Origin of the sequence: Roseococcus sp. (assembly GCF_965227005.1) — a bacterium.
In the GTDB taxonomy this organism is placed as follows: domain Bacteria; phylum Pseudomonadota; class Alphaproteobacteria; order Acetobacterales; family Acetobacteraceae; genus Roseococcus.
Map to the genome: position 1 here is coordinate 1 of NZ_CBDDFJ010000036.1, position 57,016 is coordinate 57,016.

General features: G+C 68.0%; 51 protein-coding genes and 1 riboswitch (1 of these 52 cut by a window edge). Of the genes, 25 read left to right on the plus strand and 26 right to left on the minus strand.

All coding sequences use genetic code 11. The features are described 5' to 3' along the window. Positions 1-1,336: hypothetical protein (locus ACO057_RS17420; protein ID WP_421993878.1), on the minus strand; the 1,336-nt coding region annotated here is incomplete at its 3' end. A gap of 184 nt (positions 1,337-1,520) precedes the next feature. Here ACO057_RS17420 and ACO057_RS17425 point away from each other — a divergent pair. After that, a complete protein-coding gene (locus ACO057_RS17425; RefSeq protein ID WP_421993879.1) occupies positions 1,521-2,639 on the plus strand; it encodes an efflux RND transporter periplasmic adaptor subunit in 1,119 nt (372 codons plus the stop codon). Beyond that, positions 2,636-5,734 carry an efflux RND transporter permease subunit gene (locus tag ACO057_RS17430; RefSeq protein ID WP_421993880.1) on the plus strand — a complete coding sequence of 1,033 codons (3,099 nt, stop codon included), beginning with the start codon at positions 2,636-2,638 and terminating at the stop codon, positions 5,732-5,734. Before ACO057_RS17425 ends, ACO057_RS17430 begins: the two co-directional genes overlap by 4 nt. 81 nt (positions 5,735-5,815) lie before the next feature. Here the strand turns inward: ACO057_RS17430 and ACO057_RS17435 are convergent, their stop codons facing one another. Further along, a complete protein-coding gene (locus ACO057_RS17435; RefSeq protein WP_421993881.1) occupies positions 5,816-7,300 on the minus strand; it encodes an MDR family MFS transporter in 1,485 nt (494 codons plus the stop codon). Positions 7,301-7,398: 98 nt separating this feature from the next. On the opposite strand from ACO057_RS17435, the gene ACO057_RS17440 reads away from it, so the two are divergent. Further along, positions 7,399-8,502 (plus strand): 2-aminoethylphosphonate--pyruvate transaminase, encoded by a 1,104-nt coding sequence (locus tag ACO057_RS17440; protein WP_421993882.1) that lies wholly within the window; start codon positions 7,399-7,401, stop codon positions 8,500-8,502. Positions 8,503-8,520: 18 nt separating this feature from the next. Here the strand turns inward: ACO057_RS17440 and ACO057_RS17445 are convergent, their stop codons facing one another. Together ACO057_RS17445 and ACO057_RS17450 are read right to left on the minus strand one after the other, a co-directional pair. Continuing rightward, positions 8,521-9,165, minus strand: coding sequence for an OmpW/AlkL family protein (locus tag ACO057_RS17445; protein ID WP_421993883.1), 645 nt, complete (start codon positions 9,163-9,165; stop codon positions 8,521-8,523). Positions 9,166-9,258: 93 nt separating this feature from the next. Further along, positions 9,259-10,242, minus strand: coding sequence for a Bug family tripartite tricarboxylate transporter substrate binding protein (locus ACO057_RS17450; RefSeq protein WP_421993884.1), 984 nt, complete (start codon positions 10,240-10,242; stop codon positions 9,259-9,261). A 101-nt stretch (positions 10,243-10,343) separates the two neighbouring features. Here ACO057_RS17450 and ACO057_RS17455 point away from each other — a divergent pair, with 101 nt between their 5' ends. After that, positions 10,344-12,017 (plus strand): formate--tetrahydrofolate ligase, encoded by a 1,674-nt coding sequence (locus ACO057_RS17455; RefSeq protein WP_421993885.1) that lies wholly within the window; start codon positions 10,344-10,346, stop codon positions 12,015-12,017. A 2-nt stretch (positions 12,018-12,019) separates the two neighbouring features. On the opposite strand, the gene ACO057_RS17460 is transcribed toward ACO057_RS17455, so the two are convergent. The 7 genes from ACO057_RS17460 to cyoA are packed head-to-tail and all read right to left on the minus strand — an operon-like array spanning position 12,020 to position 18,736. Next, complete coding sequence (locus ACO057_RS17460) at positions 12,020-12,553, minus strand: response regulator transcription factor (RefSeq protein ID WP_421993886.1); 534 nt, start codon at positions 12,551-12,553, stop codon at positions 12,020-12,022. Next, on the minus strand, positions 12,550-13,860 hold the full coding sequence (locus tag ACO057_RS17465) for an ATP-binding protein (protein ID WP_421993887.1): 1,311 nt from the start codon (positions 13,858-13,860) through the stop codon (positions 12,550-12,552). Before ACO057_RS17465 ends, ACO057_RS17460 begins: the two co-directional genes overlap by 4 nt. Then, positions 13,857-14,582, minus strand: a complete 726-nt coding sequence (locus tag ACO057_RS17470; protein WP_421993888.1) for an SURF1 family protein — start codon at positions 14,580-14,582, stop codon at positions 13,857-13,859. Before ACO057_RS17470 ends, ACO057_RS17465 begins: the two co-directional genes overlap by 4 nt. Beyond that, the gene (gene cyoD, locus ACO057_RS17475) at positions 14,579-14,938 is read right to left on the minus strand and encodes a cytochrome o ubiquinol oxidase subunit IV (protein ID WP_421993889.1); all 360 of its coding nucleotides are present in this window, start codon (positions 14,936-14,938) and stop codon (positions 14,579-14,581) included. The genes ACO057_RS17470 and cyoD overlap by 4 nt, the downstream gene beginning before the upstream one ends. After that, the gene (gene cyoC, locus ACO057_RS17480) at positions 14,935-15,555 is read right to left on the minus strand and encodes a cytochrome o ubiquinol oxidase subunit III (protein ID WP_421993890.1); all 621 of its coding nucleotides are present in this window, start codon (positions 15,553-15,555) and stop codon (positions 14,935-14,937) included. The genes cyoD and cyoC overlap by 4 nt, the downstream gene beginning before the upstream one ends. 2 nt (positions 15,556-15,557) lie before the next feature. After that, a complete protein-coding gene (gene cyoB / locus ACO057_RS17485) occupies positions 15,558-17,531 on the minus strand; it encodes a cytochrome o ubiquinol oxidase subunit I (protein ID WP_421994629.1) in 1,974 nt (657 codons plus the stop codon). A 35-nt stretch (positions 17,532-17,566) separates the two neighbouring features. Further along, a complete protein-coding gene (gene cyoA, locus ACO057_RS17490) occupies positions 17,567-18,736 on the minus strand; it encodes a ubiquinol oxidase subunit II (RefSeq protein ID WP_421993891.1) in 1,170 nt (389 codons plus the stop codon). 150 nt (positions 18,737-18,886) lie between these two features. Here cyoA and ACO057_RS17495 point away from each other — a divergent pair, with 150 nt between their 5' ends. Further along, on the plus strand, positions 18,887-20,212 hold the full coding sequence (locus tag ACO057_RS17495) for an MFS transporter (RefSeq protein ID WP_421993892.1): 1,326 nt from the start codon (positions 18,887-18,889) through the stop codon (positions 20,210-20,212). A 45-nt stretch (positions 20,213-20,257) separates the two neighbouring features. On the opposite strand, the gene ACO057_RS17500 is transcribed toward ACO057_RS17495, so the two are convergent. The 12 genes from ACO057_RS17500 to dctP form a co-directional block, all read right to left on the minus strand. After that, entirely contained in the window at positions 20,258-21,292 is a 1,035-nt protein-coding gene (locus ACO057_RS17500) for a 5-methyltetrahydropteroyltriglutamate--homocysteine methyltransferase (protein WP_421993893.1), read from the minus strand. A 30-nt stretch (positions 21,293-21,322) separates the two neighbouring features. Next, positions 21,323-22,093 (minus strand): ABC transporter permease, encoded by a 771-nt coding sequence (locus ACO057_RS17505; protein ID WP_421993894.1) that lies wholly within the window; start codon positions 22,091-22,093, stop codon positions 21,323-21,325. Next, positions 22,090-22,845, minus strand: coding sequence for an ABC transporter ATP-binding protein (locus ACO057_RS17510; RefSeq protein WP_421993895.1), 756 nt, complete (start codon positions 22,843-22,845; stop codon positions 22,090-22,092). The genes ACO057_RS17505 and ACO057_RS17510 overlap by 4 nt, the downstream gene beginning before the upstream one ends. Before the next feature lie 32 nt (positions 22,846-22,877). Further along, positions 22,878-23,615: an ABC transporter permease gene (locus ACO057_RS17515; RefSeq protein WP_421993896.1), complete on the minus strand. Its 738-nt coding sequence runs from the start codon at positions 23,613-23,615 to the stop codon at positions 22,878-22,880. A gap of 14 nt (positions 23,616-23,629) precedes the next feature. Continuing rightward, on the minus strand, positions 23,630-24,616 hold the full coding sequence (locus tag ACO057_RS17520) for an ABC transporter substrate-binding protein (protein ID WP_421993897.1): 987 nt from the start codon (positions 24,614-24,616) through the stop codon (positions 23,630-23,632). Between the two features lie 263 nt (positions 24,617-24,879). After that, entirely contained in the window at positions 24,880-27,207 is a 2,328-nt protein-coding gene (gene metE, locus ACO057_RS17525; RefSeq protein WP_421993898.1) for a 5-methyltetrahydropteroyltriglutamate--homocysteine S-methyltransferase, read from the minus strand. A gap of 123 nt (positions 27,208-27,330) precedes the next feature. Further along, positions 27,331-27,527: riboswitch (cobalamin riboswitch) on the minus strand. Between the two features lie 77 nt (positions 27,528-27,604). Next, a complete protein-coding gene (locus ACO057_RS17530) occupies positions 27,605-28,957 on the minus strand; it encodes an amidase (RefSeq protein ID WP_421993899.1) in 1,353 nt (450 codons plus the stop codon). A 76-nt stretch (positions 28,958-29,033) separates the two neighbouring features. Next, positions 29,034-29,855: an EipB family protein gene (locus ACO057_RS17535; RefSeq protein ID WP_421993900.1), complete on the minus strand. Its 822-nt coding sequence runs from the start codon at positions 29,853-29,855 to the stop codon at positions 29,034-29,036. Between the two features lie 71 nt (positions 29,856-29,926). Then, the gene (locus ACO057_RS17540; RefSeq protein WP_421993901.1) at positions 29,927-32,062 is read right to left on the minus strand and encodes an acetate--CoA ligase family protein; all 2,136 of its coding nucleotides are present in this window, start codon (positions 32,060-32,062) and stop codon (positions 29,927-29,929) included. Between the two features lie 100 nt (positions 32,063-32,162). Then, entirely contained in the window at positions 32,163-33,449 is a 1,287-nt protein-coding gene (locus ACO057_RS17545) for a TRAP transporter large permease (protein WP_421993902.1), read from the minus strand. Then, a complete protein-coding gene (locus ACO057_RS17550; RefSeq protein WP_421993903.1) occupies positions 33,446-33,955 on the minus strand; it encodes a TRAP transporter small permease in 510 nt (169 codons plus the stop codon). The genes ACO057_RS17545 and ACO057_RS17550 overlap by 4 nt, the downstream gene beginning before the upstream one ends. A gap of 13 nt (positions 33,956-33,968) precedes the next feature. Continuing rightward, a complete protein-coding gene (gene dctP / locus ACO057_RS17555; protein ID WP_421993904.1) occupies positions 33,969-35,009 on the minus strand; it encodes a TRAP transporter substrate-binding protein DctP in 1,041 nt (346 codons plus the stop codon). A gap of 101 nt (positions 35,010-35,110) precedes the next feature. On the opposite strand from dctP, the gene ACO057_RS17560 reads away from it, so the two are divergent. The 3 genes from ACO057_RS17560 to ACO057_RS17570 all read left to right on the plus strand — a co-directional run bounded on the left by ACO057_RS17560 (position 35,111) and on the right by ACO057_RS17570 (position 38,402). Further along, complete coding sequence (locus ACO057_RS17560) at positions 35,111-35,809, plus strand: SDR family NAD(P)-dependent oxidoreductase (RefSeq protein WP_421993905.1); 699 nt, start codon at positions 35,111-35,113, stop codon at positions 35,807-35,809. After that, on the plus strand, positions 35,806-37,365 hold the full coding sequence (locus tag ACO057_RS17565) for an acyl-CoA synthetase (protein WP_421993906.1): 1,560 nt from the start codon (positions 35,806-35,808) through the stop codon (positions 37,363-37,365). The genes ACO057_RS17560 and ACO057_RS17565 overlap by 4 nt, the downstream gene beginning before the upstream one ends. 68 nt (positions 37,366-37,433) lie before the next feature. Further along, positions 37,434-38,402, plus strand: a complete 969-nt coding sequence (locus ACO057_RS17570) for a Bug family tripartite tricarboxylate transporter substrate binding protein (RefSeq protein WP_421993907.1) — start codon at positions 37,434-37,436, stop codon at positions 38,400-38,402. A 38-nt stretch (positions 38,403-38,440) separates the two neighbouring features. Here ACO057_RS17570 and ACO057_RS17575 read toward each other — a convergent pair whose 3' ends face one another. Continuing rightward, entirely contained in the window at positions 38,441-39,484 is a 1,044-nt protein-coding gene (locus ACO057_RS17575; RefSeq protein ID WP_421993908.1) for a C-terminal binding protein, read from the minus strand. Between the two features lie 121 nt (positions 39,485-39,605). Here ACO057_RS17575 and ACO057_RS17580 point away from each other — a divergent pair, with 121 nt between their 5' ends. Next, positions 39,606-40,379, plus strand: coding sequence for an SDR family oxidoreductase (locus ACO057_RS17580; RefSeq protein ID WP_421993909.1), 774 nt, complete (start codon positions 39,606-39,608; stop codon positions 40,377-40,379). Positions 40,380-40,396: 17 nt separating this feature from the next. Here ACO057_RS17580 and ACO057_RS17585 read toward each other — a convergent pair whose 3' ends face one another. Then, positions 40,397-42,142 (minus strand): gamma-glutamyltransferase family protein, encoded by a 1,746-nt coding sequence (locus ACO057_RS17585; protein WP_421993910.1) that lies wholly within the window; start codon positions 42,140-42,142, stop codon positions 40,397-40,399. A gap of 57 nt (positions 42,143-42,199) precedes the next feature. Here ACO057_RS17585 and phnN point away from each other — a divergent pair, with 57 nt between their 5' ends. The 16 genes from phnN to gloA all read left to right on the plus strand — a co-directional run bounded on the left by phnN (position 42,200) and on the right by gloA (position 56,852). Then, positions 42,200-42,808, plus strand: coding sequence for a phosphonate metabolism protein/1,5-bisphosphokinase (PRPP-forming) PhnN (phnN, locus tag ACO057_RS17590; RefSeq protein WP_421993911.1), 609 nt, complete (start codon positions 42,200-42,202; stop codon positions 42,806-42,808). 137 nt (positions 42,809-42,945) lie between these two features. Continuing rightward, positions 42,946-43,731 carry a 30S ribosomal protein S2 gene (gene rpsB / locus ACO057_RS17595; RefSeq protein WP_421993912.1) on the plus strand — a complete coding sequence of 262 codons (786 nt, stop codon included), beginning with the start codon at positions 42,946-42,948 and terminating at the stop codon, positions 43,729-43,731. Between the two features lie 39 nt (positions 43,732-43,770). After that, entirely contained in the window at positions 43,771-44,682 is a 912-nt protein-coding gene (gene tsf / locus ACO057_RS17600) for a translation elongation factor Ts (protein ID WP_421993913.1), read from the plus strand. Positions 44,683-44,767: 85 nt separating this feature from the next. After that, positions 44,768-45,493, plus strand: coding sequence for a UMP kinase (gene pyrH, locus ACO057_RS17605; protein WP_421993914.1), 726 nt, complete (start codon positions 44,768-44,770; stop codon positions 45,491-45,493). Between the two features lie 16 nt (positions 45,494-45,509). Further along, on the plus strand, positions 45,510-46,082 hold the full coding sequence (frr, locus tag ACO057_RS17610; RefSeq protein ID WP_421993915.1) for a ribosome recycling factor: 573 nt from the start codon (positions 45,510-45,512) through the stop codon (positions 46,080-46,082). Then, complete coding sequence (gene uppS, locus ACO057_RS17615; protein ID WP_421993916.1) at positions 46,082-46,822, plus strand: polyprenyl diphosphate synthase; 741 nt, start codon at positions 46,082-46,084, stop codon at positions 46,820-46,822. Before frr ends, uppS begins: the two co-directional genes overlap by 1 nt. After that, positions 46,823-47,638 carry a phosphatidate cytidylyltransferase gene (locus ACO057_RS17620; RefSeq protein ID WP_421993917.1) on the plus strand — a complete coding sequence of 272 codons (816 nt, stop codon included), beginning with the start codon at positions 46,823-46,825 and terminating at the stop codon, positions 47,636-47,638. It begins immediately after the preceding gene. Between the two features lie 2 nt (positions 47,639-47,640). Continuing rightward, the gene (gene dxr, locus ACO057_RS17625) at positions 47,641-48,819 is read left to right on the plus strand and encodes a 1-deoxy-D-xylulose-5-phosphate reductoisomerase (RefSeq protein WP_421993918.1); all 1,179 of its coding nucleotides are present in this window, start codon (positions 47,641-47,643) and stop codon (positions 48,817-48,819) included. Between the two features lie 48 nt (positions 48,820-48,867). Continuing rightward, a complete protein-coding gene (gene rseP, locus ACO057_RS17630; RefSeq protein WP_421993919.1) occupies positions 48,868-49,947 on the plus strand; it encodes an RIP metalloprotease RseP in 1,080 nt (359 codons plus the stop codon). An 89-nt stretch (positions 49,948-50,036) separates the two neighbouring features. After that, entirely contained in the window at positions 50,037-52,364 is a 2,328-nt protein-coding gene (gene bamA, locus ACO057_RS17635) for an outer membrane protein assembly factor BamA (protein ID WP_421993920.1), read from the plus strand. 55 nt (positions 52,365-52,419) lie between these two features. Next, positions 52,420-53,205, plus strand: coding sequence for an OmpH family outer membrane protein (locus ACO057_RS17640; RefSeq protein WP_421993921.1), 786 nt, complete (start codon positions 52,420-52,422; stop codon positions 53,203-53,205). A gap of 24 nt (positions 53,206-53,229) precedes the next feature. Further along, complete coding sequence (lpxD, locus tag ACO057_RS17645; RefSeq protein ID WP_421993922.1) at positions 53,230-54,273, plus strand: UDP-3-O-(3-hydroxymyristoyl)glucosamine N-acyltransferase; 1,044 nt, start codon at positions 53,230-53,232, stop codon at positions 54,271-54,273. Between the two features lie 5 nt (positions 54,274-54,278). Further along, on the plus strand, positions 54,279-54,749 hold the full coding sequence (gene fabZ / locus ACO057_RS17650; RefSeq protein WP_421993923.1) for a 3-hydroxyacyl-ACP dehydratase FabZ: 471 nt from the start codon (positions 54,279-54,281) through the stop codon (positions 54,747-54,749). Between the two features lie 5 nt (positions 54,750-54,754). Beyond that, on the plus strand, positions 54,755-55,600 hold the full coding sequence (gene lpxA, locus ACO057_RS17655; RefSeq protein WP_421993924.1) for an acyl-ACP--UDP-N-acetylglucosamine O-acyltransferase: 846 nt from the start codon (positions 54,755-54,757) through the stop codon (positions 55,598-55,600). Continuing rightward, a complete protein-coding gene (locus tag ACO057_RS17660; RefSeq protein WP_421993925.1) occupies positions 55,597-56,427 on the plus strand; it encodes an LpxI family protein in 831 nt (276 codons plus the stop codon). The genes lpxA and ACO057_RS17660 overlap by 4 nt, the downstream gene beginning before the upstream one ends. 29 nt (positions 56,428-56,456) lie before the next feature. Continuing rightward, positions 56,457-56,852 (plus strand): lactoylglutathione lyase, encoded by a 396-nt coding sequence (gene gloA / locus ACO057_RS17665; RefSeq protein WP_421993926.1) that lies wholly within the window; start codon positions 56,457-56,459, stop codon positions 56,850-56,852. Positions 56,853-56,895: 43 nt separating this feature from the next. On the opposite strand, the gene ACO057_RS17670 is transcribed toward gloA, so the two are convergent. Continuing rightward, positions 56,896-57,016: the 3' end of a Bug family tripartite tricarboxylate transporter substrate binding protein gene (locus ACO057_RS17670; RefSeq protein WP_421993927.1), read on the minus strand. The gene runs 851 nt beyond the window's last position; 121 of the gene's 972 nt are visible here — the last part of the coding sequence; its start codon lies off the right edge, out of view; it ends in the stop codon at positions 56,896-56,898.

The following is a 57,016-nucleotide window of genomic DNA, read 5'->3' on the forward strand; positions in this document are numbered from 1 at the left end:
TGCCGTCGGCGCCCGCTTCGACCTCCGCCAGGACCTCGTTGTTGCGCGACATCAGCGCGATGCGCGTGCCGCCCGCCGGCTGGGAGTCGCCCAGGCGGCGGGCCTGGACGGCCAATCCGCCCTCGCCGCGCCAGGCGGTGAGGCCGAGGTCGGTCAGGATCAAGGGCTGCGCGGCGGCGAGCGAGCCGCTGTCGGCCGTGCCGTCATTGGGCTTCACCACCATCATGTAGAGGCCGGGGCCGGCCTCGCGCACGGCCGGCGGCAGGGGCACGGTGACCCGCTGGAGCTGGTTGGGCTCGCCGCGCGGCAATTCGAGCGCGCCTTCCCAGACGACGCGGCCCCAGCTGTCGGGCAGGTCGGTCGCGGTCCAGGAGCCGATCGGCTCGCCGAGCCGGTTGTCGCGGGTGAAGGGCACGAAGTTGCGCTCGGCCAGGCGCACGACGCGCAGCTGCAGGCCGGAGATGTTCATGAGGGCGAGGGGAACCCGCGCCTCCTGGCCACGGGCGAGCAGGAAGGCCCGGCTGTCGAAGGCCAGACGTGGCCGGCGGTTCGGCATGGCCAGGTTGACCGGCGTGTCGCGCATCAGGCGCAGCCCGTCCTCGCCGGGAAGGCCGGCGCGCAGGACGATGCGGGTGGTGCGGCCGAAGGGCAGTCCGACGATGCAGAGCTGGTCGCCGTCGCGCTGGAAGGAGAGGCCGGGGACGGGCGTCTCGGCGCGCATCCAGTCCTGCGGCTGCCAGTCGCCGCGGCGGGCGGGGGGGACGGTGAAGGCGAGGCAGGCGCGGGCCGGCTCGGCCTCGGATTCGGTGTTGACGCGGGCGATCAGCAGGCCGGCGGCGCGGCGGGCCTCGGTGAGGGCCTGGGTGTAGCGGGCCTCGTTGGGCGCGCGCTGGACGACCTGCTCGAGCGCCGCGATCTGCTGGGCCGGGCGCTCCATCCGCTGCAGCGCCTCGGCCACGAGAAGGAGCGAGGGGATCTCCGGCGGCCCGGCCGGGACCATGAGGAAGTTCTGCCAGGCGGCCGAAAGGGCGCGCCCCGCCTCCGGTGGATTGCGCCGCAGTTCGGCCCGGGCGAGGGCGAGCCATTGCGGGGCTGTCATTTCGCCGAGCCCCGCGCGCTCCTCCCAGGCCTGGGAGGCTGCCGCCCAGTTGTTCTGCCGCTCGGCCGTGGTGGCGCGGGTTTCGGCAGCCAGCCGCTGCTGGGGGGTGCCGCCCGCAGGGAAGCGCCGCTCAAGCTGCTCGCGAAACTGGCTGGAATCCCGCGATAGACCGGGAAGGTCAAAGGCATGGGCGGCGGGAGCCAGGAGGAGGAGTGCCAGAATGAGCCATCGACGCATCGAAAATGTTCCTTCCCCAATTTCGCGAAAGATTGCGCAATTTTTGAGCGTCCGGGCAGCATTATTATTGCTTTTTCGTCATTTGGCTTTTAGAGTCTGAACTGGTGAATGAAGGCTGGTCTTGCTGCTAGGCACCTTCTCCCTAACCTAGCCGATGGCAGACCGGACCGGAGCCTCAGAATTCATGTTTTTTCGTCTCGCTATCCTCGCGATGGTCTTGGCTTTACCGGCGGCGGCCCAGCAGGCCGTGTCCGTCACGACCGACCGCGCCGTGATCGGTCGCGTGCCCATTGAAATCATGGCCAACGGCACCGTCCAGTCCGAAAGCGTCGTCACCATCCGCACCCGCGTCGATGGCCAGATCACCCAGGTCCATGTCAGCGAGGGGCAGGCGGTCCGCCGGGGGCAGCCACTCTTCACGCTGGATGCCCGGCTGAACCAGGCGCTGCTGGCGCAGCAGGAGGCGCAGCTTCTCAGCGCCCGCGCCGCCGCCACCCGCACCCAGCTCGACGCTGCCCGCTACCAGAGCCTGCGCGGCGAGAGCTATGCCTCGCAGCAGCGCTTCGAGCAGGCCCAGGCCGACGCCGCCGCGGCGGCCGCCAATGTGCAGGCGACGCAGGCGCTGATCGCGCAGACGCGCCTCAGCATCGAATTCGCGCAGATCACCGCGGAGGTGGACGGCGTGCTCGGCTCGCTGCCGCTTCGCGTGGGCAACTTCGTCCGTCAGGCGGACAGCAACCCCCTCGCGCTTGCGACGATCACCCAGACCAACCCCATCCTGGTGCAGTTCAACGTGCCCGAGCGCTGGCTGCCGACCATTCGCCGCGCCACCGCCTCCGGCGATCCCATCCCCGTCCAGGCGCAGGCCGATGGCGACACGGAGGCGGCGGTCGCCGGCCAGTTGATCTTCGTGGACAGCCAGGTGGACGTCGCCACCGGTACGATCATGCTCAAGGCCCGCTTCAACAATGACGCGGGGCGTCTGTGGCCCGGCCAATACGTGCAGATCACACTGGCCCCCTCGGCCGAGGACAATGCCATCACCGTGGCCAGCGCCGCCGTGCAGACGGGGCAGCAGGGCCGCTTCGTCTTCGTCGCCGCCGACAACGTCGCCCGGCGCCGGGCGGTCCAGGTGTCACGCATCGTGGGTGACCGCGCCATCGTTCGGGGCGAGATCGCCGATGGGGACAAGATCATCGTGGACGGCGCCCAGCGCGTCTCCGACGGCGTGAGGGTGCAGGAGCGCACGCAGAGCGCGGCCGGTCCCGGCACGCCCGGCGCCGGCCAGGGGAGCGTCCGATGAACATCTCCGAGCTTTGCATCCGCCGGCCGGTGATGACCTGCCTCCTGATGGCCGCGGCCGTCCTCGGGGGCATCGTGGCCTATACGAGGCTGCCGGTGGCCGCCGTGCCGCGCGTGGACTTCCCGGTCATCTCCGTCTTCGCGTCCTTCGCCGGCGCGAGCCCGGAGACCATGGCCACCTCGGTTGCCTTGCCGCTGGAGCGCGAGTTCAGCACCATCGCCGGCCTCGACAGCATGAGCAGCACCTCCGGCCAGGACACGCTGAACATCACGCTGCAGTTCCAGCTCGGGCGTAACATCGACAGCGCGGCGCAGGACGTCCAGGCCGCGATGACGCGCGCCCAGCGACGCCTGCCCGTCGAGATGACCATCCCGCCGAGCTACCGGAAGGTGAATCCCGCCGACGCGCCGGTGCTGCTGCTGACCCTGTCGGGCGGCGATACGCCGCTCTACCGCCTGAACGACATCGCCAGCACCATCATCGCCCCCGCGCTCAGCCGCGTGCAGGGCGTGGCGCAGGTGGTGACCTATGGCGAGCAGCTCTATTCCGTCCGCGTGCGCCTCGACCCCGACCGCATCGCGGCCATGGGCCTGGCCTTCGATACGGTCGGCCAGTCGATCATCGCCGCCAACTCCAACACGCCGGTCGGCCTGCTGACCGGCAACCGGCAGCAGCTGACGCTCCGTGCCAACGACCAGCCGCAGAACGCCGCCGCCTTCGGCGACCTCGTGGTGGCGGGCCGCGCCTCGGCCCCGGTCCGGCTCAGCGAGATCGCCCGCGTCGCCGACGGCGTGCAGAACGAGCGGGTCGCGAGCTGGCGCAATGGCGAGCGCGCGCTGGTGCTGGCCGTGCAGCGGCAGCCGGATGCGAACACCGTGGACGTGGTGGACGGCGTGCGCGACAGCCTTCCGGCCCTGCGCGCGGCCCTGCCGCCGGGGGCCGAGATCGGTGTCTTCCTGGACCGCTCGCTCTCCATCCGGGCCGCCGTGCACGACGTGCAGGAGAGCCTGCTCATCGCCATCGGCCTCGTGGTCCTGGTCTGCTTCCTCTTCCTGCGGCGCGTGACGGCCACCATCATCCCGTCGGTCGCGGTGCCGATCAGCCTCTGCATCACCTTCGGGCTGATGTATATGCTGGGCTACGGCATCGACAACGTGACGCTGCTGGGCCTCACCATCGCCGTCGGTCTCGTCGTGGACGACGCCATCGTGGTGCTGGAGGTCATCGTCCGCCACATCGAGGAGGGCATGCACCCCATAGCCGCGGCGATCCGCGGCTCCAAGGAGGTGGGCTTCACCGTTCTGTCGATCACGCTCTCGCTGATCGCCGTCTTCCTTCCGATCCTGCTGATGGGCGGCGTGGTGGGGCGCGTGTTCAATGCCTTCGCCGCGACCGTGTCGCTGGCGGTCATCGCCTCCTGCGTCGTGTCGCTCACCCTGACGCCGCTGATGGCCAGCCGGATGCCGGCCCACGGCAAGCCGGGCTGGCTCGACCGGACGCTGGAGCGGGGCTTCGTCGCCATCGAGAGCAGCTACGACTGGGCGCTGGGCTATGCGCTGCGGGCCAAGCTCGTGGTCTGGATGGTCTTCCTGCTTTCGGTCGGCGCGGCGGGCTGGCTCGCCGTGCATATCCCCAAGGGCTTCTTCCCCATCGAGGATACCGGCCTGCTGACGATCAACACCGAAGGTCCCCGCGGCACCTCCATCACCGGCATGGCGCAGATGCAGGGCGAGGTGGCGGAGATCGTCGGCCGCTCGCCCTATGTGGATGCCGTCGTCTCGAACCTGGGCGCGGTGGGCGGCTCGGCCTCCATCAACCAGGGGCGCATGTTCGTCCAGCTGAAGGGGCGCGGCCAGCGGCCGGATATTCAGACGGTGATGCAGCAGCTGCGGCGCGACGCCGGGCGCGTGCCGGGCATGCGAGTCTTCGTGCAGCCCATCCAGAACATCAATTTCGGCGCCCGCCAGTCGCGCACGCTTTACCTCTACACCTTGCAGGGCTTGCGGCTGGATGAGCTCTACGACTGGGCGCCGCGTCTCGAAGCGGCGCTGCAGCGCTCGCCGCAATTGCAGGACGTGAACACCGACCTTCAGCTCGACAGCCCCGTCGTGCTGGTCAATGTGGATCGCGACCGCGCGACGGCGCTGGGGGTGTCCATCGACCAGGTGCGCCAGGCGCTCTTCTCCGCCTTCGGCGCGCGGCAGATCTCGACGATCTACGGCCAGGCCAATGCCTATCCCGTGATCGTGGAAGCCCTGCCGGAAGATCAGCGCGACGAGCAGGGCCTTGCCAAGCTCTACATCCGTTCCAATACCGGGCGGCTGGTGCCGCTTTCGGCCGTGGCGACGATAGAGCGACGGTCCGGCCCGCTGACGGTCGCGCATCAGGGCCAGCTACCCGCGGTGACCATCGGCTTCAACACGCCGCCGGGCGTGGCGCTCGGCGATGCGGTGAACGCCATCAAGGCCGTGGAGCGCGAGATCGGCCTGCCGCCGACCATCGTGACGGGCTTCACCGGCTCGGCCCAGGTCTTCCAACAGGCGCTGGCGGGCCAGGGCTTCCTCGTGATCGCGGCGGTGCTGATCATGTATGTGGTGCTGGGCGTGCTTTATGAATCGCTGATCCACCCGCTGACCATCCTTTCCGGCCTGCCGGCCGCGGCGCTGGGCGCCTTCGCGACGCTGTGGTGGTTCAACCTCGATCTCTCCGTCATCGCGGTGATCGGCACGCTGCTGCTGATCGGGCTGGTGAAGAAGAACGCCATCATGATCGTGGACGTGGCCCTGCATCGACAGCGCAGCGGCGACACTCCGTTGGACGCCGTTCGCCAGGCCTGCGTGCTGCGCTTCCGCCCGATCCTGATGACCACCCTGGCCGCGGCCGCGGGCGCGGTGCCCATCGCCGCCGGCTGGGGCGCGGCGGCCGAGCTGCGCCAGCCGCTGGGCCTGGCGGTGATCGGCGGCCTCGCCGTCTCGCAGGTGCTCACGCTCTTCGTGACGCCGGTGCTCTATCTCGGCTTCGAGGGCATGGCCCGCAAGCTGAGCCGTGGTCGCGGCGCGGTTCCCGCCTCCCATTCCCACCAGCCGGCGGAATAGCCGCCGCATCCCGGCCGCAACGCCTGACGCCCCCGGTTTGTCAGCCGGGGGCGTTTTGCGTTTGGAACCGATGCCGCGAAGCTAGGGCGACTTTCGTGCCGCTTCGCTGATCTCGACCGAGACGGCTTCCGGCTCGCGCTCGGGCACGACGACGGGCGCCTCCGGCATGGGAGGCGCCGCCAAAGGCTTCCGGCCGCTGACCTCGAAGCCGACATCCTTCGCCAGCCCCAGAGCGAAGGGAATGGAGGTCAGCACGACCGCCGCCGCGACCAGGAATGCGGCCGTGAAATCGGCCGGCCGCAGGACCGCGTCGCCCGTGAAATGGCGGGTTATCTCCAGCGTCCCGGTCGCCAGCACCACGCCCAGGGCGGGGGCGAGCTGCTGCGCGGTTCCATAGAAGCTGGTTGCCGAGCTCAGCTGTGCCCGCGTGGTATCGGCGAAGGCCAGGGTGTTGAGCGCCGTGAACTGCAGCGAGCGGAACAGCCCCCCCAAAGCGAGCACGATGAACATGGCCGCGATGGGCCAGTCGGCCGTGAACAGCGCGCCGGAGGCGACGCCCACGGTTGCGAGCAGGCCATTGCCGATGATCACCGTCCGGAAACCGAAGCGGCGCAGGATGGGGCGCGTGAGCGGCTTCATGACGAAGGCGCCGATCGCCGTCGCGAACGCCACCAGCCCGGCCTCCGAGGCGCGCCAGCCGAAGCCGATCTGCAGCAGCATGGGCACCAGGAAGGGAATGCCGCCGGCACCGCTGCGAAAGAGGCTGCCCGCCATGGTCGAATAGCGAAAGCTTGGGATTTTCAGGAGGTTGAGGTCGAGCGCCGGCTTGGGCGTGGCCCGGCAGTGGCGGACGGCCCAGACGGCGAGCACGGCCCCCAGGACGATCAGCCCCTCGGGCCAACCCCAGGGGAAGATGCCGCGCCCGATGGTCTCGATTCCGGCCATCAGCGAGGCCAGCGCCCCGCCGACCAGCGTCAGCCCCTTCACGTCCGGCGGGCCGGGATCGGTGCGGGGCAGCGGCTCGATCTTCCAGGCGACCATGATCAGGCCGATGGCCGCCACCGGCAGGTTGATCCAGAAGACGCTGCGCCAGCCAAAGAGATCCGTCAGCAGGCCACCCAGCGGCGGTCCGCTGATGGGGCCGATCATGGCCGGCATGGTCAGCCAGGTCATGGCCGTCAGCATCTCGTCCTTGCGGATGCCGCTGAGCAGCAGGAGACGCCCGACCGGCACCATCATGGCCCCGGCCATGCCCTGGATGACGCGGGCGCCGACCAGCTCCAGCAGGCTGTTTGAGAAGCCGCACGCGGCGGAGGCCGCGCCGAAGAGGGCAATGGCGATGAGGAAGACGCGTTTGGCCCCGAAGCGGTCGGCGATATAGCCCGAGACGGGGATGAAGACCGTCAGCGCCACCAGATAGGAGGTGATGGCGACGCCCAGGCGCGTGGGCTCCTCGCCCATATCGCGCGCCATGGAGGGAAGGGCTGTGACGACCGCCGCGCTGTCGAGGTTCTGCATGAACAGCGCGGAGGCGACGATCATCGCGGTAACACGGGCATCGGCCATTTCGCGAAGCTAGACCAATACGTCACCGAGTCGAACCGGGGGTTCCGTAACGTGCCGATTCGCTGCATGTTTTGAGCTAGAACAGGATTTTCGAGGCCATGCTGCTTCTCACTCCCGGACCCGTGCAGACCCACCCCTCCGTGCGAGCCGCCATGGCCGAGGATGTCGCGCCCTGGGACGTCGCGTTCCGGCCCTTCTACACGCGCCTGCGCGAGCGGATCCGGATCATCGCCGGCGGCGTCGAGGGTGAGCACGTCACCCTGCCGCTGCAGGTGGCCGGCCACATGATCATGGAGGCGGCGATCCGTACCTTCGTGCCGCCGGGCCGCGCCGTGCTGATCCCGGTGAACGGGCAATATGCCGGGCGCGCGGTGAAGCTCGGCCGCCTGGCAGGGCGCGAGGTGGTGGAGCTCGAGGTTCCCGATACCCGCGGCGTGACCCCGGCGGAGATCACGGAAGCCCTCGCCGCCCATCCCGAATGCAGCCACGTCGCCATGGTCTATAGCGAGACCGGCAGCGGCATCGTGAACGACCCGGCCGCGATCGGCGCCGCGGTTCGCGCGGCGGGCCGGCGGATGATCGTGGATGCCGTCTCGGCCTTCGGCGCGCTGCCGATCGACCTCTCGAAGCAGCCCGAGATCGATACGGTGCTCTTCACCTCGAACAAGTGCCTGGAAGGGCTGCCCGGCTTCGCCTTCGCCGTCTCGCGCATCGACAGCTGCGAGGCAGCCACCGGCAATGCCGGCTCCTGGAGCCTCGACCTCGCCGATGTCTGGGCGAATACCAAGGCCAGTGGCATGGGCAGCCTGCGCTTCACCGGCCCGGTGCAAACCCTGCTCGCGCTGAACGTGGCGCTGGACCGCTTCGACGCGGAGGGTGGCCAGCCCGCGCGCCTTGCGCGCTACCGCGCCAATGCCGATGCGCTCTATCGCGGCCTCAAGGCGCTGGGCCTCAAGCCCTATGTCGAGGAGGCGGAGCAGGGGCCGATCGTGGTGACCTTCCACCAGCCCGCCGGCCTGGTGCTCGCGGATTTCGTGGAGGCGCTGAAGCGCCAGGACGTCCTGATCAGCAGCTATTTCACCAGCGTGCTGCCCAGCTTCCGGATCGGCGCCATCGGCGATGTGCACCTCGCCGATATGGCGAAGACCGTGGCGGCGGTGAAGGTCGCGCTCATGGAGCTCGGCCTTCCCAAGGCGGCCTGAACTAAGTCGCGTCGCCGTTCAGAAGCGGTAACGCACCGAGGCTCCGATCACGAAGGGGTTGATGTCGGCACGGGCGCGGATGATCCCGCTGTTCACGCTGACATCGGGCTGCATCAGGATCCACTTCGCATCGAAGTTGAGCAGCCAGTTGGGCGTGAGCTCGTAGTCCACGCCAATATTCGGCGCGACGCCGACCGTGGGGTCGATGCGCACGCGGCTTACCGGCGCGGTCAGGCGCCCGCCCTCGCCATAGAACCAGGTCACGTTCAGCCCGAGGCCGAGATAGGGGCTGAAACGAGCCTGCGGCAGCGGGTGATATTGCACGGTCAGCGTGGGCGGCAGCGCCCAGACATGCCCAAGGCGAACATCGCCGAGCGCCGATCCGCGCACGCTGACATCATGCTGCGTGCTGGCGGCGATCAGGTTCAGCGAGATGTTGGGCGTGACGAAATAGCTGAAGTCGAGCTGCGGGCTCGCGCTGTTGCTGGCGGTGGGCGTACCGCCGATCCCGCCGACATGGCCGCCATTCGTCGGCAGCACGCCGATGGCGCCGAGGCCCACCACGAAGTCTCCCGCGCGCTTGCCGCGCGGCGCGTCCTGCGCCGAAGCCATTCCCGCGCCCAGCAGCAGCATGGCCGTCGCCGCATATCCCGCGATCCGCATGATCCAAGAACCTTCCGATAGCGCAGCAAGTCGCTGCGCCATCGTGTCTAGGATCGGCTCCGGCGCGCGGCGTTGCGCTGGATCAAAGGCGGGTCACTCCGCGCGGATATTCGCGCGGTCCACCACGGTCTTCCACCGGTTGATCTCCGCCTCCTGGAAAGTGCGGAATTCGGCGGCCGTGCTGGCCACCACATCGAAGCCGATCTGGTTGAGGCGCTGCACGCTTTCGGGATCGCGCAACGCGCGGATGCATCCGGCCTCCAGCTTGGCGAGGATCGGCGCCGGCAGGCCGGCTGGCGCCATGGTCGCCTGCCACGACGTTACCACGAAATCGCTCAGCCCCAGTTCGGCCGCCGTCGGCACATCCGGGATCGTCGGGTTGCGCCGTTCGCTCGTCACCATCACCGGCTTGATCCGCCCGGCCTGGATATGCGCCGCCACGCCGCTCAGATTCTGGAAGGTGAGCTGGGTGTCGCCGGCGATGAGGGATGTCGCCGCGGCGGCACCGCCCTGATAGGGAATATGCGTCGCCTCCGTGTTCGTCCGCAGCTTGAAGAGCTCCATCGTCATGTGCTCGGAGGAGCCGACGCCCGAGGTGGCGTAGGAGACGTTGCGGCCATTGGCGCGCAGCCAAGCCAGCACGCCCGCATAATCCGTCGCCGGAACCTTGGACGGATTGATGATCAGGACATTGGGTGTCGTGACGGCCAGCGTCACCGTCTGGAAATCCTTGAGCGGGTCGTAGGGGAGGCTGGGCCGCAGCGCCGCGTTGATGGCGAAGACGCCGATCGAGCCCGTCAGCAGCGTGTAGCCATCGGGCGCGGCGCGGGCGAGGACCTGCCCCGCCACGGCGCCATTGGCACCCGGCCGGTTCTCGACGACCACGCTCTGCCCGAGAATGGCGCCCAGCTTCGCCGCCATCACGCGCGCGGTGATGTCCGAGGGGCCGCCGGCCACGAAGGGGACCAGCATGTTGATGGGGCGCTGGGGCCATTCGCCCTGGGCACGTGCCGACGAAGGCAGCCCGAAGGGCAGCAAGGCTGGGGCGGCAAGCAGGGTGCGGCGGTGCATGTTCATGATTTTCTCCTGGACTTTCCGACACACTGCCCCAAGCGCGCGGCTTGTCCAAGATCGCTTCAGCGGGTCAAATCCGGCGCGAATCGGGGAGAGCCACGCGCATGTCCATTGACCTAGAGATCGCCCGCGCGGCCACTCTGCTGCCCATCGCCCAGATCGCGCAGAAGGCCGGCATTCCGGCCGATGCGCTGGAGCCCTATGGCAAGTACAAGGCCAAGATCGGCCTCGATTTCGTCGCCAAGACGCGGCACGACCGCCCGCTCGGCAAGCTCGTCCTGGTCACCGGCATCAACCCGACCCCGGCCGGCGAGGGCAAGACGACCACGACGGTGGGCCTCGGCGATGCGCTGAACCTCATTGGCCAGAAGACCATGATCTGCCTGCGCGAGCCCTCGCTGGGCCCGTGCTTCGGCGTGAAGGGCGGCGCCGCGGGCGGCGGCCATGCCCAGGTCGTGCCGATGGAGGACATCAACCTCCACTTCACCGGCGATTTCCACGCGATCACGGCGGCCAACAACCTGCTGGCCGCGATGATCGATAACCACATCTATTGGGGCAACGCGCTCGGCATCGATGCCCGCCGCATCACCTGGCGCCGTGCGCTCGACATGAACGACCGCGCGCTGCGCGGCATCGTGGGGTCGATGGGCGGCACGGCGAACGGCTTCCCGCGCGAGGACGGCTTCGACATCGTCGTGGCCTCGGAGGTGATGGCGGCCTTCTGCCTCGCCTATGACCTGGCCGACCTGCAGGTGCGCCTGGGGCGGATCATCGTGGCCAGCACGCGCGACGGAAAGCCCGTGACCGCCGCCGACCTCAAGGCCGACGGCGCGATGGCGGTGCTGCTGCGCGATGCCCTGGCGCCCAATCTCGTGCAGACGCTGGCCGGCTCGCCCGCGCTGGTCCATGGCGGTCCCTTCGCGAATATCGCCCATGGCTGCAACAGCGTGATGGCGACGACGCTGGGCATGCATCTCAGCGACGTGGTCGTGACCGAGGCGGGCTTCGGCGCGGACCTCGGCGCGGAGAAATTCCTGGATATCAAGTGCCGCCTGGCGGGCCTCGCGCCCGATGCCTGCGTGATCGTCGCCACCATCCGCGCGCTGAAGATGCATGGCGGCGTGGCCAAGGCCGATCTCGGGCGCGAGGATATCGGCGCCGTGCGCCGCGGCATCGCGAACCTCGCGCGTCACGTCGAGAACATCCGTAAGTTCGGCCTGCCGCCCATCGTGGCGTTGAACCGTTTCACCGCGGATACCGAGGCCGAGATCGCCGCCGTGCAGCAGGCCATGGCCGCCCTCGGCACCGAGGCCGTGCTCTGCACGCATTGGTCGGATGGCGCCCAGGGCACGGTCGCGCTGGCCCATGCGGTGATGAAGCGCCTCGATGCCGGCGAGGCGAAGTTCGAGCCGATCTACCCCGACGCCATGCCGCTGGCCGATAAGATCCGCACCATCGCGCGGGAAATCTACCACGCCTCGGATGTCGCCATTCCCGCCAGCGTGGCGGCCAAGCTCGCGCGCTTCGAGGCGCAGGGCTTCGGCCATGCGCCCATCTGCATCGCCAAGACCCAATACAGCTTCAGCGCCGACCCGACGGCGCTGGGCGCGCCCGAAGGCCACGTCCTGCCGATCCGCGACGTGAGGCTCCTGGCGGGGGCGGGCTTCGTGGTGGCGATCTGCGGCGATGTGATGACCATGCCCGGCCTGCCGCGGGTGCCGGCCGCCGAAACCATCCGGCTGGATGGCGAAGGGCGCATCGAAGGCCTCTTCTGACCTTAGCGGAGCTGCCGCTTCTCCAGCTTTCGCGCCAGCGTCCGGCGGTGCATGCCCAGCCGCCGGGCGGCTTCGGAGATGTTGAAATCCGTCGCCACCAGCGCGGCATGAATGTGCTCCCACTCCACCGTCTTGATGGTGGAGGGACGCTCGCTGAGCGGGGCCGCGGGGTTTCCTTCCTGGCGCTCGAAGGCCGCCTCGATGTCGTCCGTGCTCGAGGGCTTGGCCAGGTAGTAGGAGGCGCCGAGCTTGATGGCCTCCACCGTCGTCGCGATGCTGGCGAAGCCGGTCAGCACCACGATGGGCATGGTCGGATTTCCCGCGCGCAGCGTCTGCACGCAGGTCAGCCCCGATGTCCCGCCGAGCTTAAGGTCGACCACGGCGTGATCGGGCTTGTGCTCGCGCAGCAGGGTCAGCAACTCCTCGTGGCTGGCCGCCGTGATCACTCGATAGCCGCGCCGCTCGAAGGAACGCTTGAGCGTGCGCGCGAAAGCCTCATCGTCCTCGACGAGGACCAGGAAGCGCGGCTCGGTCATCTCGGCGCCTCACCGGCATAGGCGAGCACGTCCAGCGGCAGGATGAGCCGGACCAGCGCGCCGCCCTCCTCGCGATTGCGCGCCTGTGCATCGCCGCCGAGCTTGCGGGCGACGTTCACCAGCAGGAAGAGGCCGAGCCCGCCGCCGGGCCGACCCTTGCTGGAGCGATAGGGGTGGCCGAAGGATTCCAGCATCGACTTGGAGAAGCCGGGCCCCCGATCGGCGATCTCGAAGACGAGGGCATCTTCCTCGCGGCTGGCGGTGATCTCTGTCCAGTCGGGCGAGACCTCGGTCGCATTGTCGATGATATTGCCGATGACCTGCTTCAGCGCGGGGTCGGAGACGATCGTCATGTCCTCGCCGAACCGGTCGCGGTAATGGATCGTGCCGGGGCGGCGCATCGCCTGCCAATCCGTGACGATGCCGTCGAGGAACTTGCGCATCGTGGTGATGCGCGGCGCCTCGCCACGCGCTTCGCCGGCCGACATGAGGATTCCGCCCACGATCGATTTGCAGCGCGCGAGCTCGGCCTGCATGTCGGTGATGTCGTCGACGAGCTCCGGCTCCCCCGCGATCCGGGGCATGCGCTGCCAGTCGCCCAGGATCACCGACATGGTGGAGAGCGGCGTTCCCAGCTCATGCGCCGCACCGGAGGCGAGAAGGCCCATCCGCACGATGTGGTTCTCCTCCGCCGCCTGCTGGCGGATGGCGGCCAGTGCCGCGTCGCTCGCGCGCAGGTTGTGGTTCATGCGCGTGACGAAGAGCACGAGCAGCACCGCGATCAGCGCGAAGCAGACCAGCCCGCCCTCCAGATAGAGCGCGAGCGGGTCGATGCGATTGCGTTCGTGCAGATCGAGCGGGACGGGATCGATCATCAGCAGGACGAGCGCGATGCCAACAACCCCGACCATGACCCAGCTCGACCAGGGACGCAGAAGCGTCGCGCCGATCACCACCTGCAGCAGGAAGAGCGAGGTGAAGGGATTGGCGAGGCCGCCACTCTGGTTGAGTTGCCAGGCGAGCGCGGCGACGTCGAGGAGCAGCGCGAAGGTCAGCTCCGCATTGCTCACACCGTCGGGCCGGCGCAGCAGCGGCAGGCTCAACAGGTTGATGGCGGCCAGGAGGGCGGGCACCAGCAGCAGCGAGGCGAGCGGCAGGCGGATTTCCAGGATCCAATGGACGAAAGCGATGGTCAGGAGCTGCCCGGCCACCGCGATCCAGCGCAGCTGGATCAACAGCCGCATGTTGCGACGACCGGCCTCCGCCTCGGGCAGGGCCGCCACGCTGCGCGAGCCTGGCAGTCTCATCCTTCGCCCCCGCTTTGGCGATGCCGCAGGACCGTGACGGCGCCGCCGAGAACCAGCAGCGCCAATCCGAACCAGGTCAGCGCATAGCCGAGGTGGTTGTCCGCGAAGCTGATGACCGTGAGGCCGCCCACGGGGTAGCTGTCCCTGTCCGGTCCCGCCTCGGCATCGAGGAAGAACGGCGCCGTCGCGCCGAGGCCGCGCCGGGCGGCGATGGCCGCGACGTCGCGCGAATACCAGCGCTCGCCCGCGGGATCGTTGCTGCGCAGGAAGCCGCCCCCCGGCTCGGTGATGCGGAGCAGGCCGGTCACCCGCACGGGGGCCTCGGCCCGGCTCTCTCCACGCGCCGCGGGGTCCCGCCGGTCGGGGGGGACGAAGCCGCGATTTACCAGGACTGTGCCGTCACTCGTCTGCAAGGGGGTCATGACCCAATAACCGCTTCCCAGCGCCGTCGTCGCGCGCACCAGCGTTTCGCGATCATAGAGGAAATGGCCCTCCGCGGCGAAGCGGCGATAGGCGTCGCGGGCGGCAGTGATGTCCGGCCAGCTCGCCGGGACAGGGAGGGGGGCCGGGGCGGCATGCACCCGCGCCGCGATGGCGGCGATGAGCTCGTGCTTCCACTCGCGCCGCTGCAGCTGCCACACGCCCAACGCCACCAGCAGGGCGGCGATCACCAGAGCGCCGCCGCCGATGAGCGCCGGCCCGAGGGCGCGGCGTAGCGTCACGGCATGATGCGCGCGTCGTGCATCGGCATCATATTGGCATTGAGGTGGTACATCACCCAGAGCGAGCCCGTCATGGTGATCACGATCACGATGATGGTGAAGACCAGCGCGATCATGGTCCAGCCGCCCTCGGAGCGGCCGTTCATATGGAGGAAATACACCATGTGGACGAGGATCTGAATGACGGCGAAGCCCATGACCAGGATGCCGGTCGGGCCATCCGCCAGGGGGCGCTCCATCACCAGCCAGAAGGGGATGGCGGTGAGGATGGCCGCGAGCACGAAGCCGATCAGATAGTCCGGCAAGGTGCCGTGGGCGGCCCCGCCATGGGCCGCGGCCTGCGCGTTGGGGCTCATCGCAGCATTCCCATCAGGTAGACGAAGGTGAAGACGCCGATCCAGATGACGTCCAGGAAGTGCCAGAAGAGGCTGAGGCACATCAGCCGGCGCTGATTGGCCGGGATCAGGCCGCGCTGCCCGATCTGCACGATCATCGTCACGATCCAGATCAGGCCGAAGGTCACGTGCAGGCCGTGCGTGCCGACCAAGGTGAAGAAGGCCGAGAGGAAGGCGCTGCGCTGCGGTGTGGCGCCGATGTGGATCAGGTGGTGGAACTCGTAGAGCTCGATCCCGAGGAAGGCGAGGCCGAACAGCGCGGTGACGACGAGCCAGGCCCGGGTCGCGCCCGATCGGCCGGCCTGCATCGCCAGCATGGCGAAGCCGAAGGTGATGGACGAGAAGAGCAGCATGGCCGTGTTGAGGGCGACCAGCGGCAGTTCGAACAGGTCGCGCGGCGAGGGGCCGGCGGCGTAGTTGCCGCCCAGCACCGCGTAGCAGGCGAAGAGGATCGCGAAGATGAGACAGTCGCTCATCAGGTAGATCCAGAAGCCCAGCATGGTGCTGCCGCCTTCCGGATGGTCGTGCTCGTCGAGGTTGTAGAACCCGGCGGGGAGGGGGTGCGTGGTCGTGTCCATGTTCATTCCGCCGCCGCCAGCGCGTGGGTGCGCGCATTCTCGGTCGCGGTCACCGTCTCGGCGGGGATGTGGTGGTCGCGATGGTAGTTGAAGGTGTGGGCGATGGCCGTGATCAGGATGGCCAGGAAGCTCGCGCCCACCAGCCACCAGACATGCCAGACCAGGGCGAAGCCGCAGATCGTGCTCAGCACGGCCAGCACCACGCCGGCGGCGGTGTTGCTCGGCATGTGGATGGCCCGATAGCCGCCGAGCGGACGCTCATGGCCGCGCCGCTTCATGTCGTGCCAGGCATCGAGGTCGTGGATGACCGGCGTGAAGGCGAAGTTGTAGTCCGGCGGAGGCGAGGAGGTCGCCCATTCGAGCGTGCGTCCGCCCCAGGGGTCGCCCGTCACGTCGCGCAGCTTGTCGCGGCGCAGGATGCTCACGGCGAACTGGACCAGCATCGCCGCGATGCCGACCGCGATGACCGCCGCGCCGAGCCCGGCGACGACAAACCAGATCTGCAGCGAAGGGTCGTCGAAGACGCGCATGCGGCGCGTCACGCCCATCAGGCCGAGGACGTAGAGCGGCATGAAGGCCATCCAGAAACCGATGACCCAGCACCAGAAGGAGACCTTCCCCCAGAAGGGGTCGAGCTTGAAGCCGAAGGCCTTGGGGAACCAGAAGTTGATCGCCGCGAAGAGGCCGAAGAGCACGCCGCCGATGATCACGTTGTGGAAATGCGCGATCAGGAAGAGCGAGTTGTGCAGCACGAAATCGGCGGGCGGGACGGCGAGGAGCACGCCTGTCATGCCGCCGACGACGAAGGTCAGCATGAAGGCGATGGTCCACATCATCGGCAGCTCGAAGCGGATGCGGCCGCGATACATGGTGAAGAGCCAGTTGAAGAGCTTCGCCCCGGTCGGGATGGAGATCACCATGGTAGTGATGCCGAAGAAGCTGTTGACGCTGGCGCCCGAGCCCATCGTGAAGAAGTGATGCAACCACACGACGTAGGACAGGATGGTGATGACCAGCGTCGCATAGACCATCGAGGTGTAGCCGAAGAGCCGTTTGCCCGAGAACGTCGAGGTGACTTCGGAGAAGACGCCGAAGAGCGGCAGGATCAGGATGTAGACTTCCGGATGGCCCCAGATCCAGATGAGGTTCACGTACATCATCGGATTGCCGCCGAGGTCGTTCGTGAAGAAGTTCGTCCCGGCGTAGCGATCCAGGCTCAGCAGCGCGAGCACCGCCGTCAACACGGGGAAGGACGCGACAATCAGGACGTTCGTGCAGAGCGAGGTCCAGGTGAAGATCGGCATCTTCATCAGGCCCATGCCCGGCGCGCGCAGCTTCACGATGGTGACGAGCAGGTTGATGCCCGAGAGCGTCGTGCCCACGCCGGCGATCTGCAGCGCCCATATGTAGTAGTCCACGCCGACATCGGGGCTGTAGGCGAGGCCGGAAAGCGGCGGATAGGCCAGCCAGCCCGTGCGCGCGAACTCGCCGACGAAGAGCGACATCATCACCAGGACGGCGCCGCCCACGGTCATCCAGAAGCTGAAATTGTTCAGGAAGGGGAAAGAGACGTCGCGCGCGCCGATCTGCAGCGGAACGATGTAGTTCATCAGGCCCGTGACGAGGGGCATCGCCACGAAGAAGATCATGATCACCCCATGGGCGGTGAAGATCTGGTCGTAGTGATGGGCGTTGAGGTAGCCCTCCGAACCGCCGAAGGCGAGCGCCTGCTGCAGCCGCATCATGATGGCGTCGGCGAAGCCGCGCAGCAGCATCACCAGGCCCAACACCATGTACATGATGCCGATCTTCTTGTGATCGACGCTGGTGAACCACTCCTTCCAGAGATAGCCCCAGAGGCGGAACCAGGTGAGCGCGGCCATCAGCGCGAGGCCGCCGAGCGCGACCATGATGAAGGTGCCGTAGACGATCGGTTCGTGCAGCGGCAGCGCGTCGAGCGAGAGCTTCCCGAAGATCGGGCTGAGCTGGGCGGTGGAAACGGACATGGCGATCAGGATTCCGGGATCGAGGCGGGCGGGCGCGAGGCCACGGGCCGGGAGCGGTTGGAATGGGGCGGGGAGAGGCCGGCCCCGGTCAGCGGCGAACGGTCGCCGGCGGTGGCCCAGGGCCGCTCCAGGCTCATGCCCGGCAGCGTGCAGATGGAGGTGACGACGGTGCGCTCGGCCAAGGGGGCGGAGCTGCTGCCGCGGCGGTCATGCGTGAGCCGCGCGACATTGCCGATGCCGGCGATGCCGAGCCCCCCGCGCGCATCGATGGCCATCATGTCGTGCATGCACATCTTGCCGGGCTCGGCGCACATATTGACCACGGCATCGAAGAGGCTGGGATCGACGGTGGAGAAGTGGCGGACGGGCACGTTCTCGCTCGGCCGCGCCAGTGCGAGGAAGCCGGCGCGGTCGAGCGCCGTGCCGCTGCCGCGCACGCGGTCCACCCAACCCTCGAAATCCTGGTCGGAAAGCCCGTGGAAGCGGAAGCGCATGCCCGAGAAGCCCGCGCCGCTGTAATTCGCGGACAAGCCCTCATAGACGCCGGGATTGTTGATCACCGCGTGCAGCTTCGTCTCCATGCCGGGCATGGCGTAGATCTGTCCCGCGAGGGCGGGGATGTAGAAGGAGTTCATCACCGAGGTGGCCGAGATCCTGAAGCGGATCGGCCGGTTCACGGGGGCCGCCAGCTCGTTCACCGTCGCGATGCCGTATTCCGGCATGATGAACAGCCACTTCCAGTCGAGCGCGACGACATTCACCTCGAGCGGCCGGACATCCGCGGCGACGGGCTGGTCCGGGCCGATATGCGACAGCGGCCGGTAGGGATCGAGCAGGTGCGTCGCGGCCCAGGTGAGCGCGCCGAGACAGATGATGATGACCAGCGGGCAGGCCCAGATGACGAGCTCCAGCCCGGTCGAGTGGTCCCAGTCCGGCTCGTAGCGTGCGGTCTGGTTCGCCGCGCGGTAGCGCCAGGCGAAGAAGGCCGTCAGCGCCATCACCGGCACGATGACGATCAGCATCAGCACTGTGGAGATGACCACCAGGTTGCCCTGGCGCTGCGCCACGTCGCCGGCCGGGCTGAGGACCACGAGGTTGCACCCGCCGAGCAGGGCGGGAAGTGCCGTCAGGCAAATGAGGCGCGCCGCCCGGCCCAGTCGGAGTAGCTTTGTCATGGACGTGGGTTAGCGCCGCGGTGCATGAGGGGACATAGGACATTTTGTCCAATCCCCCCGCCGGGCGGTGCGGGGCAGGATGCAGGCCACGGCACGGCTGAGCGACCGGCCGTGATCTGCATCCAGCGGCCATGGGCCGGAGAACATTGCATGACCACCCAGCCTGCCGTTGCCACGACGGCGGAGCGCGATGCCATCGCCCTCCACTCGCACGAACACCACATCGCGCCGGGCGAGATCGCGATCGGCGTGGTGATCGGCCGCGCGTCGGAATTCTTCGACTTCTTCGTCTTCGCCATCGCCTCGGTGCTGGTCTTCCCGAAGCTGGTCTTCCCCTACCTGGATCCGCTGACGGGCACGCTTTATTCCTTCGGCATCTTCGCGCTGGCCTTCCTGGCGCGGCCCGTCGGCACGCTGATCTTCATGGTCGTGGATCGCGCCTATGGCCGCGGCACCAAGCTGACGATCGCCCTCTTCCTGCTGGGTGGGTCGACCGCGGCCATCGCCTTCCTGCCGGGTCACGAGACCATCGGCCACAGCTCGGCGCTGCTGCTCGCGCTGTTCCGGATGGGGCAGGGCGTGGCGCTCGGTGGCACCTGGGATGGCCTGGCCTCGCTTCTGGCGCTGAACGCGCCGAAGAACCGTCGTGGATGGTTCGCGATGATCCCGCAGCTGGGGGCGCCGATCGGCCTGATCATCGCCAGCCTGCTCTTCGCCTATTTCACCAGCATCCTGCCGGCGGAGGATTTCCTCGACTGGGGCTGGCGCTATCCGTTCTTCGTGGCCTTCGCCATCAACGTCGTCGCGCTCTTCGCCCGGCTGCGGATCGTGGTGACGCCGGAATACACGCGCCTCTTCGAGAACCTCGCCTTGCAGGCGGCCCCGGTGACGGAGACGCTGCGGTTCGAGTGGCGCACGGTGCTGATGGGCGCCTTCGCGCCGCTCGCCAGCTTCGCCATGTTCCACATGGTCACCGTCTTCCCGCTCTCCTGGGTCTTCCTCTTCACGCGGGATACGCCGGCCCGCTTCCTCTCCGTGGAGGCCTTCGCGGCGGCCTTGGGGACGGTGGCCATCGTGGCCTCGGGCTACATCGCCGATCGCGTCGGCCGGCGGACGCTGCTGGGCTTCTCCGCGGCTGCCATCGCCACCTTCAGCGGCTTCGCCCCGCAATTGCTGGATGGCGGCGAGACAGGCGAGGCGGTGTTCATGCTACTGGGCTTCGTGCTGCTGGGTCTTTCCTTCGGACAGTCCTCGGGCGCGCTGTCCTCCAGCTTCTCGCAGCGGCATCGCTATACCGGTTCGGCGCTCACGGCCGATCTTGCCTGGCTCTTCGGCGCCGGCTTCGCGCCGCTCGTGGCGCTGCTGCTGTCCAGCCGATTCGGGCTGGCATCCTCCGGCGCCTATCTGCTGTCAGGCGCCGTCGGAACGCTGATCGCGCTGTGGTTCAATCGCGAGCTGGCTCGCAACATCGAATAATCGGCTGCTGCGCCCCGGCCGTGGGCCGGGGCGCGGCATCTTCTTCTAGAGTTCGGCGCGCACGATCGCGGCCCCGTCGGCCATCGCCTTCAGCTTGCCGAAGGCACGCTCGCGCGGCAGGTACTTCATCCCGCAATCCGGCGCGGCGACGATCCGCTCCGGCGGCAGCACTTCCAGGGCCTTGCGCAGGCGCGAGGCGACCAGTTCGGGCGTCTCCACATCGGGCGAGCTCAGATCAAGCACGCCGACCAGCACCGTCTTGCCGGGAAGGTCGCGCAGGATGGCGAGGTCGAGATTCGGCTGCGCCGCCTCGATCGAGATCTGGTGTGCGGTGCTGTCCGTCAGCTCGGGCAGGAAGGAGTAGCCGCTGGGCTTGCCGTCCACCATCGCCGCATAGCCGAAGCACAGATGCACGATGGTGGTGCCGGGCACGTCCTTCAGCGCGCGGTTGATGGCGGCGACGGCGAAGCGGCGCGCTTCCGTGGGGAAGGCCTGCATCCAGGGCTCGTCGAGCTGGATCACGTCCACGCCGGCGGCCTTGAGCTCCAGGATCTCCTCGTTCAGCGCGGCGGCATAATCCATCGCGAGCTCCGCCTCGTCGGCATAGAACTCGTTCTTGGCCTGGCGCGTCATGGTGAAGGCGCCAGGCAGGGTGATCTTCAGCTGCTTGTCGGTATTGGCGCGGGCGAAGGCGATATCGGCGACCTCGACGGCGCGGGTGCGCTTCACGCGGCTGACGACGCGCGGCACCAGCGTCGGCTTGCCGGTGCGGCCGATGACCTCGCCAGGGCTGGCGGCGTCGATGCCCTCCAGCGAGTTGGCGAAGGCGTTGGAATAGCTCTCCCGCCGCATCTCGCCATCGCTGATGATGTCGATGCCGGCGCGCTCCATGTCGCGCATGGCGAGCAGGGTCGCGTCATCCTGGGCGGCGTGCAGGCGCTCGCCGGGGATGCGCCAGATCTCGGGCGCGCGCACGCGCGGGACGAGGCGCGAGCGCAGCGCCTCATGATCCACCAGCCAGGCGGGCTGCGGATAGCTGCCGACGACCGTCGTCGGAATCAAAGGGAGCTTGGTGGCCATGTCGTTCTTCCTTGGGAGGTCCGTGAAGGCTCAGACGGCCACGGAGGGCCGGCGCGAGGGGGTTGATGCAGGGTGATGGGTCGCGACGCGTTCGAGCAGCCGCATCACGAGGTCGAGCAGCATACCCAGCAGCAGGACGAGCAGGATGCCGACGAAGACGCGCGGGGAGTCCAACACGGTACGGTAGGAGGTGATGAGATAGCCGATCCCCGCCGCGGAGGTGAGCATCTCCGAGACCACCACGCCCACGATCACCAGCGCGCCGCCCAGCCGCAGGCTGGCGATGACGGTCGGGATCGCGGCCGGCAGCATGACGTGGCGCATGCGCTGGGTGAAGCTGGCGCCCATGCTGCGGGCGGTCACCAGCAGCTGCGCGTCGATCGTCTGGATGCCGGCGGCGGTGCCGAGCATCGTGGGGAAGAATCCATAGACCGAGGCGAAGGCGATCTTCGATTCCGAGCCGATGCCGAACCAGGCGGTGAAGACCGGATAGAGGATCACCAGCGGTACGGCATAGAGGCTGGAGAAGACCGGCAGCAGCATCGCCCGCGCCCGGGCCAGGCTGCCCACCAGCGCGCCCGCGAGGATGCCTCCGCCACAGGCGAAGACCAGCGCGACCGCGACCTCGCCCAGCGTCACCGCCAGCGCTTCGGCGAAGATGCGCCAGTCCTTGATTCCGACCGCGATCGTCTCGCTGAGCGGCGGCAGGAAGAGCTGCGGCACCAGGCCCAGCCGCGGCAGGGCCTCCCACAGCACGAGCAGTCCCGCGCCCACCAGCCAGCGGATGGCCGAAGGACTCACGCCTGGCTCCTGATCTGCTGCCAGATGCGGTCCTTCAACTGTCCGAAGACGGTGCCCGCCATCATCTCATAGGTGCGCGGGCGCGCGAGCGGGATCTCGATGCGATCGACGATCCGTCCGGGATGGGCGGACATCACCAGCACCTCATCGGCGAGATAGACGGCCTCGCTCAGGCTGTGCGTGACGAAGACGACCGTCTTGGAGGTCTTGGACCAGATGCGCAGCAGCTCTTCGCCCATGGTCATGCGGGTCTGTTCGTCCAGCGCCGCGAAGGGCTCGTCCATCAGCAGCACCGGCGGGTCCTGCACGAGACCGCGCGCGATGGACACGCGCTGCTTCATGCCGCCCGAGAGCTCGCCCGGATAGCGCGCGCCCGCATGGGCGAGGCCGACCAGGTCCAGCATCTCGGCCGCGCGCGCCAGGCGTTCGGCCTTGGGCACGCCACGCAGCATCAGGGGGAAGGCGACGTTGTCGAGGGCGCTCAGCCAGGGGAAGAGGTTGGCGTCCTGGAAGACCACGCCCACGCGGTCCGGGTCGGGCTCCAGGATGGGCCGTCCGTCGCAGAGGATGACGCCCTCGGTCTGCCGGCGCAGCCCCGCCATCATCATGAGCAGCGAGGATTTGCCGCAGCCGCTCGGCCCCACGATGACGGTGAAACGCCCAGGCGCGACTGTGAGGGAAATGTCCTCCAACGCGCGCGACGAGGCGCCGCGCGACTCATAGGTATGGCCGAGGCTTTGGACCTCGATCATGGGACGCGCCGCAACCGCAGCGGGGGTGTCCCTCAATTGCGCCAGTGGCTGCATCGCGTCTCGATCCATCGGATGGCTTCGTTGATAAGGATGGCGGTGGTGGAGATCAGCAGCACGCCGGCGAAGAGCTGGCGCATCATGAACCCCTCGCCCCAGCTGGCGATCTGCTGGCCGATGCCCGTGCGCGAGGCATACATCTCGGCCAGGACCACGGCGGTGGTGGCGAAGATCACGGCCAGCCGCAGCGCCTCCAGCAGCACGGGAAGCATGCTGGGCAGGTAGACATGCCGCGTGATCTGCGCCCGCGTGGCCCCATAGGAGCGCGCGACGAGCACATGCTCCCCGCGCACCGAGCGAATGGCGGCGGTCGCGCTCATCAGCACGATGAGGATCGTGGAGAAGCAGCCAAAGGCGACCTTCTGCCAGAAACCGATGCCCATGGTGAGGATGAAGAGCGGCAGGAAGATCGACTTCGGTACGCTGAACAGGAAGAAGACCAGCGGTTCGCAGACGCGGGCGAGCCGCTGGTTCTCCGCCAGCAGGATGCCGAGGAAGATGCCCGTCGGCACGGAGATCAGGATCGCCGCGGTGAGCTCCATCGCCGTGGTCGCGAGGTCGCCGCGGATGGCGGGGCGCCGCAGCAGCTCGAACAGGGTCTCGAGCACCGCGCTGAAGGGCGGCAGCAGCTCGTCATCCACCCATCCCAGGCGCGGCAGCGCCTCCCACAGGCCGAGCGCCAGCCCCAGCAGGAGCAGACGCCCGGCCCACATGGCCGTTTTTGACATCAGCGGGTCGGGACGGGGGCAAAGCGGGTCGTGAAGACCTCTTCGACCGGCGCCATATCGGTCATGCCGCTGAGCCGCGCGAGCTCCAGCGAGAAGGCGACCTGGGCGGGGTCTATCGCGCCGTCGACGGAGAGCTTGAGGATCGTCTCCTCATATTCGATGGCCGCGATCTCGGGCGGGATCTCGTTGTTGGTGGAGATCAGCGTGATCGCCGCCTCGCGATTGGCGCGCAGCCAGCCCAGGCCGCCATAGATCGCGTTGACGCCGCCCTGCACCGCCTGGGGCGTGTCGCGGATCATGCGGTCGCTGACGATCCAGCCCGCGGTGGTGTGCTGCGGGATGGCGGTGCCGAAATCGATCAGGCTGCGGGCCTGGTTCGCGCGGATCAGCTGGAAGCTGAGCGGCGAATAGATCACCGCCGCATCGATGTTGCGCGAGCGCAGATTGGGCACGAGACCGCCGCCGCCGACCGGCACGCGCGTGGTCGTGATGCGCTTGTCCGTTTCGGTCCATTGCGCCAGCAGGTCCGAGCCCGAGCCGCGCGAGGTGATTCCGAGCTTCTTTCCGGCAAGCTCCGAGACGTCCCGGATCGGCGAGTCCGTGCGGACCATGAGGTGCCAGCCGTAATAGGCCAGTGCGCCGGCGGTCACGAGCTTGGAGCCGAAGCCGCGCTTGATGCCCGCCGCGACCAGCGCGGGCGGATCCAGGATCAGGTCGGTGGCGCCGGCGGCCAGAGCCTCGAAGCATTCGGCGCCGCCGCGATAGACCGTGGTCTCGACCCGGAAGCCCTCCTTCTCGAAGAAGCGCTGCTGCTCCGCGGCGAGGGCGATGATGGTCGGCCAATAGGCCTTGGTCGGCACGCCGACACGAATGAGCGGCCGCGTCTGCGCGAGCGCGGGGCTGGCGAGGCCTGCACCGGCGAGGCCGACCGCGAGCGTGCGGCGCGATACAGGAAAGCCGGGCTGTGAGGCGGTTGCATTGGTCATGTCATTTTCCCTCGCCCAGGCTCTTCGCCGGGTTGTTCGGTATGGATCGGATGGCAGGTCCGGGGGCTCGCGGGCAGGTGCTGCACCCGCCTCGCTTGCGGGGCCGCTGGCGGCCTGTCCCGGCGGAACTCTGGACTTTTCTCTCGGCCCTCTTGCTGGGGCTATCCGTCGTTGTCGTTATATTCACTTCCCGGCCAAAGCAAGAAGCGAGCGCAAACGCGTGGATTTGCCTGATCCACGCATGGCCGGAACGTTCCGTAAGGCTAAACACGCGCGGCTCGTGCGGCGCTCACCATGTTCTCGATGGCCAGCCGGACTTCCGGCCATTTGCGGGTCTTGAGCCCGCAATCGGGATTCACCCAGAGCTGATCCGCCGGCAGGCGCGCGGCCGCGGCCGTCAGCAGCTCCGTCATCTCGCTGACGCTGGGCACGCGCGGCGAATGAATGTCATAGACGCCAGGTCCGATCTCCGCCGGATAGCGATAACCGGCGAAGGCATCGAGCAGCTCCATCTTCGAGCGCGCGGTTTCGATGGAAATGACATCCGCATCCATCGCGCCGATCGAGGCGATGATGTCGTTGAATTCCGAGTAGCACATGTGGGTGTGGATCTGCGTCGCATCCGCCACGCCCGAGGCCGTGATGCGGAAGCACTCCACCGCCCAGTCGAGGTAGTCGCCCCAGTCGCCCTTGCGCAGGGGCAGGCCCTCGCGCAGGGCGGCCTCGTCGATCTGGATGATGGCGGCCCCCGCGGTCTCCAGGTCCATCACCTCGTCGCGAATGGCGAAGGCGAGCTGACGGCAGGTCGCCGCGCGCGGCTGGTCGTCGCGCACGAAGGACCAGTTCAGGATCGTCACGGGGCCGGTGAGCATGCCCTTCATCGGGCGTTCGGTGAGCGACTGCGCATAGCGCCACCATTCGACGGTCATCGGCTTCGGCCGCGCGACGTCGCCATAGATGATCGGCGGGCGGACGCAGCGTGAGCCATAGGACTGCACCCAGGCGTATTTCGTGAAGACGAACCCGGAGAGCTGCTCGCCGAAATACTGCACCATGTCGTTGCGCTCGAACTCGCCATGCACCAGCACGTCGAGACCCACGGCTTCCTGCCAGCCGATCGTCAGCGCCGTCTGCCTGCGCAGGAAGGTTTCGTAGGCCACGTCGGCGAGAAGACCGCGGTCATGGTCGGCACGCGCCTTGCGCACCTCGTCGGTCTGCGGGAAGGAGCCGATCGTCGTGGTGGGATAGCTGGGCAGCCCGAGCTTCCGCCGCTGCAGGCCGCGTCGCGCCTCAAAGGCCGAGGCGCGCTGCGACAGCGCCGGATCCCGCTGCGCCGCGCGGGCCTGCACCGCCGGATTGTGGATCCGCGCGGAGCTTCGGCGCGAGGCGACGGAGGCGGTCGAGGCATCCAGCTGGTCGCGCACGGAAGCGCGGCCCTCGTTGAGCGCCTTCGCGAGCGTGGCCAGCTCCGCGATCTTCTGGAGAGCGAAGGCCAGCCAGTCCTTCACCTGCGGATCCATGGCGGCCTCGCGGGCCAGGTCGATCGGTGCATGCAGCAGGGAGCAGGAGGGGGCCAGGATGACGTCGCGACCGGCGGCGACGACGGGCTCGATGCGGTCGAGAATGGCGTTCAGGTCCGCCTTCCACACATTGCGCCCGTCGATCACGCCGAGCGACAGCATCAGATCCGGCCGCGCGCCATCCAGGACGGGGAGGAGCTGCTCCGGCGCGCGGACGAGATCGATATGCAAGCCATGGACCGGCAGGGAGAGGACCGTGTCGAGATTGTCGGACAGCGCGCCGAAATAGGTCGTCAACATCACCCGCAGGCCGAGGGCCGCCGTCGAGAGGGCGGCATAGGCCCCGGCATAGGCGGCGCGCGCGGCGTCGGAGAGGTCCATGACCAAAGCCGGCTCGTCGATCTGCACCCACCTGGCGCCGGCGCGGGCCAGCGACTGCAGCACCTCGACATAGACCGGGAGCAAGCGGGGAAGCAGCGTCAGCGGATCGAAGGCCTCGCCCTTGGCCTTGCCGAGCAGCAGATAGGTCACCGGGCCGACCAGGACGGGCCGCGTTTCGATGCCGAGGGCCTTGGCCGCCAGGTAGTGGTCGAGCGCCTTGGTCGAGGCCAGCCGGAAGGTCTGCTCCGGGGTGAATTCGGGCACGAGGTAATGGTAGTTCGTATCGAACCACTTGGTCATCTCAGCGGCGGGGGCGCCGTTGCCGCCATGGGCGGGCCCATGACCGGTGCAGCAGCTTTCGGCCGCCGCGCTGCCGGTGCGCGAGCCGCGCGCCATGGCGAAGTAGGTTTCGAGGCCGACCTGCCGATCCGTCCAGCCATAGATTGCAGGCACCGCGCCGACCATGGCGGTCGTGTCCAGCACATGGTCATAGACGGAGAAATCGTTGGAGGGGATGACGTTGGCGCCGAGATCGCGCTGGCGTTTCCAGTTCTGCGCGCGCAGGTCGCTCGCGACGGAAAGAAGTGCTTCGGCCTCGGTCGTGCCAGCCCAATAGGATTCCAGCGCGACCTTGAGCTCACGCTTCGGTCCCATGCGGGGGAAGCCGAGGGTGGCGACGGTGACTGTCATGGCAACCTCTACCTAGTTTATGGCGAGGTTTGACGGGGCACGTGCTAGCCTCCGCGCGGGTGCGATCCAGTCAAGAAGCAGCCCGTCGCAGCTTGCGCGCGACCTGACCGGGCACCCCGCCGGAGGACGTTATCTGTCGAGGCAGGTCTCCTGGCTCACGGGTCGCCGCGACGGTCCTGTCTTCCCAGGGCCGGGGCCCCAGTGACGTGATTGGACAGTCGCTCGCCGCTGACAGTTGCGGGGGCAGCGCCGGCATCGCACCGGCTTCCCTCTTAGCTGCGCGCAAGCGGGCGCGCAGAACCTCGATGGGGCGGAAAATCCTCCGTCCAGCAGCGTCTGTCAACCGCCTGATAAAGAAATGCTTATATCCCAATATCGAGCGGGGGCATTTTCTTTTCTAGACGTCCAGGATGCGTTCCACGGCCGCCGAAATCGCGAAGAGTCGCGCATCCCCCATGGCTTCGCCCATCAGCATGAGCCCGGCGGGAGCTTCGCCCGGAAGGTGGCAGGGCAGGCTGATCGCGCATCGGTCGAGGGCGTTCGCGATGGAGGTGTTGCGCAGCAGCAGCAGGTTGATGCGATTGTACTCGCTCTCCTCCGCCACGGCGGCGATGGGCGGCGGCGCCAGCGGCACCGTCGGGCAGATCACCGCGTCGAAGGGCGCCGTCCGGGCGGCGGTCGCCGCGATGACCTCCGCGCGGCCCTGCACCGCGGCCAGGTAGTCCGCCGCGCTCATCTTCTCCCCGCGCATGATCCGCTTCAGGATCAGCGGGTCGTAGCGCGGTCCGTCGCTGGCGATCAGCGCCTGGTGCCAGGCATAGGCCTCCGATGCCGTCAGCCCGCCCTTCGCATTGATCTGCGGCAGGCGCTCGAGTTCGGGCAAGGTAAGGTCGACCAGTGTCGCCCCGGCCTGCTCCAGCAAAGCGAGCGCCCGGGCATAGGGCCGCGCGACCTCACCCTCCATGCCGTCCTCGACGATATTGTGCAGCACGCCGAAGCGCAGGCCGGCGAGGCTGATTTCCGGCAGGGCCGGCGCATCATCCGCACCGGAGATGAAGGCGTCCAGCACATGGCAGCAGGCCACGGAGCGGGCCAGCGGGCCCACCGAGTCCAGCGAGACGGAGAGCGGTACCACGCCGTCGATCGGCACGCGCCGCGCCGTCGGCTTGAAGCCGACCACGCCGTTCAGCGCCGCCGGGATGCGGCAGGAGCCACCCGTGTCGGTGCCCAACCCGCCGAAGCCCATGCCATCCGCCGCCGCCACGCCCGCGCCCGAGGAGGAGCCGCCGGGCAGCCGGCCCGTCTCGCGGTCCCAGGCCGATTTCGGCGTGCCGTAATGCGGGTTCACGCCGAGGCCCGAAAACGCGAATTCCGTCATATTGGTCCGGCCGAGCACCACGAAGCCCTGGCGCTGCAGCCGCGCCACCACGGGCGCGGTCGCCAGGGCGGGGGCCGCCCCGTCCCGCGCCACGGAGCCGGCGCGGCTGACATGACCAGCCTCGTCGAAGAGGTCCTTGATGGTGATCGGGATGCCGGCGAAGCGGCTCGGCGCGCGGCCGACCAGGCGAAGCTGATCCATGGCCAGCGCCGAATCCCGGGCGGATTTGGCGTGGATCTCGGTGAAGACCCTCGGCCCTTCGCCGTGATCCATGCGGGCGAGAGCATCCTCGACCAGCGCGGCGGCGGTGACGCTGCCGCGTTCCAGGGCCTCGGCGGCATCGGCGATCGTGGGGAAGGCGTGGCGGGGCATGGGTCGTCCTGCGAAAGCTTGCGGGTGCGACTATGCGGGCAGGCCGCGAAAGGCGAAACCCGCCCCGTTCAGAACGTCATCCGCAGGGCGAGGGGATGGGCTGGAGCTCGCCGAGGCGGCCATCCACGACGAACTCGCCAAAATCCATCTTCAGCTCGTCGGCCACGCCGTTCTCGAAGTAGCGCATGCTGACCTCATAGTCGGGCGTGCCGGCGCCGCCGTTCTGGCCGCTGACATTGCGATCGAAGAAGGCGATGCGCATGCGCGCGCTGCCGATCTCGGCCAGCAGCGGAAAGGCCGGATTGGGCTGCGGCTGGGTCCAGCCGCCCGTGAAGATCGTGGTCGTGTCCTGTGCGCCGTCAGCGCTGGTGCCGTCGAAGAGGGGCGCGGTGAAGATCCGCTGATTCGTCCGGGCCGCGGCCAGGCTGCGGAGCGTGTGGATCATCGGCAGGATGGTGCCGGGGGGCAGGTCCTCCTGCGTATTGGCCGGCTCGGAATAGACGGCGCGGCCGCCCTGGGGCGTCAGCGTCGCCTCGCCGGCGATGCGCGAGGTCACGGCGCCCTCCGTCATCTGGGTGAGGGAGAAGCGAATGGAGGAGCCGTCCTTGGCTTCCAGCGTGGAATAATCCGAACTGGTCTCGATCGTATTGCCGTCGCGATCGGAGATCATGAGGGTGAAGCGCTGGCGCGAGGCCCAGGCGTCGCAGGCATCCACCACCTCGAAGAGCATGACGCCCTCGGCCCGCACCACGGAGGCGTTGTCGCGCACGCTGTCCAAGACGAGGCGATAGGCGGCCCGGTGGGCGAGCATATGCTCGGTCCCGGGCTCGTTTTCCGCCATGGCGGGGGTCAGCAGCGCGGCCGAGAGCAGCGCGGCCAGGACGGTTCGGATGATCATGTGGCGGAGCATAACCGAGAAGCCCCGCCGTGTAATCGCTCTCGTCGTAATGCTCCGGAAGGGTTCGGAGATCAGCCGGCGAGCTTCATCAAGCCATCCACCGCGACGCAGCCGTTCTCCCGGCAGACGAGCGGATTGATCTCCGCCTCCTCGAGCCGGTCGCCGAGGGCCGCGGCGAAGCCGGAGAAGCGGGCGACCGCCGCCGCGACGGCTTCGAGGTCGACCTTTGCACTGCCACGGAAGCCATCCAGAAGCGGGAAGGCCTTGAGCGATTTCAGCATCGCCAGGGCACCCTCCGGAGAGACCGGCGCCACGTCGAGCGTCACGTCCTTCCAGAGCTCCGCCTGCACGCCGCCGAGACCGACCAGGACCATGGTGCCGAATTGCGGATCGCGGCTCGCGCCCAGGATGAGCTCGACGCCACGCGCCTCCATGCGCTGGACCAGCACGCCGTCGATCTGGGCCTGGGGCGCGTGAGTGGCGGCGCCCTGAAGGATACGATCGAAGGCGGAGGAGACGGCGGCGGCGTCGGCGAGATTGAGCTGCACGCCGCCCACCTCGGTCTTGTGGGCGATGTCGGGGCTGTCGACCTTCAGCACCACCGGGAAGCCGAGGGCGGTCGCGGCCGCCACGGCGCCGGCGGCATCTTTCGCGCGGCGCTCATCGACGACGGGCAGGCCGGCGGCGGCGAAAGCGGATTTCGCCTCCGCTTCCATCAGCGTGCGGGCGCCGCTCGGGATGGCTTTCGCGGCGCTCCGGGCAACCGCGTCGATCGAACCAGGGGCGACCTTCGGCGCATGATGGTCGAACCAGAGCCGTAGCGTGTTCATCATCCGCCGCGTGCTGCGGAACAGCGAAAGATGGGTGGAAGCGTCGGCCGCCTCCGGCCCCGCGCCTTCCAGGCTCTCGGGGATCCAGCCGATGCAGATGGGCTTGCCCGAATTCGCCGACATCGGGTTCAGCGTGCGCATGCGCTGGGGCGTCGCGGTCGGGGCCGGATTGTGATAGACGACGGGGAAGACGATGGCCGCGTATTGCTCGTCCGCGAGCATCGCATCCATGCATTCCTCGAAGGATTTCGGATTGGTCGCGACCTGCGCCGTCAGGTCGCAGGGGTTCCGCGGGCTGCCGAAATCCGGGATCGCGGCGCGCAGCACCTTCTCCGTGGCCGGCGCGGGCTGAGGCAGTTCGAGCCCCGCGAATTCCGCATGATCGGCCGACATGATGCCCGCGCCGCCCGAGGGGGTCACGATGCCCACGCCACGCCCCTTGGTCCGGGGCGGGCCGGATTTGGCGAAGAAGCCGGCCGCCTCCAGCATGGCATCGAAATCCTCGACCTCCAGCATGCCGGCACGCTTGAACCCGGCCGACCAGGCGGCGGTGCTACCGGCGAGCGATCCGGTGTGCGACATCGCGGCCTTGGCGCCGATCTCCCCGCGTCCGAGCTTCAGCACCACGATGGCCTTGCCGAGATCGCGGGCCATATCGCCGAGCGCAAAGAGGCGGCGCGCATCGCGCAGACCCTCCACCACGAGGGCCACGCTGCGGCACTCGGGAATGGTGAGCTGGAAGGCCGCGAGATCGCAGACGTCGAGGTCGGTGGCATTGCCGGCCGTGGCCATGTGGCACATGGCGAAGCCGCGCTCGGCCGCCTGCATCAGCGCATAGCCCAGCGCACCGGACTGGCTGACCACGCCGACGCCGCCGACGGGCGCCGTCATCTTCGCGTAGTCCGGCATGAAGGTGGCGCCGGCCGCCTGGCGATGATCGCAGAAGCCCAGGCAATTGGCGCCGAGCAGCGGGAAGCCGAGCGCCCGGGCACGGTCGCGCAGGACCTGTTCCTCGACGGCACGCTCGGGCAGGTCGGTCTCGCCATATCCCGAGGCGAAGATGGCCGCGCCACCGCCGCCCTTGGCCGCCAGTGCCTCAACCGCGGCCATGACGCCCGGCCGGGGGAGGGCGATGACGGCGGAATCGGGAATGCCGGGAATATCGGCAACGGAGGCATAGCAGGGGCGGCCATGCAGCTCCTGGCCGGCGTATTTGGGGTTCACGCACCAGACCGGTCCGTCGAAATTCTGCATGTTCTGGACGGTGCGGGCCCCGAAGCCCGTCGCTTCGGCGGAGACGCCCACCACAGCCAGGCTGCGCGGCGCCAGAAGGCGGTTCAGGCTATTCGGGTCGCGCAATGGTTCCACGGAAAGCATCGAGGCGTCTCTCCCACGAGATTTGTTGAGGCTATTCCGAAGCAGGCAGCCTCTTTCGGCAAGCCCCCCATTCGACGCTCACTTCGTGGAAGTGCGTCCATCACATCATCCCAGCGAAGCGCGGCAGCCAAAGCGCAATGCCCGGGAACACCACCACCAAAGCGAGCGCCACGAACATCGCCAGGATCATCCAGATCACCCAGGGGATGGTGCTCTCCATGGTCACGCCGGCGATGCGGCAACTCACCATCAGATTCACGGCCATGGGCGGCGTGAACTGGCCGATGGCGATCTTCATGGTGAGGATGACGCCGAACCAGGTGAGGTCCCAATGGAAGGCCATGGCGATGGGGATGAGCACCGGCAGCAGGATGAGGAAGGTGGAGACGCCATCCAGGAACATGCCGATGAAGATGAGCGCGATCATCAGCAGCGCGATGGTGCCGTATTCGCCGAGACCGAGCCCGACGATCCAGCCCGCGATGGGCTGCACGATGCCGAGCGTGGCCGTGGACCACGCAAAGACGCTGGCGAGCGCGATGATGATGAGGATGACGGCCGAGATCTCGCCCGCCTCCACCAGCATCTCGTAGAGGTCGCGCAGCGTCATGCTCCGGTAGATGAAGAAGCCGACGAAGAGTCCGTAGAACACGGCCATCACCGCGGCCTCGGTCGGCGTGAAGGCGCCGATGCGCATGCCGCCCAGAATGATCACGGGCGCCATCAGCCCCCAGATCGCCTCCTTGAAGGCGCGCCAGACGGAGAGCTGGTCGCGGTCCGGGTTCTTGCCACCGAAATCCTTGATCCAGGAGATGATGACGATCGGTACGATGATGGCGCAGCCGGCCAGGATCCCCGGCATCATTCCCGCCATGAAGATCGCCGGCACCGAGACGCCGGGCACCATCACCGCATAGACGATGAAGGCGATGGAGGGAGGGATCAGGATATCCGTCGCGGCGGCGGCCGCCACGGTGCCGGCAATGAAGGGGCGCGGATAACCGTCCTTCACCATGCTGCGCGTCACGACCTGGCCCACGGCGGCCGAGGTGGCCGGTCCGGAGCCCGAGATGCCGCCGATGACCATCGCCACCAGCACCGCGACCGAGGCCAGAGCACCGCGCCCGGCGCCGACGAGCGTGGTCGCGAAGCGCACCAGCCGCAGCGCCACGCCGGTGCGGTCGAAGACGCAGCCCACCAGCACGAACATGGGGATGGCGATCAGCGGGTATTTCGCGATGCCGGCATAGACGTTGGTCGGCATGGCCATGAGTGTCTGGTCGGCAAGCGTGATCGCGAGCGCGCCGGCGAGCCCGAGCGCCACGCCGATCGGCACGCCGCCCACCAGCAGCGTCAGGAACATCAGGAAGAGGACGGCGCCGATCATCCCTCCTCTCCACGCGCCAGGCGAAGAATGCGGCCCGCGGCCCGTCCGATCACCAGCAGCGCCAGCACCGGCAGCCAGACGCTGTAGAGCCATTGCGGATGACCGAGGCCGGGGGACAGCACCTCGAAGTCGTATTCGTCCCATACCATCCTTGCGCCGTACCATGCGATGAGCGCGAAACAGAGGATGAGCAGTGCGCTGCCGATGATATCGGCGATGCGCCGGCCGCGCGGCGACAGCTTGTCCACGAAATAGCCGATGCGGATATGCCGTCCGCAGGCCGTGGCGAGGGCCGTGCCGATCATCGCCACGGCGACCATCAGCGCGACCGAGTATTCCTCGGTGAAGGAGAAGGAGATGTTGGTCAGGTAGCGCGTGACCACATTGCCGGCGGTGATGAGCGCCATGGTTCCCATGGCGGCGGCGAGCAGCACGCGCTCCAGCGTGAGCGGGATGCGCGTGCGGGGATCGGGAGGGGCCGCCGTCGGGTCGAAATCGGCGGCCATCAGGCGGACTGCCTCACGAGGCCGTCCGGATCGCGGCTTCGGCCTTGGCCACCAGCTCGCGCCCGACCATGGCACTCCACTTGTCGTAGACGGGGCGCAGCGCGGTGGCGAAGACGCGCTTTTCCTCGGGCGTGAGGACCGTCACCTCGACGCCACGGTTGCGCGCGTCCACGAGCGCGCTGTCGTCGGTACCGGGAATGCCGAGGCCATGGCGGGCGAGGGCGATGTTGCGGCGGGCGGCCTCGACGCCGCATTCGCGGATGAGCTGCTGGTCGGCGGGGGTGAAGCTCGCCATCAGCTGCTTGTTGAGGCCGAAGATCAGCGCGTCGTTCACATAGTTCCAGATGGTCATGTGCTTCTGCGAGAGCGTGTCCATGCGGAAGGCCAGGAAGAGGTTGACCGGGTTCTCCTGCCCGTCGACGGCGCCGGTCGAAAGTGCCGGCTGCAGGTCGGCGAAGGACATCTGCAGGGGGTTGGCGCCGAGGCCGTTGAAGATGTCGTTGAAGATGGCGCCGGCGGCGAAACGAATTTTCAGCCCGCGCAGGTCGGCGGGCGTTCGGATGGCGCGCCGGGAATTGCTGATCTCGCGGAAGCCGTTCTCGCCGAAGGAGACGGCGGTCACGTCGCGGCGATCCATGATGCCGACCAGGTCGCGGCCCACATCGCCGTTGAGCAGCGCGTCGAAGGCGCGGTGGTCGGGCATCAGGAAGGGCAGCTGGAAAATACCGGCCTCGCGCACCTGCGGCGCGATGTTGATGGTGCTGAACACCGCGAAGTCGATGATGCCCTGGCGCATGGCCAGCAATTCGCGCGTCTGGTCGCCGCCGACGAGCTGGCTGCCGGGATAGACCTTCACGTTGATGCGGCCGCCCGAGCGCTCGGTGATGAGCTCGGCCCATTGGAAGGCGCCCTCGGCGAAGGGGATGGGCCGGTTGCCGACCACAGACATCTTGTATTCGGGCCGATACTGCGTCTGCGCACGCGCGACATGCGGGGCGGCCAGCAGACTGGCACTGCCCGCCATCAGGGCGCGGCGGCTCGGGCTCGGGATCATGCTCTCGTTCCTCCCAGGCGGCCTTGTGCTGGCCGCTCGTTGCGGTGTCACAATGCGACCCGGAAAGCCGGACGCGCAAGACGGCCGTTAGAGGGGGGACCATGGAAAAGCTTCTGGCCGTGACGGGCGGCGCCTCGGGGATCGGGCTCGGCATCGTGGAGGCGGCCCCGGGGGCGGGCTGGCAGGTCGCGGCGGCGGACCTGACGGCGGGCGAGCGCGTGACCGGGCTCGACGTCACCGATGCGACGGCCGTTGCGGCCTGGATCGGAGGCCTGAAGAATTTGCGCGGCGTCGTGTGCAGCGCCGGGATATCGGCGGCGACACCCATTCTGGACACCGATCCGGAGGTCTTCCGCCGCATCCTGGACGTGAACGTGACCGGAAGTTTCCTGGTGGCTCAGGCCGCCGCCAAGGCGATGGTCGCGGGCGGGAAGGGGGGCTCGATCGTCCTTGTAGCGTCGGTGTCTGGGCTGCGGGGGATCCAGGATCGCGTGGCCTATGGAGCGTCCAAGGCCGCCGTGATCAACATGGCGCAGGTTCTGGCGATCGATCTGGCGAAATACGGCATCCGGGCCAATGCCATCTGCCCGGCGCCGGTGGAGACACCCCTGGTGACCGAGCTTCATGATGCCCAGACCCGTGCGCAATGGCTCTCGCGCATCCCCGCGGCCCGCTACGGCCGGGTGGAGGAGGTGGCCCAGGCAGCGCTCTTCCTGCTCGACGACGCGCGTTCCTCCTACATCACCGGCCATGCGCTTCCGGTGGATGGCGGATATGCCGGCGCGGGGGTGATGGCATGATCCCGACCGCCAATCTCGGCCGCCTGCTGACCCAAACGGCGCGGCGCCTGCCCGATGCGCCGGCCTTGATCTGGCGCGACCGCGCCTGGTCCTGGGCCGAGATCGACGCGCGTGTCGATCGCCTTTGCGCCGCGCTGAGGTCGCACGGGATTGCGCCGGGCGACCGTGTGCTGGTCCATTCGCGCAATTCCAACGTGATGTTCGAGAGCCTCTGGGCCTGCCTCAAGATCGGCGCCGTCTGGGTGCCGACCAATGTGCGTCTGACACCGCCGGAAGCCGCCTATCTGGCCGCGGCCAGCGGCGCACGGGCCATGCTGCGCGACCACGGCTTTGCCGCCCATGCCGATGCGGTGCGGGAGGCCGAGCCCGATTGCCGGTTGATGATCGCGGTGGGGGATGCGCGGGATGGCGAGTTCGATCACGAGGCGATGCTGGCCTCCGCCACGCCGCCGCCGCCAGACCACGAGGCAGATGTGGACCGCGACCATCCCTGCTGGTTCTTCTTCACCTCCGGCACGACGGGCCGGCCCAAGGCGGCCGTACTGACGCATGGCCAGATGGGTTTCGTCATCACCAACCATCTGGCCGACCTGATGCCGGGCCTGACGGAGCGCGACGTTTCGCTGGTCGTGGCACCGCTCAGCCACGGTGCCGGCATCCATGCCATGAGCCAGGTGGCGCGCGGCGCCTGCTCCGTCCTGTTGCCCGGCGAGCGGTTGGACACCGGCGTCGCCTGGGAACTCATCGAGCGGCACGGCGTGACCAATATGTTCACGGTGCCGACCATCCTGAACATGCTGGCGGCCGACGATCGCGCGGCGCCGCATGCGCTGCGGCATGTGATCTATGCCGGGGCGCCGATGTACCGCGCCGACCAGAAGCGCGCGATGGAGCGGCTCGGCCCCTGTCTTGTGCAGTATTTCGGGCTGGGCGAGGTGACCGGCAACATCACGGTCCTGCGCCCTGACCAGCATACGATGGATGACAGCGACCCGAGCGTGGGCAGTTGCGGCATGGCGCGGACCGGCATGGACCTCGCCATCCTCGATGAGGATGGAACGCGCCTGGCCTCTGGCGAGCAGGGCGGGATCTGCGTGCGGGGCAACGGTGTCTTCGCCGGCTACTGGCAGAACGAGGAGGCCACGCAGAAAGCCTTCCGCAACGGCTGGTTCCACACGGGCGACCTCGGCTTCCTCGACGCGCGCGGCTTCCTGCACATCACGGGCCGCGCCTCGGACATGTTCATCTCCGGCGGGTCGAACGTCTATCCGCGCGAGGTGGAGGAGGCGCTGCTGACGCACCCGACCATCGCGGAGTGCGCCGTGGTCGGGCTGCCGCATCCCAAATGGGGCGAGGCGGGCGTGGCCTGCGTGGTGCTGCGCGAGGGCGCCTCGGCGGAAGCACCTGAGCTGCTCGCGCATCTGGAGGCGCAACTCGCACGCTACCGTCACCCGCAGCGCTTCGTCTTCTGGGCTGAGCTCCCGAAGTCGGCCTACGGGAAGATTCCGAAAGCGTTGCTCCGGGAGCGCCTGGAAGCGGAGGGTATCCGCTTCTAGCCATGCAGCTTGGCTTTCGCACGGCGCAAACCCTAGGATCGCATCAACGTCCAAGAGGAAGCGTCTGAATGCCGTTCCCGCCGATGCGCCGCCGTGCCGTCGTTGCCACCGCCTTGGCTGCGCCTGGCCTGGCGAGGGCGCAGTCCCCGGCCTTTCCGACCAAGCCCATCAGCCTGATCGTGCCCTTTCCACCCGGCGGCACGACCGACATCTCGATGCGCGCGCTAGCCGAGGCGGCATCCCGGCAACTGCAGCAGCCCATCATCATCGAGAACAAGCCGGGCGCCGCGAACACCCTGGGTGCCGCCCAGGTCGCGCGCGCTCGGCCCGACGGATATCTGCTGACGCAGTTCCCCGCCTCGGCCATTCGCGTGCAGATCCTGCAGCGGCTGCCCTATGACACGCTGCGCGACTTCACGCCCATTGCCTGCATCACCGGCTATCCCTTCGTGGTGGCGGCCAAGGCCGGGCGCTTCACGGGAGGATGGCGCGGCTTCATCGAGGAGGCGAGGCGCAATCCGGGCAAGCTGACCTATGGCAGCACCGGGGCCAATGGCACGCCGCACGTCACCATGGCCGAACTTTTGCAACGCGAGGGGGTTGAGGCCCTGCATCTGCCCTTCCGCGGAGATGCGGACGGGGCGCAGTCGATGCTAGGCGGGCATATCGACCTGATGGCCGGTTCCACCAGCCTGGGCGCGCTGGTGGATGGCGGCCAGGCGGAGTTCCTGAATGTCTGGACGCCGGATCGGCTGCGACGCTGGCCTCAGGCCCCCACGCTCAAGGAACTGGGCTACGGCATGGTGGTGACCACGCCCTTCGGCATCATGGCGCCGGCCGGGCTCGATCCCGTGATCGCTCGCAGGCTGCACGACGCCTTCGCGGCCGCGACGCGGGACCAGCAGTTCCAGGAGTTGCTGAGCCGCTACGACATGATCTCGGAGTACCGCGACAGCACGGAATACGCCGCGCTGCTGCGCGAGATGGTGCAGCACGAGACCGCCCTGATCCAGCGGCTCGGGCTGCGCGCGGGGTAGGCGCCGCCGGCGGCGGCGCCCTTGGGGTGCCGCTGTCCTTAGCTGTTCGGGCCGCGCCCGATGCCCACCGGCTGCCAGCGCTGCAGCTTGGTGTTCTGCAGCACGGCCGGGTTCACGCAGCTCATCGGCCACTTGCCCGACAGGACGAGCGCCAGCTCGCTGCCCACGCGGCGCTTGCGCGCCTCGTCGAAGCGCGCCGAGGCCGAGGCGGTGTGCGCGGAGAGGATCACGTTATCCATGCTCAGCAGCGGGTTGTTGTGCGAGGGCGGCTCCACCTCGAGCACGTCTAGGCCGGCATAGGCGATCCAGCCCTCGGTCAGCGCCTTGATCAGCGCGGATTCGTCCACCGTCGGGCCGCGGCCCGTGTTGATGAAGATGCTGGTCTTCTTCATTTTCCGGAAATGCTCCTCCTTCAGGAGGTGCGTGCATTCCGGCCGTGCCGGCGCGTGCATGGAGACGAAGTCCGACTGGCTCATGACGTCGTTGAGCGAGACCGGCATCACGCCATGCTCGCTGATCTGCGTCTCGTCGAGGAAGGGGTCATAGGCGATCAGCCGCAGGCCGAAGGGGGCCGCGCGCTTGGCGACGGCACGGGCCACGCGGCCGAAGCTGACGAAGCCGAGCGTCTGTCCCATGAGGCGCGGGATCTGCAGGAGCGCGGGGCGGCCTTCCTTCCAGCGATGCTCGCGCACCATCTTGTCCTGCTCGATCACGCGCCGGAAGCTCGAGAGCAGCAGCGTCATCGCGTGGTCGGCGACCTCCTCGATGAAGGTGTCGGGCACGTTGGTCACGGGGATGCCGGCGCGCGTCGCGGCCTTCACGTCCACGCTGTCCACGCCGACCGAGCCGAGCGTGATCGACTTGCAGTTCTTCAGGCCCGCGATGATCTCGGCAGTGATGGGGATGCCCTTGGCGTAGATGGCATCGGCATTCTGGGCGGCGGCGATGAAGCCGGCGGTGTCCATGGGCGCCTCGACGATCTCGGCATCCATGCCCTGGAGCGCCTCCATCTCGAGGTCATAGCCGCCGCCAGCGACGGTGAAGCTCGCGCCTGCGGGCGTGATGATGCGGAATTTCGCCATTTGCGTTTTCTCCCAAGAATTTCAGCGAGCGAAGCATGCTCGTGCCGGCGCGACAAGCGGCCCTCTTGCACCCGCATCCAGTCCATCTAGGCTCCCGCTCAACAATGGAAGGGAACGTCCGATGGGTAAGTTAGCTGGGCAAATCGCGTGGGTGACGGGCGCGGGGAGCGGCATCGGCGAGGCCGCCGCCATCGCGCTGGCCGCGGAAGGGGCGGCTGTCGTCCTCACCGGTCGCACCAAGGAGAAGCTCGACAGGGTCGCGGCCGCGATCAAGGCCGCCGGTGGCACCGTGCATGTGAAAACGGCAGATCTCGCCAAGCCCGCCGCGGTCCAGAAGGTCGCGGACTTCATCCACAGCAAGCTCGGCCGCCTCGACATCCTGGTGAACAATGCCGGGGTGAACATCCAGCAGCGCAGCTGGAAGGACCTGAAGCCCGAGGGCGTGCAGGATCTGGTGAACGGCAATCTCTTCTCGGCCTTCTATTGCGCGATGTCGGCCCTGCCGATCATGCGCGCGCAGGGCGGTGGACTGATGATCCACACGGCCTCGATGGCCGGCCGCTTCGTGAGCCCTCTGTCGGGCGCCGGCTACACGGCCTCGAAGCACGCGGTCGTGGCGATGAGCCACAGCCTCAACATGGAGGAGTGCGGCAATGGCATCCGCTCCACCGCCATGTGCCCGGGCGAGGTGCGCACGCCGATCCTCGACAAGCGTCCGGTCAAGCTGACGGACAAAGAGTTGTCGGAGATGGTGCAGCCCGAGGATTGCGGGGCGCTGGTCCTTTTCCTCGCGACCATGCCCCCGCATGTCTGCATCAACGAGGTCCTGATCACGCCGACGCGCAACCGCGGCTACCTCGCGGCCATGGCGCGGAGCAAGCCGGCCGCGAAGTAAGCGTCAGGTGGGGCGCTTCAGCGCCCCACCGCATAGCCTTGCATGCCGCGGGGATTGGCCCCCGCGAAGATCTGCCCGTCCGCCTCGCGCCGGGCGCCCGTCAGACGCCCCTCGGTCCAGTCGCCACCCATCTCCGCCTTGTGGCCACGGGCCTGCAGGGCGGAGAGGACCTCCGGTGCGTAACGCCCCTCCAGCACGAGCTTGCCGGGCTTGGCGCCGCGCGGCCAGAAGCTGCTGACCCAATGCTCCGAATGGAAGGAAGGCAGGTCGATCGCCTCCTGGATATTGAAGCCGTGCGCCAGCATCCGCGAGACCATGATCGACTGCCACTGGTCCTGCTGCTCGCCGCCTGGCGTGCCGAAGCTCATCCAGGGCTTGCCGTCGCGCAAAACCATGGAGGGCGAGAGGGTCGTGCGCGGCCGCTTGCCCGGCTGGAGCCCATTGGGCAGCGACTCATCCAGCCAGAACATCTGGCAGCGCGTGCCCAGGCAGAAGCCCAGCGCCGGGATGGCTGGCGAGGATTGCAGCCAGCCCGCCGAGGGCGTTGCGCTCACGAAGTTGCCGTGCCGGTCGATCACGTCGACATGGCAGGTATCGCCGCTGGAGGCGCCCAGGCGCGAGACGGTGGGCTCGCCCGTGCCAGCCGCCATGGCCATCGCCTCGGAACGATGCACGGCCGCGGCATAGTCCACGCCGCGGATCGGCAGGCCGTCGGGGTTGCCGGGCCGGAATTCCAGCGAGGCGTCGTGGCCGATGAGCTTGCGGCGCTCATCGGCATAGGCCTTGGAGAGCAGCGTCGCGAGCGGGACCTCGGCGAAGTTGGGGTCGCCATAGAAGGCCTCGCGGTCGGCGAAGGCGAGCTTCATGGCTTCGGCGACGTGATGGACGAACTCGGCCCCCACCGGATCCATCGCGGCCAGATCGAAGCCCGACAGCAAAGACAGGGTCTGGAGCATCGCCGGACCCTGGCTCCAGGGGCCGCATTTCAGCACCGTCGTGCCCATGAATTCCAGGAAGGCCGGGGCTTCCACGCCGGCGCGCCATCCAGCCATATCGTGGCCCGTCAGGACCGCGGCATGCCGCTCGCCGGAAGTGTCCACGGCCGGGGTGCGGCCGAAGCGATCGATCGCCTCGGCGACGAAGCCGGAATACCAGATGTCCCGCGCCGCCTGGATTTCGGAATCACGGTCCCGTCCGGAGGCTTCGGCCTCGCGGACCACCCTTTCATAGGTATCGGCCAGGGTCGGGTTGGCATAGAGCCCGCCGGGCTGCGGCCCGCCGTTGCGCAGCCAGATCGCGGCCGAGCTCTTCCACTCCGCCTCGAAGAGGGGCTTCACCGTTGCGATCGTCTGGCAGACGCGCGGCACCATATGGGCGCCGTTGCGGGCGTAGGAGATGGCATAGGCCAGCACCTCGCGCAGGCGCCAGGTGCCGTGGTTCAGCAGCATCGAGGCCCAGGCGTCGAAGGCGCCGGGGATGGGCGCCGCGAGGAAGCCCGTGCCCGGGATCAGATCGAGGCCGAGCCGGTTCTTCACATGGTCGACGGTCAGGCCGGCAGGGGCAGGGCCCTGGCCGCAGATGACCATCTCCTGGCCGAGCTTCGCGTCGTGAAGGATGATGGGGCAGTCGCCGCCGGGGCCGTTGAGGTGTGGCTCGACGATCTGCAGGGTGAAGCCCGCCGCGGCCGCTGCGTCGAAGGCATTGCCGCCCCGCTCCAGCACCGCCATACCGACCTGGCTCGCGAGCCAGTGCGTGGAGGCCACAGCCCCGAATGTTCCGGCGATCTCAGGGCGAGTGGTGAACATGCGGGAGCCTTTTGGATGTGTGACGATCTGCGCAAAATTGAGCTGCGTGGTCAATCCGGAGAGGCGATGATCTGGGTGGCGCTCGCGGGCCCGTCCGGCGCGGGCAAGGACAGCCTGCTGGATCGGGTGCGGGCCGAATTAGGCGAGAATCCCCGCTTCCACTTCGCCCGGCGCACCATCACGCGCCCGGCCGGGGCGGGCGGCGAGGAGCACGAAGCCGTCTCCATCGAGGAATTTCAGTCACTTGCGGCGCAGGATGCCTTCATCCTGACCTGGCAGGCCCATGGGCTGCATTACGGCATCCGCCGCATCGAGGCGCCGGAGGACCGGCTGGCCGTGATCAGCGTCTCCCGGACGGTCCTGCATGCCGCCGGCCGGATCCGCCGCCTGCGCGTCGTGGAGGTCACCGCCCCCCGCGCCCTGCTGGCCGAGCGCCTGGCGCGTCGTGGCCGCGAGACGGAGGAGCAGATCCAGGCGAGGCTTGATCGCGAGATGGGGCTGCCGGAAGGGCTGGATGTCGTCACCATCCGCAACGACGGCACGATCGACGAGGGCGCCGCGCGGCTGAGGCATGTGCTGGACGCGACCGCATCATCTTGCATGGAAGGGCTTTTTCGGCCATAGGGCTGCCCAGCCGGTGGGCGTTCCACCGGCAATCCACACGCGGCGCGCCCCTTCCGTTCGGCAAGGGTCCGGTCTCGGCTTCGGTCGAGGTTTGCGCCGCGGAGGCTTAACCGGACTGTTTTGGAAGGATTATCGCCATGGCGATGCCAGAAGTTTCCCTGCGCCAGCTGCTCGAAGCCGGTGTGCATTTCGGTCACCACACGCGGCGCTGGAATCCGCGGATGGCCCCCTACATCTTCGGCATCCGCAACCAGGTCCACATCCTGGATCTGCAGCAGACCGTTCCGATGCTCGAGCGCGCCCTGCGCACCGTGCGTGACACGGTTGCCGGCGGCGGTCGCGTGCTCTTCGTGGGCACCAAGAAGGCGGCGGCGGAATACGTGGCCGAGGCGGCGACCCGCTGCGGCCAGTACTACGTCAACCATCGCTGGCTCGGCGGCATGCTGACCAACTGGAAGACCATCACGGGCTCCATCAAGCGCCTCAAGGAAATGGACGCGCGCCTGCAGGGCGACATCCAGGGCCTGACCAAGAAGGAAGTGCTGATGCTGACGCGCGAGCGCGACAAGCTCGACCGCGCGCTTGGTGGTATCCGCGAGATGGGCGGCCTGCCCGACATGATCTTCGTCATCGACGTGGTGAAGGAGAAGCTGGCGATCGAAGAGGCGAACACGCTCGGGATCCCCGTCGTGGCCGTCGTCGACAGCAACTGCGATCCCTCGGGCGTGACCTTCCCCATCCCCGGCAATGACGACGCGATCCGCGCCATCAACCTCTATTGCGACCTGGTCGCCGCCGCCGTCTTCGACGGCATCTCGGCCGAGCTGCAGGCATCGGGCCGCGACGTCGGCGCGATGGCCGAACCGATGGCGGAAGAGGTCATCGAGCCCGCCGCCGAAGAAGCGCCGGCCGCCCAGGCCTGAGACTGGACGAGCGATCGTCACAAAGAGGAGCTTGAGCTAATGGCTGAAATCACGGCCGGCATGGTCCGGGAACTGCGCGACGCCACCGGCGCGGGCATGATGGACTGCAAGAAGGCGTTGGTTGAGAGCGGTGGCGACATCGAAGGCGCCATCGACTGGCTCCGTAAGAAGGGTCTGTCGGCTGCCGCCAAGAAGTCGGGCCGCGTGGCCGCCGAGGGTCTGGTGGGCGTTGCCTCCGGCCCCGGCGTCGCGGCGATGGTCGAGGTGAATGCCGAGACCGACTTCGTTGCGCGCAACGAGAACTTCCAGAACTTCGTCTCCGAGGTGGCCGGTCTGGCCCTCTCGGTCGGCGAGGATCTTGAGAAGCTGAAGGCCGCCACCTATCCGGGGACGACCCACAGCACGCAGGACGAGCTGACCAAGCTGATCGCCACGATCGGCGAGAACATGACGATCCGTCGTGCGAAGGTCTTCACCGTCAAGCAGGGCACGGTCGCGACCTATATCCACAATGCGGTGAAGCCGGGTCTCGGCAAGATCGGCGTTCTGGTGGCGCTCGAGGGTCCCGGCGAGGATTCCGTGATGGAGACCCTGGGTCGCCAGATCGGCATGCACGTCGCCGCCACGCGTCCCGAAGCGCTGGACATCAGCGCGGTGGAACCTTCGGCGCTCGAGCGCGAGAAGGCCGTCCTCACCGAGCAGGCTTCGGCTTCCGGCAAGCCGCCGGCCGTCATCGAGAAGATGGTCGAAGGCCGTATCCGCAAGTTCTACGAGGAAGTCGTCCTCCTGGAGCAGGTCTGGGTGCATGACGGTGAGAGCCGCGTGAAGGCTGTCGTCGCGAAGGCGGGTCTGGAGCTCAAGGGCTTCATGCGCTTCCATCTCGGCGAAGGCATCGAGAAGCAGACGTCCGACTTCGCGGCCGAAGTGGCCGCCGTATCCGGCGTTTCCTGAGCCTATTCCGGCGCCGGGACGGCTTCTGCCGCCCCGGCGCCACATTTCCCTGCCAGTACCACTTTTCTAGCAAACCGGATCAGCGATGAGCGAAACGCCCATACACAAGCGCGTGCTGCTGAAGGTTTCCGGCGAGGCCCTCATGGGCAACCGATCCTACGGGCTGGACGTCGCGACCCTGAAGGCCATAGCGGCGGATGTCTCCGGCGTGGTCGATCTGGGTGTCGAAGTCGCCATGGTGATCGGTGGCGGCAATATTTTCCGCGGGATCGCCGGTGCCGCGACCGGCATGGACCGCGCCCAGGCCGACTATATGGGCATGCTCGCGACCGTGATGAACGCGCTGGCCATGCAGTCCGCCCTCGAGAAGGCCGGCGTTCAGACGCGGGTCCAATCCGCCATCGAGATGAGCGCGATCTGCGAGCCCTATATCCGGCGGCGCGCCATGCGCCACATGGAGAAGGGCCGGGTCGTGATCTTCGGCGCCGGAACGGGCAACCCCTTCTTCACCACGGACACGGCGGCGGCGCTGCGCGCGGTCGAGATGGGCTGCGACGCCCTGCTCAAGGGCACCCAGGTGGATGGCGTCTATGCGGCCGACCCCCGGACGAACCCGGACGCCGAGCGCTATACGACCCTGACTTATCTGGAGATGCTCTCGCGGGATCTCGCCGTGATGGACGCCGCGGCCATCTCGGTTGCGCGGGAAAACCATCTGCCCATTATTGTCTTCAACATCCACGAACCGGGTGCTTTCACGGCGGTGATGAAGGGCGAAGGCCGCTTCACCACCGTGACCGACAACCCCTGATCGCAAGGCCTCATCCATGGCTGTCCCGCCCGACAATAAGACGCTCAAGGCCGATCTCGTGCGTCGCATGGATGGCGCGCTCGAGACATTGAAGAAAGACTTCAGCGGGCTGCGCACGGGGCGTGCCAGCCCCTCGCTGCTGGAGCCGATCCGGGTCGAGGCCTATGGCACCAACCAGCCGCTCAGCCAGGTGGCCAATGTTTCGGTCGCGGGCCCTTCGATGCTGCAGGTGCAGGTCTGGGACCGTACGATCGTCAAGGCCGCCGAGATCGCGATACGCGACTCCGGCCTGGGCCTGAACCCGCAATCCGAAGGCCAGACGATCCGCGTCATGCTGCCGCCGCTCACCGAGCAGCGCCGCAATGAGCTCGCCAAGACGGCCGCGAAGTACTCCGAGGGCGCCAAGGTGGCCGTTCGCGGCGTGCGTCGCGACGGCATGGAGCAGATCCAGGGCTGGAAGAAGAAGTCGGAGATCGGCGAGGATGACGCCAAGCGCTGGTCCGACGAGGTCCAGAAGCTTACCGATGATTATGTGAAGAAGATCGAAGTCTCGCTCGCGGAGAAGGAAAAGGACATCAAGACCGTCTGATGTCCGCGCACCCTGCCTTGAAGGCGGGTTCGGGCGCGCCGCCGCCCCGCCACGTCGCTGTCATCATGGACGGAAATCGTCGTTGGGCGCAGGCGAGGGGCCTCCCCGTGGCCCTGGGCCATCGCGCCGGCGCCGACGCCGCGCGTCGGGCCATCGAGGCGGCGATCGGGTCGGGGGTCTCCTGGCTCACGCTCTTCGCCTTTTCTTCCGAAAACTGGGGCCGCCCGGCCGACGAGGTGCAGGAGCTGACCGCTCTGCTGCGCCATTATCTGCGGGCGGAAGTCGCGCAGCTCACCAAGGAAGGCGTGCGTCTGCGCGTCATCGGTGACCGCAATCGGTTCGGCGAGGACACGCTCAAGGCCATCGACGCGGCTGAACAGCGCACGGCGGGTGGGCTGCGTCTGAACCTGACCGTCGCCTTGTCCTACGGCTCACGAGCGGAGATCCTGTCGGCCGCACGCTCGACCGCCGCCGCCGCCTTGCGCGGCGAGATCGATCCCGAAACCCTGGACGAGGCTGGTTTCGCGTCGCGCCTCTTCACGGCGGGCATGCCCGATCCGGATCTCATCATCCGGACTTCGGGCGAGCAGCGTATCTCCAACTTCCTGCTGTGGCAGGCCGCCTATGCGGAACTGATCTTCCTGCCCGGCCTCTGGCCCGACTTCGGCGCGGCCGATTTCAACGCGGCCCTGACCGATTACGCCGCGCGGGAGCGGCGTTTCGGCGCTCGAATCGGCTGAATGCGCAATTGGGCGGACCTGCGGACGCGCGTCCTGACCGCGGCCGTCCTGGGGCCTGTGGCCTTGCTGAGCGTCTGGCTGGGCGGTCTCTGGTGGTCGGGCTTGATGGCGCTTTGCGTGGCTGGCCTGGCCTGGGAATGGGTCAGGCTCTGCGGCGGATCGACCCGAGTGATGCCGGGCCTTGTCGTCGGCCCCTTTGTGCTTGCTGCGGGGGCCGCCACCGTCCTCGGTCATCCGGGATTGGCGCTGCTGATCCTTGCGGCAGGGGTGGTGGTCACCCGGTATGTCGCGCGGCAGTCCACGGGACTCGCGCCCGGCTGGCTGGCCTTCGGCGTCTTTTACATCGGGCTGGCGGGCGTCGCGCTGATCGTGCTGCGGCAGGACGGCCTGGTCGGGCGCGACAATGTGATCTTCCTGTTCCTCGTCGTCTGGGCCTCGGATATCGGGGCCTACGTCACGGGACGAGCGCTGGGTGGGCCTAAACTCGCACCCATGATTTCGCCCAACAAGACCTGGTCCGGCTCCATGGGCGGGCTCCTCGGGGCGGCGGCTGTGGGCCTGGGCGTCGCGTTCGCGCTGGGCGCGGGTGGATCGCCGGTCAGGATTGCGCTGATCGCGGCTTTCCTCGGGATCGCCACGCAATCGGGTGATATGTTTGAAAGCTGGATCAAGCGCCGATTTGGCGTAAAGGACTCCTCCGGGCTCATTCCTGGCCACGGCGGTCTGCTGGATCGGCTCGATGGTATTCTGACCGCAGCGCCGCTGGCCGCGCTGATTGGTGCGCTTGCGGGACCGGGCGTTCATCTTTGGAGGTAGCTTTGGCTGTTTCGTCTCCCCGCAGCGTCACGGTTCTCGGTAGCACCGGTTCGGTCGGTCGCAGCACCTTGTCCCTGCTGGCGGCGGCAAAGCCCGGCACCTTCGTCGTGGAGGCGCTGGTCGCCGGCAAGGACGCGAAGACCCTGGCGGCCCAGGCGAAGGCGCATCGCGCCCGCCTCGCCGTCGTGGCCGATGAGCGCGCTTATCCGGTCCTCAAGGAAGAGCTGGCGGGTTCCGGCATCGAAGCGGCCGCAGGGGCCGAAGCCGTGACCGCGGCGGCCAGCCGGCCGGCCGACTGGACGATGGCGGCGATCGTGGGCGCCGTCGGCCTGCGCAGCACCCTCGCGGCCCTGGCCCGTGGCGGCACGCTGGCGCTGGCCAATAAGGAAAGCCTCGTCTGCGCCGGGCATATCGTGCTGGACGCGGCCCGGAGCACGGGCGCCACGCTGCTGCCCGTCGATTCCGAGCACAATGCCATCTTCCAGGCCCTTGATGCCCGCGACCCCTCGGTGATCGAGCAGATCATCCTGACCGCATCGGGTGGGCCGTTCCGGGAGTGGACGACCGCGCAGATGGCCCAGGCGACGCCTGAGCAGGCGGTTCGGCACCCGGTCTGGTCCATGGGCGCCAAGATCAGCATCGACAGCGCCACCATGTTCAACAAGGGGCTGGAGCTGATCGAGGCGGCACGACTCTTCCCCGTCCGGCCGGACCAGCTGGGTGTCCTGATCCATCCGCAATCGGCGGTGCATGGGCTGGTCCAATATGCCGATGGCTCGCTTCTGGCACAGCTCGGGACGCCGGATATGCGCACACCCATCGCGAGCTGCCTTGCCTGGCCTGACCGCATGTCGGTCGATGTGGCGCGGCTGGATCTGGCCGCCCTGAGCCGCCTCGATTTCTCCGCTCCCGACACCCAGCGTTTCCCCGCGCTGCGGCTGGCCCGCGAGGCGCTGGAGGCCGAGGGCGGGGCGCCCTGCGTGCTCAACGCCGCGAATGAGGTGGCCGTCGAGCTCTTCCTGGGGCGCGGCCTGGGCTTCCTCGACATCGCGGCGGTGGTGGCGGAGACGCTGGCGATCCTGGGCGGCCAGCCCGTTTCGGACCTCGAATCCATCCTGGCGCTTGATCAGGCGGCCCGCCGTGAGGCTTCACGCATTGCCGCGCACCGCGCAGCGGCCTGACGGAGTTCCATCATGCTCGAATTCGTCCCTTCCGCCGTGCGGACCCTGATGGCCTTCCTGGTCGTGCTGGGTGTCCTGATTTTCTTCCACGAGCTCGGGCACTATCTCGCTGCCCGTTGGCGCAAGGTTCATGTCGACGCCTTCAGCATCGGCTTCGGCAGGGCCATCGCTTCCTGGCAGGATCGCCGGGGGACGCAATGGCGCATCGCCTGGATCCCCCTCGGCGGCTACGTGAAGCTGCACGGCCAGGCGCCGCACGAGGAGACGCCGGAGGCCGATCGCGTGCCGGAGCGTGTCGGCGAGACCTTCCACAACAAGAGCGTGCTCGACCGGGCCATCGTGGTCGCGGCCGGACCCGTCGCGAATTTCCTGCTGGCGGCGCTGCTTTTCGGTCTTCTTTTCGCAACGAATGGCGTCCCGCGGGGCCTGACGAGCGTCTCCGTCATATCTCCAGGCTCTCCGGCCGAAATGGCGGGCATCGTCCCGGGTGACACCATCGTCGCACTCGATGGCGAGCGCGTGACCCGCTTCGACCAGGTGCAGCGCTACATCCAGCCTCGGGCCGGCCAGCAGGTGACGGTCCGCCTCGAGCGTGACGGCAGGGAGCTGGATCTCCAGGCGGTTCCCGCGATCCGCCCCGGCAGCGAGGCGCAACCCGTGGGTATTCTGGGTATCCAGGGCGGCCAGGCCGTTTTCGAACGACTCGATCCGATCTCGGCCCTCTGGGCGGGCGCGGTGCAGACCGTCGACGTCAGCTGGGCGACCCTCAAGGGCATTGGCGAGATGCTGTCCGGCTCGCGGAGCGCAAGCGAGCTCGGTGGACCCATCCGTATCGCCGAGGTCTCCGGCGAGGCCGCGACTCTGGGCATCGTTCCGCTGATCAATCTGATGGCGTTGTTGTCGGTGAGCCTTGGCCTGCTGAACCTCTTCCCCATCCCTCTCTTGGACGGCGGTCACCTCATGTTCTACGCCGCCGAGGCGATCCGGGGGCGGCCGCTTCCCCCCAAGGCGCTGGAGGTCGGCTTCCGCGCGGGCTTCGCGGTCTTGATCTGTCTGTTTTTGTTTGCGACATGGAATGACATCGCCCATGGCGGGATCGGTCGCTGGGTCGCGGGGCTGGTCGGATGAGGGTGATGGAAACGGCGGGGTGGCGGCTTGCCGGCGGCGCGGCTATGTTCCCGCCGGCTTCGGCTCGACGCAAACATATGGGTCTTTCCTTGACGACAACGCTTCGCGCTATCCTGCTCACGACCGTCGGGTTTGTGATGCTGTCGCCGGGTCAGGCCGATGCCCAGGGCCGGCGCCCCGCGCCTGTCCGCGCGGCCGAGGCGCCGGGGGGAACCCTCACGGCGGTCGTGGTCCAGGGCAATCAGCGGATCGAGACCGACACGGTGCGCAGCTATATGCTGCTGCAGCCAGGCGATACCTATGACGCCGACCGCGCCGATCGCTCCATCCGCAGCCTTTTCGCGACCGGCCTGTTCCGGGACGTCCGGATCTCGCGGGACGGTTCGCGCCTCATCGTCGTCGTGGCCGAGAATCCTCTCGTCAGCCGCGTCGCTTTCGAGGGCAATCGCCGCGTTTCCGACGACGTCCTGCGCGCCGAGGTGCAACTGCGCCCGCGTTCCGTTTACACCTCGCAGCTGGTGCAGGCCGATCGCCAGCGCATCCTGGATCTTTATGCGCGCCGTGGCCGCTTCGCCGCGCGCGTCGAGCCCAAGCTGATCGAGCTGGATCAGAACCGGGTCGACGTCGTGTTCGAAATTCAGGAAGGCGATGCGGCGCTGGTGGCCCGCATCAACTTCGTGGGCAACCGTGCCTATAGCGATGGCCGGCTGCGTGAGGTCGTGTCCACGAAGGAAGAGGCTTTCTACCGCTTCCTCTCCAATTCCGACACCTTCGATCCCGATCGCCTCAACTTCGACCGCGAGCTGCTCCGGCGCTACTACCTTCGTACCGGGTACCCGGATGTGCAGGTTGGCGTGGCCACGGCCGAGCTGGCGCCGGACCGAAGCGGCTTCTTCCTGACCTACAATATCAACGAAGGTCAACGTTATACCTTCGGCACGGTCGAGATCACCTCCGCCTTCCCGGGTCTGGACACCGCCGAGATTCGCCGCTTCGTCGAAATCGCCTCGGGCGACTGGTATGACGGCGATGCCGTGGAGCGTAGCTCTCAGGCCCTGGCGGATGCGGCCAATCTGCGCGGCTTCCCCTTCGTGGACGTTCAGCCGCGCATCACGCGCGACGCCGAGACGCGCAAGGTCAACATCACCTTTGCGGTGAATGAGGCGCCGCGCATCTTCGTCGAGCGCATCGACATCAACGGCAACACCCGCACGCAGGATCGCGTGATCCGCCGCGAGTTCCGTCTGGCGGAAGGCGACGCCTTCAATGCCGCGCAGGTGCGCCGCTCGCGTGAGCGCATCCGCAACCTGGGCTATTTCAGCGACGTCCAGATCACCAATTCACCGGGCTCCGCGCCCGATCGCACGATCCTGAACACCCAGATCACCGAGCGGGCGACCGGCGAAGTGAGCGTGGGCGGTGGTTATTCGACCGACGCCGGCTTCCTGGCTGATTTCGGCCTGCGCGAGCGCAATCTGTCCGGCACCGGTCTCGATGCCCGCCTCAACACCACAATCGCCCAGCGTCGCAGCCAGGTGGATATCTCGCTGACCGATCCGTCCTTCCTGGATCGGAACCTCGCGGTGGGCGCGGATATCTTCTACATCCAGCGGAACCTGCTGACGGTCTCGCAGTACAGCGAGCGCCGCGCCGGCTTCGCATTGCGCGGTGGGTACGAGTTCAATGAGCGCCTGCGGCAGTCGTGGTCGTACAGCCTTGTCAATCGCGACATCTACAACATCCAGCCCGGGGCCTCGCGCTTCGTTCTGGAGCAGCAGGGCAGCACGATCCTCAGCCAGATCAGCCAGACGCTGGCCTATGACACCCGCGACAACCTGATCGAGCCGAAGCGCGGCTACCTGCTGCGCCTGGGCACCGACTTCGCGGGGTTGGGTGGCGACGTGGCTTATGTCCGCGCTCGCCTGGACGGCGCGCTGTTCCTGCCCTTCGAGCGGGTCTTCGGCAATCCCGACTACGTGCTGACCTTCTTCGGCAGCGCCGGCATCCTGCATTCCTACGGTAACGGAAAGCCGGATCGCATCGTCGATCGTTTCTTCCTCGGTGGCGAGAACCTCCGCGGCTTCGCCTTGGCCGGCGCCGGCCCGCGCGATCTCGCGACGCGTGACGCCCTGGGTGGCCGGATGATGTGGACGCAGACCAGCGAGATGCGATTCCCGCTGCCGGTGCCCTCCGAGATCGGCCTGATCGGCCGGGCCTTCGTGGATGTCGGCGCCCTGTGGGACACGGTCTCCGGCACGGGGATCGGCGACTCGGCGCGGCCGCGCGTCAGCGCGGGCGTGGGCATCTCCTGGAGAAGCCCCTTCGGGCTGATCAATATCGACCTGGCTCAGGCTCTCGTGAAGCAGAGCTACGATCAGACTCAGGTTTTCCGTTTTGGCTTTGGTACGCGCTTCTGAGCGCTGGGACAGGTAGACGCCAATGACATCGTTCCGACTTTCGCTGGCCCTTTTGATGGGTCTGGCCCCGACCATGGCCCTGGCCCAGCAGCGGCAAGGCCAGGAATGGTTCGTCCCCGGGCAGAACCAGGGCGCGGCCGGCCAGCGTCCGACCCAGGCGCCGCAGCAGCGCCCGGCCCAGACTCCCGCCCAGGCGCCGGCCCGCCCTGGGCCGACGGCGGCCCGTCCGCCGGCTCTGCCGCCCGGCACGCCGCCACCCGCGGCCGTGATCGGTATCGTCGATATTCCCGAGATCCAGCGCCTTTCCACGGCGTTCAATCAGGTGCGCGAGGAAATCGAGCGTCGCCGGACCCGGCTGAACGACGATCTGCAGCGTGAGCAGAACGGCTGGCGCGACGCGCAGCAGGCGCTTGCGACGCAGCGCGCCCAGATGAATCCGGAACAGATTCGTGGCCGCGAACGCGAGTTGCAGGATCGCATCACGGACAGCCAGCGCATCTTCCGCAACCGCAGCCAGTCGATCGAGCAGGCGGCGCAGCAGTCCCTCGTGCAGATCGAGGAAGCTCTGGGCGTCGTGGTCCGGCAGGTGGCCGGCAGCCGCACGGTGAATGTCGTCCTGCCGCGTCCGCTGGTGATCATGAACGAGCCCGCCTTCGACCTGACGGAAGAAGTCGCGCAGCAGTTCAACCGCACGCTGCGGCAGGTCACCATCCCCGCCGAGAGCGACGGTTCGCAGCCGCCGGCGCCGCCGCCTGGCGCGCAGGCTCCTGGTGGCGCGGCTCCTGCCGCGGCCGCCGCGCGCCCTGCCGCTCCTCCGGCGCAGCAGCCTGCCCGCCGCTGATCCGGAAAATGCGGAACGCCTCGCATGTCGGCTGACGCCCGCTTTTTCGGGCATGCGGGGCCTCTCTCACTGACGACCATCGCCGCCGCCGTGAGCGGCGCGTTCGACGGGGATCCGGAGCGGTGCTTTTCCGGCGTCGCTTCGCTCGAGGCAGCCACCTCCCAGGAGGTCAGCTTCTGCGAGGCCCCGCGCTACGCCGCCGCGCTCCGGGCAACGAGGGCCGGCGTGGTGCTCGTGACCCATGCGCTTGCCGGGCAGGTCCCGCCGGGTTGCGTGGCGATCATCTGCGCCTCGCCGTCGGCGGCCTTTGGCAAGGTGGCCTTGCTGTTTCATCCCCGGCCGGTGCCGCAGGGCCGTATCCACCCGACCGCGGTCGTGGCGCCGGACGCCGTCATTGGCGAAGGGACCGAGATCGGGCCCATGTCGGTCATCGGCGCGGGGGCGCGGATCGGTGAAGGCTGCCTGATCGGACCGCTTGTGACGGTCGGCCCGGGTGTGGTGCTGGGCAAGGGATGTATCCTGCACAGCCACGCTTCCATCTCGCATGCGATCTGCGCGGAAGGCGTCGTGCTGCATCCCGGCGCCCGGGTCGGGCAGGAGGGGTTCGGCTTCACCCTGGCTCCGGACGGGCGCTTCGAGACCGCGCCTCAGCTCGGCCTTGTCGAGATCGGGCGCGGTGTCGAAATCGGCGCCAATAGCTGCGTGGACCGGGGGGCGCTGGTCAATACTGTCCTGGGCGAAGGAACGCGGCTCGATAACCTGGTCCAGGTGGGGCATAACGTCCGAACCGGTCGGGGATGCATCATGGTCGCCCAGGTGGGGGTTTCCGGATCTACTGTGATGGGCGATTACGTGAGCGCGGGCGGCCAGGCTGGATTCTCCGGGCATCTCTCGATCGGCGATCGGGCGCGTATCGGCGCGCAATCCGGCGTGATCACGGATCTCCCTGCCAGGGCGGAAGTCTTCGGCACCCCGGCCGCACCTATTCGCGAGGTCTTCCGATCCTTGCAGGTCCTGAAACGTCTGACCGCCGAGTCGCGGCATGTAAGAAAAAGAGAAGCGGAGTGAAAGCCATGGATCAGGCGGCACCCCCAGATACGGTTATCGAGTCCTACGGCATCGCGCAGATCATGGCGGCGATTCCGCATCGCTATCCGTTTCTGCTGATCGACCGGGTCGTGGATCTCGTGCTCGACCAGTCGGCGGTCGGCGTGAAGAACGTCACGATCAATGAGTTCTTTTTCCAGGGCCATTTCCCGAGCGAGCCGGTGATGCCCGGCGTTCTGATCGTCGAGAGCATGGCGCAGACGGCGGCGGTCCTGGTGGTGGCGACCCTGGGCGAGGGCGCGCAGGGCAAGCTCGTCTATTTCATGTCCGTGGAGGCCGCGAAATTCCGCCGGCCGGTCGTGCCCGGCGACCAGATCCGCGTCCACGTCACGAAGGTGCAACGACGAATGAATGTGTGGAAGTTCTCGGCCCAGGCCAAGGTCGACGGCGTCGTCGTCGCCGAGGCGACCTATGCCGCGATGATCAGGGACCGGTGAGTAACGTGGATAGCATCGCTGGCAACGCCTCCATCCATCCTTCGGCCGTGATCGAGGCAGGCGCCACGATCGGCGCCGGCTGCCGGGTCGGACCCTTTTGCATCGTTGGCCCCGGCGTCGTTCTGGAGGAGGGCGTCGAACTCGTCTCTCATGTGGTGATCGAGGGCCAGACCCGGATCGGCGCCGAGAGCCGTCTCTCGGCCTTCGCCTCCGTCGGTCTTCCGCCGCAGGATCTGAAGTATCGCGGCGAGCCGACGGGCGTTGAGATCGGGCCGCGCAGCCATCTGCGTGAGCATGTCACGGTGCATCGCGCCAGCGTGGGCGGCGAGGGCATGACGCGGGTGGGCGCGGACTGTCTGCTCATGGCCTGCAGCCATGTCGGACATGATTGCCGCGTCGGCGACCGGGTGATCCTCGCGAACAATGTGATGCTGGGTGGGCACGTCCAGCTCGGCGAGCAGTGCTTCCTGGGCGGAGGTGCTGCGATCCATCAGATGGTTCGCATTGGCCGCCATGCGATGGTGGGCGGGCTCGCGGGCGTGACGAATGACGTCCCGCCCTTCGGTAATGTCTTTGGCCTTCCGGCCCGACTGGTCGGGCTGAACGTGGTCGGCCTGCGGCGGCGGGGCTTCTCGCGGGAAAATCTCCATGCGTTGCGGGCGGCCTTCCGGCTGCTCTTCAAGGATCCTGGCACCTTCGCCGAGCGCATGCTCGTGGCCGAGGAGCGCTTTGCCGGGGACATTCTGGTTGGGGAGGTGCTCGGCTTCCTGCGGTCCGGTGACCGCCGGCGCGAGCTTATCCGTCCGGGCCGGATGGCGGCCGAGTTGGGGGCCGAGGACGAAGAGGCGTGAAGCTCGGCCTGCTGGCCGGCGGGGGACCTTTTCCGGCGCGCGTCGCCGAAGCCGCCACCAGGTCGGGCCATGATGTCTTCGTCATCTGCCTGAAGGGCTTCTGCGATCCGGCCGATTACGTACGGTTTCCACATTCGGTGGAGCGTATTGGTGCGGGCGGCGCAATCATCCAGCGATTGAAGGATGAGGGCGCGACCCATATCGTCCTCGCGGGCAAAGTGAAGCGGCCGTCCATGCTGTCGCTCCTGCCCGATGTCTGGATGGCCAAGGCGATGGCGCGCGTTGGCGTCGCGCTTCTCTCAGGGGACGATGCGCTGTTCCGGGCCGTGGTTCAGGTGCTCGGCGAGGAGGGGTTCGAGGTCGTCTCGCCGCAATCCCTCATCGAGGACAGCACCGTTGCCGAAGCGGGCCTCCTGGTGGGCTCGGCGCCCGACGCGCTGGCGCGGGCGGATATCGGCCGCGGGATCGAGACGCTGCGCCGCCTGGCCCCGATGGACGTGGGGCAGGCGGTGGTCGTGCAGCAGGGCCTGGTGCTCGGCATCGAGGCGGTGGAAGGGACGGACGCCCTGATCGCGCGGGCCGGCGATCTCCGGCGCGATGGCCCTGGCGGCGTGCTGGTGAAGCTCTCCAAGGTGGGTCAGGAAATGCGGGTTGACGCGCCGGTGATCGGGCCCGTGACCGTGGCCGGCGCCCGCTCCTCGGGGCTGCGCGGCATTGCCATCGAAGCCGGCCGCACCATACTCGCCGAGCGGGCCGCCACCCTTGAAGCGGCGAAGGCGGCGGGACTTTTCGTCCTGGCCGTCGATCCGGAACACTTCACCGCCTGAACGCCATCACATCGACAGGAGATTTGAGAATGAGCGATAGCTTCCGCTACCTGCACACCATGCTGCGCGTCGGCGATCTCGACCGCAGCATCGCCTTCTACACGACCCATCTCGGCATGAAGGAGATCCGTCGCAACGACGTGCCGGACGGGAAGTACACCCTCGTCTTCCTCGGCTATGGCGACGAGAGCAAGGAGACCGTCCTGGAGCTGACCTACAACTACGGCGTCAAGACGTATGAGATGGGTGGCGCCTTCGGCCATCTCGCCGTGGGCGTGCCCGACATCTACGGCACTTGCGAGAAGATGCGCGCCGCCGGGGTGAAGATCTCGCGCGAGCCCGGCCCGGTGAAATTCGGCACCACGCTCATCGCCTTCATCGAAGATCCGGACGGCTACAAGATCGAGCTGATCCAGAAGAAGTAGCCGATACGATGCATGGGCTTTGGCCCATGCATCATGATCCGTTTCAGCCGTCCAGGCGGACATTCGCCGCCTGGGCCACCTCGCGCCATTTCGCGATCTCGCTGCGAACGAAGCGTCCGAACTCCTCGGGCGTGCCGGGATCGGCGATGGCGCCCATGCCGAGG

Bases quoted from the DNA above. Each gene is read 5' to 3' on its own strand.
- ACO057_RS17535 (WP_421993900.1), bottom strand. From the start codon at position 29,855: ATGATCATCCGAACCGTCCTGGCCGCGCTGCTCTCGGCCGCGCTGCTG.
- gloA (WP_421993926.1), top strand. From the start codon at position 56,457: ATGAGCGATAGCTTCCGCTACCTGCACACCATGCTGCGCGTCGGCGAT.
- ACO057_RS17440 (WP_421993882.1), top strand. From the start codon at position 7,399: ATGCTGCTTCTCACTCCCGGACCCGTGCAGACCCACCCCTCCGTGCGA.
- uppS (WP_421993916.1), top strand. From the start codon at position 46,082: ATGTCCGCGCACCCTGCCTTGAAGGCGGGTTCGGGCGCGCCGCCGCCC.
- rpsB (WP_421993912.1), top strand. From the start codon at position 42,946: ATGGCGATGCCAGAAGTTTCCCTGCGCCAGCTGCTCGAAGCCGGTGTG.
- pyrH (WP_421993914.1), top strand. From the start codon at position 44,768: ATGAGCGAAACGCCCATACACAAGCGCGTGCTGCTGAAGGTTTCCGGC.
- phnN (WP_421993911.1), top strand. From the start codon at position 42,200: ATGTGTGACGATCTGCGCAAAATTGAGCTGCGTGGTCAATCCGGAGAG.
- lpxD (WP_421993922.1), top strand. From the start codon at position 53,230: ATGTCGGCTGACGCCCGCTTTTTCGGGCATGCGGGGCCTCTCTCACTG.
- cyoD (WP_421993889.1), bottom strand. From the start codon at position 14,938: ATGAGCCCCAACGCGCAGGCCGCGGCCCATGGCGGGGCCGCCCACGGC.
- ACO057_RS17445 (WP_421993883.1), bottom strand. From the start codon at position 9,165: ATGCGGATCGCGGGATATGCGGCGACGGCCATGCTGCTGCTGGGCGCG.
- ACO057_RS17520 (WP_421993897.1), bottom strand. From the start codon at position 24,616: ATGACCAATGCAACCGCCTCACAGCCCGGCTTTCCTGTATCGCGCCGC.
- ACO057_RS17580 (WP_421993909.1), top strand. From the start codon at position 39,606: ATGGGTAAGTTAGCTGGGCAAATCGCGTGGGTGACGGGCGCGGGGAGC.
- tsf (WP_421993913.1), top strand. From the start codon at position 43,771: ATGGCTGAAATCACGGCCGGCATGGTCCGGGAACTGCGCGACGCCACC.
- dctP (WP_421993904.1), bottom strand. From the start codon at position 35,009: ATGATCCCGAGCCCGAGCCGCCGCGCCCTGATGGCGGGCAGTGCCAGT.
- ACO057_RS17640 (WP_421993921.1), top strand. From the start codon at position 52,420: ATGGGTCTGGCCCCGACCATGGCCCTGGCCCAGCAGCGGCAAGGCCAG.
- rseP (WP_421993919.1), top strand. From the start codon at position 48,868: ATGGCCTTCCTGGTCGTGCTGGGTGTCCTGATTTTCTTCCACGAGCTC.
- cyoC (WP_421993890.1), bottom strand. From the start codon at position 15,555: ATGGACACGACCACGCACCCCCTCCCCGCCGGGTTCTACAACCTCGAC.
- fabZ (WP_421993923.1), top strand. From the start codon at position 54,279: ATGGATCAGGCGGCACCCCCAGATACGGTTATCGAGTCCTACGGCATC.
- ACO057_RS17465 (WP_421993887.1), bottom strand. From the start codon at position 13,860: ATGAGACTGCCAGGCTCGCGCAGCGTGGCGGCCCTGCCCGAGGCGGAG.
- cyoA (WP_421993891.1), bottom strand. From the start codon at position 18,736: ATGACAAAGCTACTCCGACTGGGCCGGGCGGCGCGCCTCATTTGCCTG.
- ACO057_RS17460 (WP_421993886.1), bottom strand. From the start codon at position 12,553: ATGACCGAGCCGCGCTTCCTGGTCCTCGTCGAGGACGATGAGGCTTTC.
- ACO057_RS17530 (WP_421993899.1), bottom strand. From the start codon at position 28,957: ATGCCCCGCCACGCCTTCCCCACGATCGCCGATGCCGCCGAGGCCCTG.
- ACO057_RS17500 (WP_421993893.1), bottom strand. From the start codon at position 21,292: ATGGCCACCAAGCTCCCTTTGATTCCGACGACGGTCGTCGGCAGCTAT.
- ACO057_RS17575 (WP_421993908.1), bottom strand. From the start codon at position 39,484: ATGGCGAAATTCCGCATCATCACGCCCGCAGGCGCGAGCTTCACCGTC.
- metE (WP_421993898.1), bottom strand. From the start codon at position 27,207: ATGACAGTCACCGTCGCCACCCTCGGCTTCCCCCGCATGGGACCGAAG.
- ACO057_RS17545 (WP_421993902.1), bottom strand. From the start codon at position 33,449: ATGATCGGCGCCGTCCTCTTCCTGATGTTCCTGACGCTGCTGGTGGGC.
- ACO057_RS17515 (WP_421993896.1), bottom strand. From the start codon at position 23,615: ATGTGGGCCGGGCGTCTGCTCCTGCTGGGGCTGGCGCTCGGCCTGTGG.
- ACO057_RS17435 (WP_421993881.1), bottom strand. From the start codon at position 7,300: ATGGCCGATGCCCGTGTTACCGCGATGATCGTCGCCTCCGCGCTGTTC.
- ACO057_RS17495 (WP_421993892.1), top strand. From the start codon at position 18,887: ATGACCACCCAGCCTGCCGTTGCCACGACGGCGGAGCGCGATGCCATC.
- ACO057_RS17550 (WP_421993903.1), bottom strand. From the start codon at position 33,955: ATGGCCGCCGATTTCGACCCGACGGCGGCCCCTCCCGATCCCCGCACG.
- ACO057_RS17570 (WP_421993907.1), top strand. From the start codon at position 37,434: ATGCCGTTCCCGCCGATGCGCCGCCGTGCCGTCGTTGCCACCGCCTTG.
- frr (WP_421993915.1), top strand. From the start codon at position 45,510: ATGGCTGTCCCGCCCGACAATAAGACGCTCAAGGCCGATCTCGTGCGT.
- ACO057_RS17425 (WP_421993879.1), top strand. From the start codon at position 1,521: ATGTTTTTTCGTCTCGCTATCCTCGCGATGGTCTTGGCTTTACCGGCG.
- ACO057_RS17450 (WP_421993884.1), bottom strand. From the start codon at position 10,242: ATGAACATGCACCGCCGCACCCTGCTTGCCGCCCCAGCCTTGCTGCCC.
- ACO057_RS17510 (WP_421993895.1), bottom strand. From the start codon at position 22,845: ATGATCGAGGTCCAAAGCCTCGGCCATACCTATGAGTCGCGCGGCGCC.
- ACO057_RS17565 (WP_421993906.1), top strand. From the start codon at position 35,806: ATGATCCCGACCGCCAATCTCGGCCGCCTGCTGACCCAAACGGCGCGG.
- ACO057_RS17455 (WP_421993885.1), top strand. From the start codon at position 10,344: ATGTCCATTGACCTAGAGATCGCCCGCGCGGCCACTCTGCTGCCCATC.
- ACO057_RS17430 (WP_421993880.1), top strand. From the start codon at position 2,636: ATGAACATCTCCGAGCTTTGCATCCGCCGGCCGGTGATGACCTGCCTC.
- ACO057_RS17560 (WP_421993905.1), top strand. From the start codon at position 35,111: ATGGAAAAGCTTCTGGCCGTGACGGGCGGCGCCTCGGGGATCGGGCTC.
- ACO057_RS17540 (WP_421993901.1), bottom strand. From the start codon at position 32,062: ATGCTTTCCGTGGAACCATTGCGCGACCCGAATAGCCTGAACCGCCTT.
- ACO057_RS17620 (WP_421993917.1), top strand. From the start codon at position 46,823: ATGCGCAATTGGGCGGACCTGCGGACGCGCGTCCTGACCGCGGCCGTC.